This window comes from Nocardia takedensis NBRC 100417 (assembly GCF_000308695.1).
Taxonomy (GTDB): domain Bacteria; phylum Actinomycetota; class Actinomycetes; order Mycobacteriales; family Mycobacteriaceae; genus Nocardia; species Nocardia takedensis.
The window spans coordinates 1-57671 of record NZ_BAGG01000040.1 but is presented as its reverse complement, the minus strand read 5'-3'; the positions used below and the strand labels follow the sequence as shown (position 1 = coordinate 57671).

At 70.9% G+C, this 57671-nt stretch carries 49 protein-coding genes and 1 riboswitch (1 of these 50 running past the window's edge); of the genes, 20 read left to right on the top strand and 29 right to left on the bottom strand.

The genetic code is table 11. The features are described from left to right. A protein-coding gene (locus ON30_RS09600; RefSeq protein ID WP_040705891.1) for an HAD-IC family P-type ATPase crosses the window boundary here: on the bottom strand, positions 1-1827 show its 5' portion. The gene continues 597 nt to the left of window position 1, outside the view; only the first 1827 of its 2424 coding nucleotides appear in the window; the start codon lies at positions 1825-1827; its stop codon lies off the left edge, out of view. Positions 1828-1941: 114 nt separating this feature from the next. Between ON30_RS09600 and rarD the strand changes: the two genes are divergently transcribed. Further along, on the top strand, positions 1942-2892 hold the full coding sequence (gene rarD / locus ON30_RS09595) for an EamA family transporter RarD (protein ID WP_373282528.1): 951 nt from the start codon (positions 1942-1944) through the stop codon (positions 2890-2892). Here the strand turns inward: rarD and ON30_RS09590 are convergent. The 3 genes from ON30_RS09590 to ON30_RS09580 form a co-directional block, all read right to left on the bottom strand. Further along, the gene (locus ON30_RS09590) at positions 2876-6076 is read right to left on the bottom strand and encodes an arabinosyltransferase domain-containing protein (protein WP_083911273.1); all 3201 of its coding nucleotides are present in this window, start codon (positions 6074-6076) and stop codon (positions 2876-2878) included. The genes rarD and ON30_RS09590 overlap by 17 nt on opposite strands. A 133-nt stretch (positions 6077-6209) precedes the next feature. Beyond that, positions 6210-6707 carry a WKL family lipoprotein gene (locus tag ON30_RS09585; protein WP_040705914.1) on the bottom strand — a complete coding sequence of 166 codons (498 nt, stop codon included), beginning with the start codon at positions 6705-6707 and terminating at the stop codon, positions 6210-6212. A gap of 99 nt (positions 6708-6806) precedes the next feature. Continuing rightward, positions 6807-8111 carry a DNA polymerase IV gene (locus ON30_RS09580; protein ID WP_085999300.1) on the bottom strand — a complete coding sequence of 435 codons (1305 nt, stop codon included), beginning with the start codon at positions 8109-8111 and terminating at the stop codon, positions 6807-6809. Positions 8112-8599: 488 nt separating this feature from the next. Between ON30_RS09580 and ON30_RS09575 the strand changes: the two genes are divergently transcribed. Continuing rightward, positions 8600-9481: a UTP--glucose-1-phosphate uridylyltransferase gene (locus tag ON30_RS09575; protein ID WP_040705888.1), complete on the top strand. Its 882-nt coding sequence runs from the start codon at positions 8600-8602 to the stop codon at positions 9479-9481. A gap of 55 nt (positions 9482-9536) precedes the next feature. Here the strand turns inward: ON30_RS09575 and ON30_RS09570 are convergent, their stop codons facing one another. The 23 genes from ON30_RS09570 to ON30_RS09460 form a co-directional block, all read right to left on the bottom strand. Next, positions 9537-10055, bottom strand: coding sequence for an NlpC/P60 family protein (locus ON30_RS09570; protein WP_085999299.1), 519 nt, complete (start codon positions 10053-10055; stop codon positions 9537-9539). A gap of 363 nt (positions 10056-10418) precedes the next feature. Next, entirely contained in the window at positions 10419-13562 is a 3144-nt protein-coding gene (ileS, locus tag ON30_RS09565; protein WP_040705887.1) for an isoleucine--tRNA ligase, read from the bottom strand. A gap of 305 nt (positions 13563-13867) precedes the next feature. After that, positions 13868-14068, bottom strand: coding sequence for a hypothetical protein (locus ON30_RS09560; protein WP_040705886.1), 201 nt, complete (start codon positions 14066-14068; stop codon positions 13868-13870). A 114-nt stretch (positions 14069-14182) separates the two neighbouring features. After that, entirely contained in the window at positions 14183-15034 is an 852-nt protein-coding gene (gene wag31 / locus ON30_RS09555) for a DivIVA-like cell division protein Wag31 (RefSeq protein ID WP_040705885.1), read from the bottom strand. A 66-nt stretch (positions 15035-15100) separates the two neighbouring features. After that, positions 15101-15403: a YggT family protein gene (locus ON30_RS09550; RefSeq protein ID WP_040705884.1), complete on the bottom strand. Its 303-nt coding sequence runs from the start codon at positions 15401-15403 to the stop codon at positions 15101-15103. 90 nt (positions 15404-15493) lie between these two features. Beyond that, on the bottom strand, positions 15494-16306 hold the full coding sequence (locus tag ON30_RS09545; RefSeq protein WP_040705883.1) for a cell division protein SepF: 813 nt from the start codon (positions 16304-16306) through the stop codon (positions 15494-15496). Positions 16307-16412: 106 nt separating this feature from the next. After that, entirely contained in the window at positions 16413-17168 is a 756-nt protein-coding gene (locus ON30_RS09540) for a YggS family pyridoxal phosphate-dependent enzyme (RefSeq protein ID WP_040705912.1), read from the bottom strand. Positions 17169-17271: 103 nt separating this feature from the next. Then, positions 17272-18000, bottom strand: coding sequence for a peptidoglycan editing factor PgeF (gene pgeF, locus ON30_RS09535; RefSeq protein ID WP_040705882.1), 729 nt, complete (start codon positions 17998-18000; stop codon positions 17272-17274). Positions 18001-18110: 110 nt separating this feature from the next. Next, positions 18111-19325: a cell division protein FtsZ gene (gene ftsZ, locus ON30_RS09530; protein WP_040705881.1), complete on the bottom strand. Its 1215-nt coding sequence runs from the start codon at positions 19323-19325 to the stop codon at positions 18111-18113. 337 nt (positions 19326-19662) lie between these two features. Beyond that, entirely contained in the window at positions 19663-20391 is a 729-nt protein-coding gene (locus ON30_RS09525) for a cell division protein FtsQ/DivIB (protein WP_051029133.1), read from the bottom strand. 5 nt (positions 20392-20396) lie between these two features. Further along, entirely contained in the window at positions 20397-21836 is a 1440-nt protein-coding gene (gene murC, locus ON30_RS09520) for a UDP-N-acetylmuramate--L-alanine ligase (RefSeq protein WP_051029132.1), read from the bottom strand. A gap of 43 nt (positions 21837-21879) precedes the next feature. Next, entirely contained in the window at positions 21880-23001 is a 1122-nt protein-coding gene (gene murG / locus ON30_RS09515) for an undecaprenyldiphospho-muramoylpentapeptide beta-N-acetylglucosaminyltransferase (RefSeq protein WP_040705879.1), read from the bottom strand. After that, positions 22998-24476 (bottom strand): putative lipid II flippase FtsW, encoded by a 1479-nt coding sequence (gene ftsW / locus ON30_RS09510; protein WP_373282527.1) that lies wholly within the window; start codon positions 24474-24476, stop codon positions 22998-23000. The genes murG and ftsW overlap by 4 nt, the downstream gene beginning before the upstream one ends. Beyond that, the gene (gene murD / locus ON30_RS09505; protein ID WP_040705878.1) at positions 24470-25930 is read right to left on the bottom strand and encodes a UDP-N-acetylmuramoyl-L-alanine--D-glutamate ligase; all 1461 of its coding nucleotides are present in this window, start codon (positions 25928-25930) and stop codon (positions 24470-24472) included. Before murD ends, ftsW begins: the two co-directional genes overlap by 7 nt. A 50-nt stretch (positions 25931-25980) precedes the next feature. Beyond that, on the bottom strand, positions 25981-27057 hold the full coding sequence (mraY, locus tag ON30_RS09500) for a phospho-N-acetylmuramoyl-pentapeptide-transferase (protein WP_040705877.1): 1077 nt from the start codon (positions 27055-27057) through the stop codon (positions 25981-25983). Further along, positions 27054-28580, bottom strand: coding sequence for a UDP-N-acetylmuramoyl-tripeptide--D-alanyl-D-alanine ligase (locus tag ON30_RS09495; RefSeq protein ID WP_040705876.1), 1527 nt, complete (start codon positions 28578-28580; stop codon positions 27054-27056). The genes mraY and ON30_RS09495 overlap by 4 nt, the downstream gene beginning before the upstream one ends. Next, positions 28577-30259 carry a UDP-N-acetylmuramoyl-L-alanyl-D-glutamate--2,6-diaminopimelate ligase gene (locus ON30_RS09490; protein WP_083911267.1) on the bottom strand — a complete coding sequence of 561 codons (1683 nt, stop codon included), beginning with the start codon at positions 30257-30259 and terminating at the stop codon, positions 28577-28579. Before ON30_RS09490 ends, ON30_RS09495 begins: the two co-directional genes overlap by 4 nt. Positions 30260-30368: 109 nt before the next feature. After that, positions 30369-32258: a peptidoglycan D,D-transpeptidase FtsI family protein gene (locus ON30_RS09485; protein WP_040705874.1), complete on the bottom strand. Its 1890-nt coding sequence runs from the start codon at positions 32256-32258 to the stop codon at positions 30369-30371. Then, the gene (gene ftsL / locus ON30_RS37255; RefSeq protein ID WP_051029124.1) at positions 32255-33121 is read right to left on the bottom strand and encodes a cell division protein FtsL; all 867 of its coding nucleotides are present in this window, start codon (positions 33119-33121) and stop codon (positions 32255-32257) included. Before ftsL ends, ON30_RS09485 begins: the two co-directional genes overlap by 4 nt. A 55-nt stretch (positions 33122-33176) precedes the next feature. Then, entirely contained in the window at positions 33177-34178 is a 1002-nt protein-coding gene (gene rsmH / locus ON30_RS09475) for a 16S rRNA (cytosine(1402)-N(4))-methyltransferase RsmH (RefSeq protein ID WP_051029130.1), read from the bottom strand. 243 nt (positions 34179-34421) lie between these two features. After that, positions 34422-34853: a division/cell wall cluster transcriptional repressor MraZ gene (gene mraZ / locus ON30_RS09470; RefSeq protein ID WP_040705872.1), complete on the bottom strand. Its 432-nt coding sequence runs from the start codon at positions 34851-34853 to the stop codon at positions 34422-34424. A gap of 560 nt (positions 34854-35413) precedes the next feature. Next, positions 35414-35836 carry an SCO2097 family morphological protein gene (locus tag ON30_RS09465; RefSeq protein ID WP_040705870.1) on the bottom strand — a complete coding sequence of 141 codons (423 nt, stop codon included), beginning with the start codon at positions 35834-35836 and terminating at the stop codon, positions 35414-35416. 125 nt (positions 35837-35961) lie between these two features. Then, entirely contained in the window at positions 35962-36402 is a 441-nt protein-coding gene (locus ON30_RS09460) for an SAV_6107 family HEPN domain-containing protein (protein WP_051029129.1), read from the bottom strand. Between the two features lie 147 nt (positions 36403-36549). On the opposite strand from ON30_RS09460, the gene ON30_RS09455 reads away from it, so the two are divergent. The 5 genes from ON30_RS09455 to ON30_RS09435 all read left to right on the top strand — a co-directional run bounded on the left by ON30_RS09455 (position 36550) and on the right by ON30_RS09435 (position 41890). After that, the gene (locus ON30_RS09455; protein ID WP_040705868.1) at positions 36550-37161 is read left to right on the top strand and encodes a GNAT family N-acetyltransferase; all 612 of its coding nucleotides are present in this window, start codon (positions 36550-36552) and stop codon (positions 37159-37161) included. A gap of 7 nt (positions 37162-37168) precedes the next feature. Then, entirely contained in the window at positions 37169-38740 is a 1572-nt protein-coding gene (locus tag ON30_RS09450) for a phytoene desaturase family protein (protein ID WP_040705866.1), read from the top strand. After that, positions 38737-39831: a carotenoid biosynthesis protein gene (locus ON30_RS40940; protein ID WP_051029123.1), complete on the top strand. Its 1095-nt coding sequence runs from the start codon at positions 38737-38739 to the stop codon at positions 39829-39831. Before ON30_RS09450 ends, ON30_RS40940 begins: the two co-directional genes overlap by 4 nt. 107 nt (positions 39832-39938) lie before the next feature. Beyond that, on the top strand, positions 39939-40685 hold the full coding sequence (locus ON30_RS09440) for an LppM family (lipo)protein (protein WP_083911266.1): 747 nt from the start codon (positions 39939-39941) through the stop codon (positions 40683-40685). Between the two features lie 38 nt (positions 40686-40723). Continuing rightward, complete coding sequence (locus tag ON30_RS09435) at positions 40724-41890, top strand: glycosyltransferase family 2 protein (protein WP_245553985.1); 1167 nt, start codon at positions 40724-40726, stop codon at positions 41888-41890. Between the two features lie 154 nt (positions 41891-42044). Here the strand turns inward: ON30_RS09435 and ON30_RS09430 are convergent, their stop codons facing one another. After that, on the bottom strand, positions 42045-42740 hold the full coding sequence (locus ON30_RS09430) for a hypothetical protein (protein ID WP_040705865.1): 696 nt from the start codon (positions 42738-42740) through the stop codon (positions 42045-42047). A gap of 249 nt (positions 42741-42989) precedes the next feature. Continuing rightward, positions 42990-43080: riboswitch (SAM riboswitch) on the top strand. Positions 43081-43123: 43 nt separating this feature from the next. Between ON30_RS09430 and ON30_RS09425 the strand changes: the two genes are divergently transcribed. The 10 genes from ON30_RS09425 (at position 43124) to ON30_RS09380 (ending at position 53600) form a co-directional block, all read left to right on the top strand. Next, on the top strand, positions 43124-44086 hold the full coding sequence (locus ON30_RS09425; RefSeq protein ID WP_040705863.1) for an amino acid ABC transporter permease: 963 nt from the start codon (positions 43124-43126) through the stop codon (positions 44084-44086). Continuing rightward, the gene (locus ON30_RS09420) at positions 44083-44916 is read left to right on the top strand and encodes an amino acid ABC transporter ATP-binding protein (protein WP_083911265.1); all 834 of its coding nucleotides are present in this window, start codon (positions 44083-44085) and stop codon (positions 44914-44916) included. Before ON30_RS09425 ends, ON30_RS09420 begins: the two co-directional genes overlap by 4 nt. Positions 44917-44935: 19 nt before the next feature. Further along, the gene (locus ON30_RS09415; RefSeq protein WP_040705861.1) at positions 44936-45907 is read left to right on the top strand and encodes an ABC transporter substrate-binding protein; all 972 of its coding nucleotides are present in this window, start codon (positions 44936-44938) and stop codon (positions 45905-45907) included. 55 nt (positions 45908-45962) lie between these two features. Next, positions 45963-47582 carry an ABC transporter substrate-binding protein gene (locus ON30_RS09410; protein ID WP_040705859.1) on the top strand — a complete coding sequence of 540 codons (1620 nt, stop codon included), beginning with the start codon at positions 45963-45965 and terminating at the stop codon, positions 47580-47582. 1 nt (position 47583) lies between these two features. After that, complete coding sequence (locus tag ON30_RS09405) at positions 47584-48633, top strand: ABC transporter permease (RefSeq protein ID WP_051029120.1); 1050 nt, start codon at positions 47584-47586, stop codon at positions 48631-48633. A gap of 79 nt (positions 48634-48712) precedes the next feature. Continuing rightward, positions 48713-49507 (top strand): ABC transporter permease, encoded by a 795-nt coding sequence (locus ON30_RS09400; RefSeq protein WP_040705900.1) that lies wholly within the window; start codon positions 48713-48715, stop codon positions 49505-49507. After that, positions 49504-51114, top strand: a complete 1611-nt coding sequence (locus ON30_RS09395; RefSeq protein WP_040705857.1) for a dipeptide ABC transporter ATP-binding protein — start codon at positions 49504-49506, stop codon at positions 51112-51114. Before ON30_RS09400 ends, ON30_RS09395 begins: the two co-directional genes overlap by 4 nt. 29 nt (positions 51115-51143) lie before the next feature. After that, positions 51144-51518 carry a hypothetical protein gene (locus ON30_RS09390; protein ID WP_040705855.1) on the top strand — a complete coding sequence of 125 codons (375 nt, stop codon included), beginning with the start codon at positions 51144-51146 and terminating at the stop codon, positions 51516-51518. A gap of 127 nt (positions 51519-51645) precedes the next feature. Continuing rightward, positions 51646-52455, top strand: coding sequence for a DUF1684 domain-containing protein (locus tag ON30_RS09385; protein WP_040705854.1), 810 nt, complete (start codon positions 51646-51648; stop codon positions 52453-52455). Continuing rightward, positions 52452-53600, top strand: a complete 1149-nt coding sequence (locus tag ON30_RS09380; RefSeq protein WP_040705852.1) for an LLM class flavin-dependent oxidoreductase — start codon at positions 52452-52454, stop codon at positions 53598-53600. The genes ON30_RS09385 and ON30_RS09380 overlap by 4 nt, the downstream gene beginning before the upstream one ends. Positions 53601-53636: 36 nt before the next feature. Here ON30_RS09380 and ON30_RS09375 read toward each other — a convergent pair whose 3' ends face one another. Then, entirely contained in the window at positions 53637-54638 is a 1002-nt protein-coding gene (locus tag ON30_RS09375) for a methylenetetrahydrofolate reductase (protein ID WP_083911263.1), read from the bottom strand. A 253-nt stretch (positions 54639-54891) separates the two neighbouring features. On the opposite strand from ON30_RS09375, the gene ON30_RS09370 reads away from it, so the two are divergent. The 3 genes from ON30_RS09370 to crtI form a co-directional block, all read left to right on the top strand. Further along, positions 54892-56064 (top strand): polyprenyl synthetase family protein, encoded by a 1173-nt coding sequence (locus ON30_RS09370; RefSeq protein ID WP_040705899.1) that lies wholly within the window; start codon positions 54892-54894, stop codon positions 56062-56064. Continuing rightward, positions 56061-56288 (top strand): hypothetical protein, encoded by a 228-nt coding sequence (locus ON30_RS09365; protein WP_040705848.1) that lies wholly within the window; start codon positions 56061-56063, stop codon positions 56286-56288. The genes ON30_RS09370 and ON30_RS09365 overlap by 4 nt, the downstream gene beginning before the upstream one ends. Positions 56289-56412: 124 nt before the next feature. Continuing rightward, positions 56413-57671: phytoene desaturase family protein (gene crtI / locus ON30_RS09360; protein ID WP_040705846.1), on the top strand; the 1259-nt coding region annotated here is incomplete at its 3' end.

Below are 57671 nucleotides of genomic sequence, written 5' to 3'. Positions count from 1 at the left end.
CAGCACCGAGTAGACGGTCTTGGTGAGGAACAGGTTCGACACGCGCTCGATGTTGCCGATCACCCGCCGTCCCTCGCCCACCACGTAGGGCAGGGTGGCGAACTTGTTGTCCAGCAACACGATCTGCGCCACCGCGCGGGTCGCCGGACTGCCCGACCCCATCGCCACGCCGATGTCGGCGTCCTTGAGCGCGAGCACGTCGTTGACGCCGTCGCCGGTCATCGCGACGGTGTGGCCGCGTGACTGCAACGCCGCCACCATCGCGCGCTTCTGGTCGGGACGCACCCGCCCGAAGGTGGTCTCGCGGTCCAGGACGTCGGCGAGTTCGTCGCGGTCCTCGGGCAATTCGCGCGCGTCCACCGCGTGCTCGCCGCCCGTGAGGCGCAGCGAGGAGGCGACCGCGCCGACCGAGACGGCGTTGTCGCCGGAGATCACCTTGATCGCGACGTTCTGGGCGGCGAAGTAGTCCAGGGTCTCGCCCGCGTCGGGACGGACCTTCTGCTCCAGCACGATCAGCGCGGCCGGTTCGACGACCCCGGGCGCGCCGGGCGCGTCCACCGGGCGGTCGCCGCGCGCGAGCAGCAGGACGCGCAGTCCCGATGACCCGAGTTCCTCGGCCAGGCGGGCATTTTCGGATTCGGGGTCGAGCAGCACGTCCGGCGCGCCCAGCAGCCAGTCGCCGTGGTCGCCGTAGGAGATGCCGCTCCACTTCTTCGCCGAGGAGAACGGCGCGACGGCCGTGCTCGACCACCCCGGCCCCGCGCCGAGCCCTTCGCCGATGGCCTGCACGCTGGCGTTGGGCCGCGGGTCGTCGGCGGCCAGCGCGGCGGCGGCGGTCCGCACCGCGGCGTCCTCGAAGCCGTCGAGGGTCCTGATCTCCGACAGGCGCATCCCGTTCTCGGTGAGCGTGCCCGTCTTGTCCGCGCAGACCACGTCGACGCGGGCCAGGCCCTCGATCGCGGGCAGTTCCTGCACCAGGCACTGGCGGCGACCGAGGCGGACGACCCCGACCGCGAAGGCGACCGAGGTCATCAGCACCAGGCCCTCGGGCACCATCGGCACCAGCGCGGCGACCATGCCGGTCACGGCGGGCCGCCAACTCTCCCCGCTGGAGACCAACTGGTTGTAGATACTCAGCGCCCCCGCCGGAATGAGCAGGTAGGTGATGACCTTGAGGATGGTGTCGATACCGCTGCGCAGTTCGGATTTGACCAGCGTGAACTTGCTGGCCTCCTCGGCCAGGCGCGCGGCGTAGGCGTCACGGCCGACCTTGGTGGCGCGGTAGGCCCCCGACCCGGAGACGACGTAACTGCCGGACATGACCTGGGTGCCCACGGATTTGTCGACCGGGTCGGCTTCGCCGGTGAGCAGTGACTCGTCGACCTCGAGCAGCGCGGACTCCTCGGTGACGCCGTCGACCACGATCTGGTCGCCGGGCCCGAGTTCGATCAGGTCGTCGAGCACCACCTCGCGCGGCGCGACCTGGATCGAGCGGCCGTCGCGGCGCACGGTGGGCCGGGCCTGGCTGACGATCGCGAGTTGGTCGAGGGTGCGCTTGGCGCGGATCTCCTGGATGATGCCGACCGCGCTGTTGGCGACGATGAGCAGGCCGAACATGCCGTCGATGATCGATCCGGTGGCCAGCACCAGGATGAACAGCACGCCGAGGATCGCGTTGATCCGGGTGAAGACGTTGGCCCGGACGATGTCGCGCACCGATCGACTGGCCCGGTCGGGCACGTCGTTGGTCAGTCCGTCGCGGCGACGTTGCTCGACCTGTTCGGTGCTGAGTCCGCTGGCATCGGATGCCTGCACGGTGATCGACATGCAGCCAGCCTAGATCCTCACGCTCCCGGCCCGGTTCGGCAGGCGAGCGGTAGCGCGCGGGTCGCCCGCTATAACAGACCGGGCGGTCTGTCGGGTTCCTCCGCGCGCAGTAGTCTGAGCCCGGTGCGGCGAATCACGGCGGTGCCCGGTGTCGCGTTCGGAACGAGCGCCTATCTGATCTGGGGACTGTTCCCCGCCTTCTTCGGGTTGCTGGCCTTCGCCGACCCCGTGGAGGTCGTCGCCCAACGCATCCTCTGGACCCTGCTACTGGTGCTGATCGTGTTGATCGCGGCGGGCCGGTTGCGCGAGATGCGCGGCATCGACGCGCGCACCTGGTGGCTGGCCGCCGCGGCCTCGGCCGCCCTGTCGATCAACTGGGGCGTCTACGTCTTCGGGGTGATCTCCGGCCACGTCGTCGAATGCGCCCTCGGCTATTTCGTCAACCCACTGGTGACGGTCACCTTCGGCGTGATCATCTTCCGCGAACGTCTGCGCCGCGCGCAGTGGGCGGCCCTGGGGTTGGGCGCGCTCGCCGTCGCCGTGCTGACCGTCGACTACGGCCGACCGCCGTGGATCGCCCTGGCGCTGGCCTGCTCGTTCGCCTGCTACGGCCTGGTCAAGAAGGTCATCCGACTCGACGCGCTGCGCGGCATCGCCGCCGAGGGCATCGTCGCCGCGCCGGTCGCGCTCATCCTGCTGGCGGTGTTCGCGCTGCTGGGCCGCGGCGAATTCCTCTCCAGCCCCTCGCACACCGCGCTGATGATGGCGACGGGTCCGGTCACGCTGGTGCCGCTGCTGCTGTTCGCCGTGGCCGCCCAGCGGGTCACCCTCTCCACCATGGGCATCCTGCAATACCTGACGCCCGCGTTGCAGATGGTCTGGGGCGTGGCGGTGGTGCACGAACCGATGCCCGCCTCCCGCTGGGTCGGCTTCGGCCTGATCTGGGCGGCCCTCGCGGTGTTCACCGCCGACGCCCTGCTGCGTTCGCGCCGGGCCCGCGCCGTCCCCGTCCTCGTGACCGAGGGCGGGGCCGACGCCGAACGGGCGCCTACCAACCCACGTTGATCAGGCCGGGGCTCCACCAGCCGGGATGGTCCTTCTCGACCACCACCGGATCGGCGGGCACGGCGTCGGGATCGCGGCGGGTGAAGCGCTGCAACTCGCCCCAGTCGCGGTCCCAGTCGTCGGCCAGGTAGGTCGCCAGCGTGCTCGACTCGAGCAGCAGCGGCGTCCACCCCAGCGGTCCGCCGCCGTCGTGGTTCTGCCACAGCGTGGTGTCGTGGGCGCCCACCCGATCGGGCAGGATGCGGTAGCCGGGGATCTCGGCGATGCCCTCGCGGTGGTCGAAGGGCCGCTGGCACGGGAACTGGAGTCCGACCGCCCAGTCCAGCAGCACCGGGTCCGTACTGCCCACCACCTGGTTCAGCGTGCTGGTGCGCGGCACCCGGGGCGGGGTGAAGGCCAGCCACTGCTCGGGATCGCGGTCGCGGTCGGAGGCGACGATCCGGATCAGATCGACCTGCGCGGGAATTCGATCCATCGGCACCCGCAGGTTGCGCCACGACGGCGCGGGACCGATATCGATCGGGGTGACCCGGCCCGCGGGCTTCGCGACACCGTCGACCAGCGTCGCGAACTCGACCTCGAGCGGCTGTCCCGCCGAGACCACGCCGTCGGCGTCGACCGAGCGGATGCGTCCAGCGGCGCTGATCGAGACCAGGCCCGCGCGCTCGGCGGGCAGGCGGTACCACCCGGTGGTGATCGAGGCGGGCTCGGTGGCGCCGTCGGTGCCGAGCACCGGGGTGGCCGGGTCGAGACCGAACGGCAGCGCCGATCCGGAAGTGCCGGTCTGGGTCTCGGCGCCGGGGGTGCTGTCCACCGATCCGGCGATCGCGGCGTCCGCGCCCTTCTCCGCGTCGGCGCTGAGATCCTGGGCCACGCCGGTGGGAGTGAAGCCGGTTCCCGAACCCGCCAAGGCGGTGGCCGCGTCGCCTTCCAGCGGCGTCAACATGCCCGCGTTCGGGTCCGTCTCGACCAAGACGTGCTCGGCCAGGCCGCACGGACTGCCCAGTACCGCCTCGACATTGGACCGCGCCAGCGAGAACGACTCCCCCTGCGCCATCGCGCCCTTGGCGAAGGACAACACCTCGAACAGCACCAGCGCGGCCGCGGCCAGGGTCAGCGGCGGAATCGTGGCGAAACGCCACCCCAGCCGCGAGACCCGATGCGACGAACCGGGTTCCGGCGCGCGCACATGCCACCACGCGGCCAGCGCCAGCAGCGCGACCGTCGCCACCAGGAACAGTTGGTTGACACCGAACCCGGCCAGCGACGGACGCTTGTCCCACCACGGAATGCTGTAGGCCGAGACGTACCACCAGCCGTTGGGCCCGGAGAACACCAGCGCCAGCAAGAACGCCACCCCGGCCGCGAACAAGGCGCGGTTGCGCGGCGCGCGCATCACCCGCGGGCCGACCGCCACCGCCGTGAGCACCGCCACCACACCGGCCAGACCGGCGAACACGCCCAGGTGGTGGGTCCACTTGGTCGGCGTGGTCATCATGAGCAGCACCGCGCCGACCGTGACGCCGATGATGCGCTGGGCGGGACCGACCGAGGCGGTCGGAATCCGTCCGCCCTTGCGCAGCAGCACCAGCAGGCACACCACCAGGCCGGCCAGCATCACGAAGATGCCGAAGCGGCGCGCCACCGACCCGTCCACGGTGCTCATGAACAGGTACTGGTAGCGCAGATATTCGTCGTACCACTTGACGTCGGGACCGGCGAGTTGGTGCACCCGCCGCATCTCCAGCATCGCGGTCGCCGGTTGGTCGGCGAAGGCGACCGCCAGGATGACCACACCCGCCGCGAACAGCGGGGCCAGCAGCGGCAGCCACCCGACCGTGCGCGCCCGCGCCGCCAGGATGTGAACCATCGGCCGCAGGCCGGCCAGCAGCGCCGCCACGCAGATCAGGCCGTGCGGACCGACCGTACAACTCAGCGCCGCGACCAGGATCGCCACCGCGAAGGGCAGCAGCCTGCGCGTGGCGATGCCGCGTTCGACCGAACACCAGGTCAGCAGCACGCCCAGGGCCACATACGGTTCCGGCCGCAGACCGTTGTTGTAGGGCAGCCACACCGCCAGGAACACCAGCGCGCCGGTCCACAGCGCCACCCGGTTGCGACGCACCGCCACGCCCAGCCGCGGCACCACCTCGCGGCTGATCACCAGCCACGTCACCATCCCGGCCAACAGCGCGGGCAGGCGCATCCACGGACTGGCGGTGGACACCTGCGACAGGAAGCCGAGCAGGTCGTAGTAGGGCGTGCCGATCGGCGTCTCCGGGACGCCGAAGTAGCGGAAGTAGTTCGCCATGTAGCCCGAGGCGAGCGAGGCGCGGCCCATCCCGAACTGGTAGCCGTCGTCGGAGGTCGTCGCGCCGATGAAATGCCAGAGCACCAGCGTGCCGAACACCACACCGTCGGGCAGGGAGAACGTCCACCAGCGCTGCGGCAGGATGCGGCGGGCCCCGCGCCGATCCAGGCGGTCCAACCGGAACAGCGCGGCCAGCGCGATCACCGTCGCCGCCAGGGCGGTCCAGATCGCGATCCGCTTGATCGGGGTGGGACTCGAATAGAAGCGGGTGTCGAGTTCGGCGGTGACCTTCGTCCCGTCGGCGACCGTCAGGTCGCTGAAGATCCCCACCATCTGCGGACGCAGATCACCGGTCAGATTCACCGGGTCCGCGCCGGTCAGCGTCGCGGTGGCCGCTGTGGACTCGGCGTGCACGGTGAACACGCAGTCCGGGGCCAGTTGCTCCACCGGCAGGTCGAACAGCGCGCGGTTGCGCAGGACCGCCTCGAAGCGGGCGGGCGCGTCGGCGGTGGCCGGGCGCACCCGGGCCACGAAACCGTACTTCTCCAGGTCCGGCGCACCCGTGGGCGCGGTCGCGGCGAGCAGGCCGCCCGAGGAGGCGAGCGAGGTGATCGCCGGACACGGCACCGTGGCGTCGAAGCTGGTGGGCGCGTACGCGATCAGCGGCGCTTCGACCGCACTCGTCGCGCCTGCTTGCGGCCACGACAGGGTGGCGGCATCCACCCGCACCGGCAGCAGCGGCACCGCGAGCGCGCACAGCGCCCCGATGACGGCGGCCAGCAGCGCGACCGGTCTGGCCCATCCGCCGCGCGTATCACGCTGGGCCGTACCGGATTCGGATTCCACCGCGGACGGCCCGGCCGCCCGTTCCATCGTGTCGGACACGGGGGGTGATAGTAACCGGACTTCCTGAGAACGAACTCCGCGCCCGTTTCAGCCGGTCGGTATCAGGCCCGTGAGCGGGATGTCCCCGGGAATCCGAACGCGGATTCCCAGGGTGGCCGGCTCAGGCGCAGGCGGTGGACTGCTGGCCGAGCGTGGTCAGAATCTGGCAGGCCCACGCCTTCTGGACCTTCCACTGGCCGTTCTCGGCGACGAACGGCACGTCGGCGATGTTCTCCTGGCCGTTGAGCACGATCTTGGCCTTGGCGTTGATGGTGTCGCCGAAGGCCGTCACCTCGGTGACCTCGACCGTGGCGCCCGCGCCCTTGTAGGCCTCGGCCAAGCGGCCCGGCAACTCCGGATCGGCCTCGGCGCCCTGCACCATCTCGAGCTTCTCGGAATTGGGCACCGCCGGGTCGAGCGCCTTCTGCAACTGCGCGTTCAGCTCCGCCACGGTCGGGACCGCGGGCAGGTTCGCCGCGGCCGTGGCCTTGGCGCTGGTCGTCGCCTTGGTCGGCTTGGCGGTGTCGCTCGAATCGTCCCCACCGCAGGCGCTCAGGCCCAGCGTGGCGACGACGGCGAGGCCTGCGATCGCGATGCGTCCAGTCTTACGAAGCTTCAACTGCTCGTCCTTTGCGTCGTGTAGGCGGATACGGAGATCCCGGTAGGTCCGCGCGGCGTCCACCCCACCGGCGGCGTCGCACGAAGCACAGGCTACCCGTCAGGCCAGACTGCCCAGCGGGTCCGCCCGGGACAGACCGGTGTCGTCCGCGCCGAAGGTACGCGCCGGACCCGGACCTGTCGAACTGGTCTCGAACCGTACCGTGACCACGCCGTGGCCCGCGCCCTGCACCCACCCGTGTCCGAAATCCGGGTGGCTGACATCCATTCCGGGATACCAGCCCGTCCTGTCGTCGCCGCGGGTGCGCGACGGAGCGACCTCGGGTTCGACACTCGCCTCGGCCGAGGGTTCCGCGACGGGCGTGCGATCCAGTTCCGGGAACAGCGATTCCTGACGCACCGTGGACAATCCGCCGAAACCCACGCCCACCAACCGGATCGGGCCCAGTTCCACCGGATCGATCGCCGAACGCTGCGCGGCGGTGGCCAGGGTAGGCAGGTCGGTGGTGGCGTAGGGCAGGGTGAACGAGCGCGTCACGATGCTCATGTCGTTCTTCCTGAGTTTGAGCACCACCGTGCGCGCCGCGCGCCCGTCGCGTTCCAGGCGCGCGTGCGCGGCCGCCGCCATCGCCTCGATCGCCGGACGCAGCCGGTCGAGGGTGACGATATCGCTCTCGAAGGTGGTCTCGGCGCTGATCTGCTTGGCCTCGGTCCGTTCGGCGACCGGGCGATCGTCGATACCGCGGGCCAACCGGTGCAGCGCCGCGCCGACGCTGCCGCCCAGCAGCGACACCGCCTCCTGTTCGGGCAGCGCCGCGAACGCGCCGACGGTCTCGATTCCCAGTGAGCGCAGCCGGGATTCGGCGACCGGGCCGATCCCCCACAGCTTGCGCACCGGCAACCGGGCCAGCAGTTCGTCCTGTTCGGCGGGCGAGACCACCCGGATGCCATCGGGTTTGGCCAACCCGGAGGCGATCTTGGCCACCTGCTTGCCGGCGCCCGCGCCCACCGAGGCGACCAGTCCGGTCCGCTCGCGCACCGATTCCCGTAACTCCGCGCAGAATTCGCGCACCCGTTCGGCGCTCGCCCCGACCAGGTCGGCGGGTTCGCCGAACGCCTCGTCGAAGGAGAGCGTCTCCAGGACCGGGATGCGGCCGCGCAGCACGTCGAAGACCCGCCCGCTGAGGACCCCGTAGACCGCGCCGCGCGGCGGCACCACCACCGCGCTCGGCCCGACCAACCGCTTGGCCTGATGCATCGGCATGGCCGAGCGCGCGCCGAACACCCGCGCCTCGTAGCTGGCCCCCGCCACCACACCCCGCCCGCCGGTGCCGCCGACGAGCACCGGGCGGCCCCGCAGCGTGGGACGGGTCAACTGCTCCACCGAGGCGAAGAAGGCGTCCATATCGATGTGCAGCACCCATCGCCGCGCGGTGCTGTGCGCGTGTTCGGGCGGGTAGGGCGGCCTGCTGTTCACTGTGGTTTCGCCGAGAATTTCCCCGCGGCGCGCGCGGGCGTGTCCGCCGCGGCGGCCGACCCCGCGCGCGACCTCACGCCCACCCCCGGTCCCGACTGCCCATGGCACGGAATCTACGCCGACCCACCGACAGGTCCGCACACCCCGCGAACAGCGCCGGAACCCGTGCCGCCGCCCGCTCCGTGCCCCGCCGCCGAGCCGCCCTTCCGGTGTGGCGAGACCGCACGACCGCGCGTGTCCGCGCCTGTGCGACAGCACGGAGGTTGCTGCGGGTCCGCCGGGGATGCGCTGCCGCCCGCGTGCCGACCGACCGCCGCGTCATACCCCTTGACCTGCTCGGATGCCGACCTGGCAGGTACGCCACGCGGGGCCGGGGAACGAACCTGCGGTCGGTATCGGTATGTGATGATCGGACGATGAAGATCCGCAAGGCCGTCATCCCGGCCGCCGGAATCGGCTCCCGGCTGCTCCCCCTGACCAAGGCCACCCCGAAGGAGATGTTGCCGGTCGGCGACAAGCCGGTCATCGAACACACCGTGCGCGAACTGGTCGCCTCGGGCATCACCGACATCACCATCGTCGTCAGCGGCGGGAAGTCCTTGATCCAGGACCACTTCCGCCCCAACCCCGCCCTGGTGGCCCAGTTGCGCGCCGACGGCAAGACCGCCTACGCCGACGCCGTGGAAGAGGTCGGCGAACTCTCGCGCCTGGGCCACATCACCTATCTCGACCAGCACGGGCCCTACGGAAACGGCACCCCGGTGCTCAACGCGGCCCGCAACGCGGGCGAGGAGCCGATGCTGGTGCTGTGGCCCGACGACGTGTTCGTGGCCGAGGTCCCGCGCGCCCAGCAGTTGATCCACGCCTTCGAGGCCACCGGCGCGCCGGTGCTGGCCCTGATGCCGATGGACCCGTCGGAATCCCAGCGCTACGGCGTCCCGGTGGTCGCCGACGACCGCGGCGACGGTCTGCTGCGCATCACCGGCCTGCGGGAGAAGCCCAAGCCCGAGGACGCGCCCTCGGCCTACGCCGCGATCGGCGGCTACGTGGTCACGCCCGGCATCGTGGAGGAACTGCGTCGCCAGACCGAGCGCTGGTACGAACACCGCGAGGGCGAGGTCTACCTGACCGACGCCATCAACGTCCACGCCGCCGAGCACGAGGTCTACGGACAGGTCATCCGGGGGCGCTGGTACGACACCGGCAATCCGGCCGACTACCTGGTCGCCCAGTTCGCCTCGGCGCTGGCCCACCCGGAGTACGGACCGCGACTGCGGCAACTCGTGGACGAGGGCTGACCGAAACGAACGGCGCGGAGCAGGCCCGAAGGCCGCTCCGCGCCGCGCGCGCCCCTCAGAACCGGCGGATGGTGTAGATGTCCCAGTAGCTGAGCGGGGTCAGCCCGACCGGGACGCCCCAGTCGAAGGCGTTGAGCACCTGTCCGCCACCGGCGTAGATACCGACGTGCGAGCCGTCGTTGTTGAGCACGATCACATCGCCCGGGGACAGCGCGCCGAAGGGCACCTGAGCGCCCACCTTCGCCTGCTGCCAGGTCGTGCGCGGCAGGCTGACGCCGACCTGCCGGAAAGCCCACTGCACCAGCCCGGAGCAGTCCCACGAGTTCGGCCCGACGCCGCCCCACTCGTAGGGCTTGCCGACCTGGGTGGTGGCCGCCGCGAGCGCGCCGAGTCCGGCGACGCTGGGCAGCGGCAGAACCGCCGATCCGCTGGAACTGCCCGAACCCCCTGATCCGGTGCCACCGCTGAGGGAGGAACTGCCGGTGTCGGAGAACGCGGGTCCGGCCAGGACCAGCGTCGCCGCCAGGGAGATGACGAAGCCGAAGAGGCTTCGGCGCAACGGTTTCCTGTTCACGTGCTCGCCCTTCACTGTCGGCCCAGCTGTCGGCCGCCGTGAGGGCGGCCCGGCTAACTCGCAGCATCATCCTTGCCATCGGAGTGACACTGCCGACCACAGCGCGTACTGCACCCGGCCACGGACCGGGACAACGCGGTTCACACAGGGAAAATCTCGTTGAACGGCTACTGCGACACCAGTAGCACTATCGGTATCACCAGTAACACCAAAAATTGTGCCGGTCGGTACGAAATCTCGGCACGGTTTTCAGCTAACCTCCAGCATGTGATTCGAATCACAGGATCGAGTGAGGTTGGCCTACTCCGGGTATCGCCGGAGGTCGCGTCGGGACGGGCGGGCGCACCCGCCCCGACGCGGTCCTCATGCCTTGACGACCGACACCCGGACCCCGCCGACGATCTCGGCGGCCTCGGGCCCCGGCTCACCGAAGCTCAACTCCGTCGCCAGGATCTCCCCGGCGATCAGGTCGCGGTGCGTCGCCGCCCAGGCTGCCCGCTCCTCGGGCACCGCCAACACCACCGAGATCCGGTCCGAGACGTCGAGCCCCAGCGACTTGCGGGTCTCCTGCAAGTCACGGATCAGGTCGCGGGCCCAGCCCTCGGCCTCCAACTCCTCGGTCACCGCCGAATCCAGCACCACCAGACCGGCATTGCCCGGCAGCGCCGCCGTCGAATCCGGCTCGGCCGCCACCAACCGCTGCGAGTACTCCTCGGGCAACAGCGCGATCCCGGCGGCGCTCACCACGCCGTCGGCGTCCTCGGACCACTCGCCCGCCTTGACCGCCTTGATGACCGTCTGCACGTCCTTGCCCAGGCGCGGACCCGCCGCCCTGGCGTTGACCGCCAGCTCGAAACGGCCGTGCACGGCCACATCGGTGGTCAGGTCGACCTTCTTGACGTTGACCTCGTCGGCGATGATGTCGGCGAAGGGGCGCAACCGCTGCGCGTCGGCCGCCGCGATCGTCACCTCCGCCAACGGCAACCGCACCCGCAGGTTGCGCGCCTTGCGCAGACCGAGCACCGTCGAACAGACCGTGCGGACCTCGTCCATCGCGGCCACCAACTCCGCGTCCTCGGGCACCTCGCCCTTGTCCGGCCAGTCGGCCAGATGCACCGAACGTCCGCCGGTCAGCCCGCGCCAGATCACCTCCGAGATCAGCGGCAGCAGCGGCGCGGCCAGACGCGTCACCACCTCGAGCACCGTGTGCAAGGTGTCGACCGCGTCACGGTCCTCCGACCAGAACCGCGAACGCGACCGGCGCACATACCAATTGGTCAGCGCGTCGGCGAAGCCGCGCAGCTCCTCGCAGGCGCCCGCGATGTCGTAGCTCTCGAGCGCGTCGGTCATCACATCCCGGGTCGCGGCCACTTTGGCGAGGATGTAGCGGTCCAGCACGTTCGGCGAATCCGTACGCCACGTCCCCGGCGTCGAGGCGTAGAGCTGCAAGAAGGTCCACGCGTTCCACAGCGGTCGCAGCGCGTGGCCGATCCCCTCGCGGATGCCGCGCTCGGTGACGATGAGATTGCCGCCCCGCAGGATCGGCGAACTCATCAGGAACCAGCGCATCGCGTCCGAGCCGTCCCGGTCGAACACCTCGTTCACATCCGGGTAGTTGCCCTTGGACTTCGACATCTTCAGCCCGTCCTCACCCAGGACGATGCCGTGGGCGGCGACATTGGAGAAGGCCGGACTGTCGAACAGCGCCGTGCCCAGCACGTGCAGGGTGTAGAACCAGCCGCGGGTCTGCCCGTTGTACTCGACGATGAAGTCGCCCGGGAAGTGCGAGTCGAACCAGTCCTTGTTCTCGAACGGGTAGTGCACCTGCGCGAACGGCATCGAGCCCGATTCGAACCAGCAGTCCAGCACCTCGGGCACCCGACGCATCGTCGAAGCGCCCGACGGATCGTCGGGATTCGGGCGGGTCAGCTGATCGATCATCGGCCGGTGCAGATCGTCCGGGCGCACGCCGAAATCACGCTCGAGCTCGTCGAGCGAGCCGTAGACGTCCACCCGGGGGTAGGCCGGATCGTCGGAGACCCAGACCGGGATCGGACTGCCCCAGTAGCGGTTACGGCTGATGTTCCAGTCGCGCGCGCCCTCGAGCCACTTGCCGAACTGACCGTCGCGGATGTGCTCGGGCACCCAGTTGATCCGCTTGTTCAGCTCCACCATGCGGTCGCGGAACTCGGTCACCGCCACGAACCACGACGGCACCGCCATGTAGATCAGCGGCTGGCCCGAACGCCAACTGTGCGGATACGAGTGCTCGATCGTCTCGTGCCGCAGCAGCTTTCCGGCGGCCTTGAGATCCTTGATGATCACCGGGTTGGCGTCGAAGACCATCAGGCCCTCGTAGGGGGGCACCATCGAGGTGAACTTGCCGCCCGGATCCAACGGCTGCACGATCTCGATCCCGGCGGCCGAGGCGACGTCCATGTCCTCCTCGCCGAAAGCCGGCGCGAGGTGGACGACGCCGGTACCGGAATCGGTGGTCACATAGTCGGCCGTCAACACCCGGTGCGCGTTCGGATGCCCCAGGAAGAAATCGAACGGCGGCGCGTAGGAGAGCCCGGCCAGCGCCGCGCCGTCGAACTCGCCCAGAACCTGCGGCTCCTCGCCGAATTCGCGCGTGTAGTGCCCCACCCGCTCGGCGGCCAGCACATAGCGCTTGCCGTCGGCGGCGCGCAGGTGCACGTAGCGCACGTCCGGGTGCACGGCGATCGCCAGGTTGGACGGCAGGGTCCACGGCGTGGTGGTCCAGATCAGCGCGTTCGCGCCGTCGAGCGCGTGCAGCGGGTGCTCGGCCGCGACGGCGAGCACCATGTCCACGGTGACCGCCGGATCCTGACGCATCTTGTAGGCGTCGTCGAGGCGGGTCTCCTGGTTCGACAGCGGCGTCTGCTCGTACCAGCTGTAGGGCAGCACCCGGAAGCCCTGGTAGATCAGGCCCTTGTCGTACAGCGACTTGAACGCCCACATCACCGACTCCATGAAGTCGAGATCCAGGGTCTTGTAGTCGTTGTCGAAGTCGACCCAGCGGGCCTGCCGGGTCACGTAGTCGCGCCATTCTCCGGTATACCGCAGTACCGAAGATTTACAGGCGGCATTGAATTCGGCCAGCCCCATGGCGTCGATCTGTGATTTGTCCGTGATACCGAGCTGCTTTTCGGCTTCGATTTCCGCGGGCAATCCGTGGCAGTCCCAGCCGAAACGCCGCTCGACACGCTTACCGCGCATGGTCTGGAAACGAGGAATCAGATCCTTGACGTATCCGGTGAGCAGGTGCCCGTAATGCGGCAGACCGTTGGCAAACGGCGGTCCGTCGTAGAAGACGAACTCCTGACCCGGCCCGGACCCGTCGGCCGGGCGGTTGTCGATGCTCGCTCGGAAGGTGTCGTCGGCGGCCCAGGCGTCGAGCACACGCCGTTCCATCTGCGGGAACGAGCCACTGCTGCCCGCGCCGAGATCGACGCGGGGATAAGCGCTGCTGCTGTCGTCCGCCATCGCGGATAGGTCTCCTCGTGCCACGCGCCCCGCGGCGCGTTCGGTGTCGGCACGGGGACGACACCGGCGCACGTCACGCCGAAACCGCGGTACCACCCCGCTTGTCCGGCAAACGATCGACCGGACCTCTCGTAGGAGCTGTGACGGGCTCGACCCGTTCGGTTCTACTGGACGCGGGCAACCCGCGCCGTTCTTCCGAAGGCTCCCCGGTGATAGCCGGATCCACGCCGTGTTCTTCGATTCTAGCCGGCCCCGTCAACCGAATTCGGCGCGGCCCGACTCGCGGACCGCGCCTTGTCGGACGCCTAACGACGAACGTGTCGCCGCGGTGGTTCCGGGCCGTCCCCGTCCGGACGCCGAATCGACAACGCGCTCACCAGCAACAGCACAGCGCCGACGACGCACACGATGATGCAACCCCATGCCCACAACACCGAGCCGGTGGTGAGAGCGGTCACCAGCAGCGCGAATCCGATGGCGGCGAGAACGAGCGTCACGACGAGCATGGTGACCCCCAGGGTAGCCCAGGCGGCTCTACAGCACCGTCGGCTACCTTCTGGACAACTCTCGTCCCGGCAGCCGACGGCGCGACGATGCGACGCACCGCATCACACCCGGTGTTACTTGCCGCCCTTGGCGAACGACGCGGGAGCGAGGCTGCCGGTGTTGGTGTCGAAGGGCTCGCCACCGTCCACCGGGACCGCCGAACCACGGTTCTCCAACTCCTCGAGCTGCGATTCCAGGTAGGACTTCAGCCGGACGCGGTACTCCCGCTCGAAGGTCTTGAGCTGCTCGATCCGGCTCTCCAGCACACTGCGCTGCTGGGTGATGGTGGCCATGATCTCGGTGTGCTTGCGCTCGGCGTCGGCCTGCAAGGCATCGGCCTTCTCCTTGGCCTGGCGCAACTGGCTGTCGGAACGGTTCTGGGCGTCGGACAGCATCGCGTCGGACTTCTGGCGGGCGTCGGCGATCATCGCCTCCGACCGGGTGCGCGCGTCACTGACCAGTCGCTCGGAGTTCGCCCGCGCGTTGGACAGCAGGTTCTCCGACTCGGACTTGGCATCGCTGGTGAGCCGGTCCGCCATCTCCTGGGCGAGGCTGAGCACCTTGGCCGCCTGCAGATTCGCGTCCGCGCCCGGTGCGTCCTTGGGAGCGGGCGCCGCCACCGGCATCGGGGCCGGCGGCGCTTGCTGGACCGGGGGTTTGATCGGTTCCGGAGGGGGCGGAGGGGCCTGCTGGATGGGAGCCTTCACCGTGGCGGGGGCCGCCGAGCGATTCTTCTTGGCATCGGCCAGCTCGGCGTCCAACTCCGCGACCCGCTGACGCAGATCCGCGTTCTCCTCGATCAGCCGCGAGAGCTCCTGCTCGACGAGGTCCAGGAAGGCGTCGACCTCGTCCTCGTTGTAGCCGCGCTTCCCGATCGGCGGTTTGCTGAACGCGACGTTGTGCACATCGGCTGGAGTCAGCGGCATGGAAGGATCCCTTCACGCGTCTTTTGGAGATCTAGCAGATCTGGCACGGTATCTTCGCCCATTCTGTCACACCGGAGCTACCGGTTGGCCGAGCCTGCTCACGATCGACATCAGGATGAAGACGATGAAAAGCAGGACCATAATCGACAGGTCCAGGCGAATTCCCCCCAGGGACACCGGTGGTATCAGCCGCCTCAGCAGTTTCACCGGGGGATCCGTGATCGTGAAGATGACCTCCAGGACCACGACGACGACGCCCGTGGGACGCCAGTCACGGGCGAAGCTACGCACGAACTCGACGATCACCCGGCTGATCAACAACAGCCAGAAGATGAACAGTACGAAGTACAGCACCGCGAACAAGGCCACGGAGTTCACTCTGCCCGAAAATCCGCCTCGCGCAAAATGACCACACCGCCCCGCCCCCGACCGGACCACCCCACCCCCCGCATCGGACCCCTATTTCTGGTTGTAGAAGCCCGTTTCGGCGATGCGGCGGCGCTCCTCGGCCGATACGTCGACGTCGGCCGGTGAGAGCAGGAACACCTTCGTCGCGACCTTGTCGAACGAACCGCGCAGGGCGAAGGCCAGTCCGGCGGCGAAGTCGACCAGGCGCTTGGCGTCGGCGTTGCTCAGATCGACCAGGTCCATGATGACCGGGTTGCCCTCGCGGAAGCGCTCACCGATGATGCGGGCCTCGCTGTAGTCGCGCGGGCGCAGCGTCGTGATCTTGGACAAGGGACCTCCGTCCTCGAAGATCCCTGGCCTGCGGGCGACAGCGGGCTCCGGGCGCATGCGCTCCTCCAGCCGTCGCTCCTCGGCGTCGGGATCCACGGCGAGCGCACCGCGGGTGGCTCCTCGCAGCATCGGCGCACCGCCGCCCGCCCGGAAACGCGCGCCCGAGGAGGGCGCGGCATCGATCCGGGTGGGGCGCCGCGGAACCTCGTAACGGTCCTCGCCGTACGGCTCCTCACCGTAGTCGCGCCCGGGCGGGTACCCCGCCTTGTAGGGCGACTTGTACGCGGGCTCCGGGTAGTCGGGCTCGTCCTCGAACCGGTCGGGGCCGAAGCGCTCGGGACCGAAACGGTCCACGCCGTAACGATCCTCGGCGTAGCGGTCGGCACCGTACCCGGCCCGGTCGGAGTAGCCGCGGGGCCGAGCAGCGCCGCGCTCGCCGGCCCCACGGGGGCCGCGATCGTCGACGTAGTCGTCTTCGTAATCCTCGAGAGGAACCATGCCGAAGTACGCCTTGAACTTGTGCAGCGTGCTCATTGGTCGACCTTCCTTCGGCCCCGGTGGCGGCCGGGTGTTGAAGTCTTGCTCAGCCCCTCGTCCGTCCCAAGCATATGTGTCGAATGTGACTGATGAGGTTTCTTTGCTACGCCGAGGTTATCGGCCTCGGACCCATCAGGGCGGTACCGACACGCACACATGTCGAACCATGTTCGACCGCCTGCTCGATATCGCCCGACATTCCTGCGGAAAGCTCGGTCGCCCCGGGATGTCGGCCCAGCAGCGACGTGTGCAAACTCGCAAGACGCGCGAACGCGCTATCGGCGTCGGCGTCGAGTGGCGGGATGGCCATCAGGCCCCCGAGCCGCAGCGACGCCGATTCCGCGACCCCGTCGGCCAAGCGGTCCAGCTCCTCGGGAACCACTCCGCCGCGTCCGGGATCGGCGTCCAGGCTCACTTGCAGCAGCACCCGCAACGGTTCGGCGCGCTCCCCGGCGTCGAGGGCGGCGCGCGCCCCCGCGTCAAGGGCCGTTGCCAGCCGCTCGCTGTCCACCGAGTGCACGGTGTGCGCCCAGCGGGCGACCACCCGCGCCTTGTTGCGTTGCAGGCGACCGATCATGTGCCAGGCGATGGCCGAATCGGCCTCGTCGGACGATGCGAGCGCGCGCAGATCCGCGACCTTGGCGGTGGCCTCCTGCTCGCGCGACTCGCCGAATTCCCGGCGGCCGAGCCGATACAGGATCTCGATGTCGCGCGCCGGGAAGAACTTCGTCACCGGCAGCAGACGCACCGACCCCGGTTCGCGACCGGCGGCCACGCGCGCCGCCTCGATCCGCGCCAGCAATCCGTCCAACCGCGCGGACAACTCCGCCGTCCGCGACGCCACCGTCGACTCCGCGATCCCGTTCACCCGACCCTCACTCTCCCGTCGGCCACCGATCGCGCGGGGTTACCGAATGGCTTGGTGAACCCGTCGTGCCGGTGCCGAACCGACACACGTTGCCTCACGTACCCGCTTGCATCCAAATCACACCTGCGAGTCGCCCGGTCGGCGCGCCGCGTCGATGGCTGAACAACGTCTTGTCCTCGATGGTGCAGCGCGGGTCGACCGCGACCCCGCCGACACCGGCCTCGGTCAGCTGCCGACGGATGCCCGCGCGCAGGTCGAGCGACGGCGTGCCGTGCACGGTGGTGGCCGCGCTGCCCGGCAGATGCCGCTCCACGTCCTCGCGCATCGCCGCGGGCACCTCGTAGCGCCGCCCGGAGGCGGCCGGGCCCAGGAACGCGCCGATGCGGTCCATCCTGGCCCCCACCGATTCCATCGCCGCGAGCACGGCGGGCACGATGCCGACCCTGGCGCCGATCCGTCCCGCGTGCACCGCGGCGATCACCCCGGCCTCGTCATCGGACAGCAGTACCGGCACACAGTCCGCCGACAGGGTGACCAACGCCAGGTTCGGGACGGTCGTCACCACGGCGTCGGTGGCCGGGACCGGTTCGGCGCGCGGACCGTCCACGATGGTCACCGTGCGGCTGTGGATCTGCTCCATCCACACCAGACGGTCGGGGCTCAGGCCGATGCCCTCGGCCAACCTTTCGCGGTTGCGCCGCACCGCCGCGGGATCGTCGCCGACGTGATCGCCGAGGTTGAACGAGTCGTAGGGCGGGGCCGAGAATCCGCCCGCCCTGGTCGTCGTCACCCGTCGCACGGTCAGAGTCGGCGCAGCAGTCATGGATTCGAGCCTAACGGCCGCCCCGGCGCGACGCCGAAACCGCAGGCTCCCGACACACCAAGAGAGGCCGACCCGCGGTGCGGATCAGCCTCGTCGTGCGCGAAGGAGCCTCAGCGACGCATGAACGACGGCACGTCGACGTCGTCGTCATCGTCGTCGATGTCCGGCGGCGGCTGCATGTGCGAGCGCGCGGCCGAGGAATCCAGGCGGGCCCGTTCGGCTTCCTGGTAGCTGGGCACGGTGCCGCGCGTGGGTGTACGCGGTGGCGGCGCCGCGGTATCCCCTCTGGCGGTGACCTCCGCGGTGCGTGACCCGCCCAACTCCCCCGCGCTCGCCCGGCCGATGGTCCCCGGTCGCTCGAAAGTGCGCCGCGCCGGTCCGCCGCCGTCGAATCCGGCCGCGATCACGGTGACGCGCACCTCGTCGCCGAGCGAATCGTCGATGACCGTACCGAAGATGATGTTGGCCTCGATGTGGGCGGCCTCCTGCACCAGCGAGGCGGCCTCGTTGATCTCGAACAGACCGAGGTCCGACCCGCCCGCGATCGAGAGCAGCACGCCGTGCGCGCCGTCCATGGACGCCTCGAGCAGCGGGGAGTTGATCGCGGCCTCGGCGGCCTTGACCGATCGGCCCTCGCCGCGCGCCGAGCCGATGCCCATGAGCGCGCTGCCCGCGCCGGACATGACGCTCTTGACGTCGGCGAAGTCGACGTTGATCAGACCCGGGGTGGTGATCAGGTCGGTGATGCCCTGGACACCGTTGAGCAGCACCTCGTCGGCGGAACGGAAGGCGTCCATGAGACTGACGGCCGCGTCGCCGAGTTGGAGCAGGCGATCGTTCGGGATGACGATGAGGGTGTCGCAGGATTCGCGCAGCAGGTTGATGCCCGTCTCGGCCTGTCCGCCGCGGCGCTTGCCCTCGAAGGAGAACGGCCGGGTGACCACACCGATGGTGAGCGCGCCGAGTTTGCGGGCGATGCTGGCCACGACGGGCGCGCCGCCGGTGCCGGTGCCGCCGCCCTCGCCCGCGGTCACGAACACCATGTCCGCGCCCTTGAGGACTTCCTCGATCTCGTCCTTGTGGTCCTCGGCCGCGCGGCGTCCGACCTCGGGGTCGGCGCCGGCGCCGAGGCCGCGGGTGAGTTCCCGGCCGACGTCGAGTTTGACGTCGGCATCACTCATCAGCAGGGCCTGCGCGTCGGTGTTGACCGCGATGAACTCGACACCTTTGAGTCCCTGCTCGATCATCCGGTTGACGGCATTCACACCGCCGCCGCCGATACCGACGACCTTGATCACCGCAAGGTAGTTGTGCGGGGGCGTCATGGGCTCTCGCCTTCCTTCGATCTAAAGCCTGTCGTTTCCGGATTCGAGACATCTCGCCGCGCGCCGGCCCGCGCCGCCGTGCTCCGCGGTCCGGGTCGGTTCCGACCGTTCGGGCCAACCCTCAACCTCAACCATAGGGTTAGCGTTATGTCAAGTATCCGACTGGTGCGGAACGCTATTCGCAGCCGCCGCGATACGCGCGCAGGCGCGCCGAGACGAGTGACAGAATCTTGTGTGATCCTTCTCGTCTCGCCGCGAAACACGTCGTATCGTGGACGTTTGCCCCCGGTCCCCTTCTCGGTGGCACCGAAAAAACCCTGGGCACAATGGGTGTGGATCACTTTACCGTGACCAGATTCGGACTCGAAACGTCGAACACCGTTCCCTCACGTGTCAGCAGCGGCAACACCACCTGCGCTTTGCGCTCGGCGTCGGCCGCTCCACCCCACAGTACCTCGCGTCCGTCCTTCAGACTCAACGAGATGTCCGAAATCGACCGTGCGGCAACCTCGCCCACCTGGATCGTCAAGGCGGGTGGCAGGGCGTTCAGCACGGCGACCGCGGCCTGGGTGACCGGATCGGCGGCGCTCGGGCGCTCGGCGAGCAGTTTCGGGACGCCGATCGGCGCCTGCTCCACGGCGAACTCCACCCCGTCGGCGTCGAGCAGATGCGCGCCCTGCGGGCTGTCGAAATAGAGCACCGCCTCGCGCTCCTCCACCGTCACCCGCACCGTCGAGGGGAAGACCCGCTGCACCCGGGCGCTGCGCACCTTCGGGATGTCGGCCACCCGCCGCGCCACCTCGTTGGTGTCCAACCGCAGCATCGACAGACCCGACGGGATCCGCAACTGCTCCTCGACCTGCGCCTCGGTCACCTTCACGGTGCCGCTGATCTGCACGGTGCGCACCGACAGCGCGGGCGTGAACCACGCCAGCAGCACGACCACGGTGAGCACCGCCGCGCCGAGCAGCGACCACAGCCGCACCCGGCCCGGGCGCACCGACCGCAGGCGGGCGAGCAGTTCGGCTCCCCGCTCGGCCACGCGCCCCGCGAACGGCGCCCGCATCCGGGTCACCGACCGTACTGGGGCCGTGCCCGCAGGCCGTCGAGGATCTGGCTGCCCAGCATCGTCACATCGCCCGCGCCCATGGTGATCACGACGTCACCGGGCAGGGTCAGGCCGGCGACCTGGCGGCCGACCCGCGACATGTCCGGCTGATAGTGCACCGGCGCCGTCACCGCCTGGGCGACCAGCGCGCCGTTCACACCCGGCAGCGGTTCCTCCCGCGCGCCGAAGACGTCGAGGACGACCACTTCGTCGGCCAGACTCAGCGCCGCGCCGAATTCGGTCGCGAACGTGGCGGTGCGGCTGTAGAGGTGGGGTTGGAAGACCACGATGACCCGGCCCTGGCGCGACCGCGCGCCGTCGCGGGCCTCCTGCTGCACCAGTTCGGCGGCGGCACCGAGCACCGCGCGCACCTCGGTCGGGTGGTGGGCGTAGTCGTCGAAGACGCGCACGCCGTTCTCCCGGCCGACGAACTGGAAGCGGCGATGCACCCCGCCGAAACCTTCGAGCCCCTGCACGATCTCGTCCGGGTCCGCGCCCGCCGCCCGCGCGGCCAGCAGCGCGCCCAGCGCGTTGAGGGCCATGTGCCTGCCCGGCACCGCCAACCGCAGCGTGCGCGGGCCGGGTTCGTCGGAGAGCTGGAACTGGGCTACGCCGCCGACGTCGCGCGGCTCCCAGTTGTGCAGTCGCACACCGACCGGGACGGGCGCGTCGGTGAGATCGCCGGAGCCGTAACCGAGCACGCGCACACCGCGCGCGGCGAGGCCGGGGCCCACCCGCTCGGCCAGCGCCCGCGAACCGGGATCGTCCAGGCACACCACCAGCAGTCCGCCCGCGGCGAGGCGTTCGGTGAAATCGTCGAAGACCTGGACGTACGCCTCGTCGGTGCCGAAGAAGTCCAGGTGATCGGACTCGATGTTGGTGACGACCGCGACATCCGGGTCGTACTGCAACAGCGAACCGTCGCTCTCGTCGGCCTCGGCCACGAAGATGTCGCCGGTGCCGTGGTGGGCGTTGGTGCCCGCCTCGTTGAGCTCGCCGCCGACCGCGAAGGACGGGTCGAGGCCGCAGTGCTGCAACGACACGATCAGCATCGAGGTGGTCGAGGTCTTGCCGTGCGTACCGGACACCAGCAGGCTGCGGTGGCCGCGCATCAGCGAGGCCAGCACGGTCGGGCGCAGCAGCACCGGGATCTCGCGCCGATGCGCCTCGACCAGTTCCGGATTGGTCTTCGGGATGGCGGCGTAGGTGGTCACCACCACGGTCGGGCCGCCGGGCAGCAGGTCCAGCGCGTTGGCGTCGTGACCGATGCGCACCTGCGCGCCGCGCGCCCGCAGCGCCAACACCCCGCGGCTCTCCTTGGCGTCGGACCCGGAGACCGCGCCGCCCCGCGAGAGCAGGATGCGCGCGATCCCCGACATGCCCGCGCCGCCGATGCCGACCATGTGCACCCGCTGTAGTTCGGCGGGCAGTTCCGAACGATCCTCGTCACTCACGACCGGCCACCTCCACAACGATCCGCGCCACTTCGTCGGCGGCGTCGCGATGTCCGGCGCCCGCGGCGGCGCGCCCCATCTCGCTCAGCCGTGCCGGGTCCGTGAGCAGCGGTATCACCTCGTCGATCACATATTTCGGGGTCAGTTCCGAATCGGGGACGATTCTGCCACCCCCCTTGGCGACCACCGGTCGGGCGTTGAGTTCCTGTTCGCCGTTGCCGTGCGGCAGCGGAACATAGAAGGCGGGCAATCCGACCGCGGACACCTCGGCCACCGTCATCGCGCCCGATCGGCACACCACCGCGTCGGCCGCGGCGTAGGCCAGATCCATCCGCGACAGGTACGGCAGCGCGACGTAGCGGGACGCGCCGTCGCGTTCGGTGACCTCGAGGGTGTTCTTCGGTCCGTGCGCGTGCAGCACCGAGATGCCCGCGGCCGCCAACTGCGGCGCCGCCGAGGACACCGCCTCGTTGAGGGTGCGCGCGCCCTGCGAACCGCCGAAGACCAGCAGCACCGGTCCGTCGGGGGGCAGGCCGAATTCGTCGCGGGCCGCGGCGCGCAGCGCGGCGCGGTCCAACGTGGTGATGGCCGCGCGCACCGGGATGCCGACGACCTGCGCGTGCGAGAGCCCCGAACCGGGCACCGCCGCCAGTACGCGCGCGGCGCGGCGCGCGCCCACCTTGTTCGCGATGCCCGCCTTGGCGTTGGCCTCGTGCACCACCACCGGCACCGCGCGACGCCGCCGGGTCAGGCCGCGCCCCGCCGCCAGATACGCGGGCAGCGCGACGTAACCGCCGAATCCGATGACGACATCGGCCTGTACGGCGTCGATGACCTCGCGAGTGCGGGCCACCGAGGCGCGCACCCGGCCCGGCAGGCGCAGCAGGTCGGCACTCGGCTTGCGCGGCAACGGGACCGGCGGGATGAGCTCCAACGGATATCCGCGCTCGGGCACCAGCGTGGTCTCCAGGCCACGCTGGGTGCCGAGGGCGGTCACCCGAATCGTGTCGTCGAGTCGGCGCAGCGCGTCCGCGACGGCGAGGGCGGGTTCGATATGTCCCGCGGTACCACCACCCGCGACGATCACCGAAAGCCCGGACCGCACGTCACTCACCTGGATCTACCCCGTTCTCTAGCATGTGGCATCGGATAAGTCGGTTCCCACGCGCGGGTGGCGCGCAGCGAACTGGTGCCGCGGCTCTCGGCCGAGCGGCGGCGTGGTTGTTGTTCGGGCGGGCGGCGACGCGGGGGCTGGCGACGCGCGGGCGGCGGCTGACGCCTGCCGTCCTGCGGCGCGCGGCGCGCTCGGGCCGACTGCGCTTTGGCCGGCGAGTACACCTCGGGTTTGGGCAGGCGCAGCAACCTGCTGACCCGCCCGTCCTGACCGGCGTGCAGCGCCGAAACCGCCTCCGGTTCGTGGCGGGCCGCGTTGGCGATGATGCCGAACATGAACAGCGTGATCGCCAGCGACGAGCCACCGGCCGACACCAGCGGCAACTGCAAACCCGTCACGGGCAGCAATCCGACCACGTAGCCGATGTTGATCAGCGCCTGGGCGGTGATCCAGGTGGTCGCGGTCGCGGTGAGCAGGCGCAGGAACGGGTCGACCGAACGCGCGGCGATCCGCAAGCCGGTGTAGACGAACAGCGCGAACAGTCCGAGCACCAGCGCGCAGCCGAGGAAGCCCAGTTCCTCGCCGATGATGGCGAAGATGAAGTCGTTGTGCGAGTTCGGCAGGTAGCTCCACTTGGCCCGGCTCTGCCCGAGGCCGCGGCCCCAGATCCCGCCGTCGGCCAGCGAATACAGGGCTTGGCGGGCCTGGTAGCCGATGCCCTGCGGGTCGTCGCCGGGATTGAAGAACGCGCGCATCCGGTCCGAGCGGTAGCCGGCCGAGAGCGCCAGCACCGCCGCGGCGATGACGCCGGAGATCGCGATCGTGATGAACAGTCGCACCGGCAGTCCGCCGAACCACAGCAGCGCCGCCAGCACGATGCCGAGCGCGATCGTGGTCGACAGGTTCGGCTGGAGCACGACCAGCAGACAGACCAGCAGGCCCGCGGGCACCAGCGGCACCAGGATGTCCTTGAGTCCGGCCCGTTCCGAGCGGCGCGAGGCCAGCAGGTGCGCGCCCCACACCACCAGCGTCACCTTGACGATCTCGGAGGGCTGCACCGAGATCGGCCCGAGCACGAACCAGCGCCGCGCGCCCTGCACCTCCTCACCGATGCCGGGGATCAACACCAGCAGCAGCGCCAGCACCGAGGCCGCGAACAGCGGGAACGACCACTGCCGCAACCGGCGCAACGGAATCCGCAGCGCCAGATAGAACAGCACGCAACCGATCGCGGCGAACATGGCCTGCTGGATGAACAGCGAATAGGCCGAACCGCCCACCGCGTAGGCTTCCACGCTCGACGCCGAGAGCACCATCACCAGGCCCAGCACGGTGAGCAGTGTCGCGATGGTGACGATCAGGTGGAACGAGGCCAACGGTCGCGCCAGCCAGGCGCCGAAACGGGTGCCGCCGCCGGCGCTCTCACCGCGCGCCGCCTTGCGTGCTTCCCGTCCCCGTGCCGCCGTGGTCACAATTGCCGCCCGATGTCACCGTCTTCCAGCGCGTGCACCGCGGCGGCGAAACTGCGTCCGCGGTGGGTGTAATCGGCGAACATGTCCAACGAGGCCGCCGCGGGCGCGAGTAGCACGGTGTCGCCGCGACCGGCGAGTCCCGCCGCTTCGCGCACGGCCCGCGCCATCAGCGCGTCGGCCTTGTCGGCTCTCGACGGATCGTCCTGCATCCCTGCATCGTCTCCCGCGCGGACCTCCACGACCGGGACTTCGGGCGCGTGTCGCGCCAACGCGGCGGCGATCACCGGCGCGTCGCTGCCGATCAGCACCGCGCCGACGAGTCGTTCGGCGACCTCCTCGACCAGATCCTCGACGTGCGCGCCCTTCAACTGCCCGCCCGCGATCCACACCACGTGCGGATGGGCCAGGATCGAGGACCGCGCCGCGTGCGGGTTGGTGGCCTTGGAATCGTCGATGAAGTCGACGCCCGCGACCTCGCGCACGAACGCCGCGCGGTGCGGGCCGACCTTGTGCTCGATCAGTCCTTCCCGCACGAACTGCGGGGCGACGTCGATGGCCCTGGTCAGCGCGGAGGCCGCGAGCGCGTCGGCCACACCCGCGGGCCCGGGCGGGCTGATGTCGCCGACCTCGGCCAGGATCGCGGCCTTGGTGAAGGCCCGATCGAGCAGTTTGCCGTCCACGACGCCGAGTTCGCCGTCGGCGGGCACGCCGACGCGGAAACCGATGACCCGGCGGGCCTTGGCCTTGCGCGCCAGCGAGGCCGCGACCGCGTCGTCCAGGCCGACCACGCCGACCCGCCCGTACAGGGCGCGCGCCTTGGCGGCGGCGTAGGCGTCCAGGCCGCCGTGCCAGTCCAGGTGATCCTCGGCGACGTTGAGCACCACGCCCGCCTCCGGGCGCACCGACGGCGCCCAGTGCAGTTGGAACGAGGACAGTTCCACCGCGAGCACCTGCGGACCGGGGGTGCGGCGCAGCGCGTCCAGGATGGGCAGCCCGATGTTGCCGCAGGCCACGCTGGCGATGCCGGCCGCGCGCAGGATCGCGTGCGTCATCTGGGTGGTGGTGGTCTTGCCGTTGGTCCCGGTGATGACCAGCCATTTGCGCACCGGACCGTAGATCCGGGCCTGATCGACCCACCAGGCGAATTCGACGTCGCCCCACACCGGGATGCCCTCGGTGACCGCCGCCGCCAGCACCGGCGAATCCGGCCGCCAGCCCGGACTGGTGATGACCAGCGCGAAGCGGGACAGACCGCGCGGCTCACCGGGCGGCGTCGATTCGAGGTCGGCGCAGGCGGCCACCTCGAGTCCGAGTTCGGCGGCCTCGGCCAGCGCCTTGGCGCCCGCGTCGGTGACCACCGGATTGGCCCCGATGTCGCGCAGCGGTTCGATCAGGGACCGTCCGGAGACGCCCCAGCCCGCGACGAGCACGTCGCGGCCGCGCAGGAATTCGAGCATGGGCCCGGGAGAGCGCAGGGCCCGCGGAGAATGTTCGACCATCGCTTGTGTCACCCGACCGCGGAGAGATATTCGCTGTAGAACAGACCGAGCCCGACCGCGGAGGCCATCGCCGCCAGCAGCCAGAACCTGATGATGACCGTCGTCTCCGCCCACTTGCTGAGCTCGAAGTGATGGTGGAACGGGGCCATCTTGAACAACCGGTTGCGCGTGGTCCGGTAGACCGCGACTTGCAGGATCACCGACAGCGCCTCGGCGACGAACAGCGCCGCCAGCACCACCATGAGCAGTTCGGTGCGGGTGGTGATCGCCATCCCCGCGAGCAGACCGCCCAGCGCGAGCGAACCGGTGTCGCCCATGAAGATCTTGGCGGGCGCGGCGTTCCACCACAGGAAGCCGATACACGCGGCCGCGCCCGCGGCCGCCACCAGGGCGAGGTCCAGCGGATCGCGCACGTTGTAGCAACCGGCCTCGGGTTTGGTGGCGCACGCGTGGTAGTACTGCCAGAACGTGATGATGACGTAGCCGCCCATGACCAGACTCATCGAGCCCGCGGCCAGACCGTCCAGACCGTCGGTGAGATTCACCGCGTTCGAGGTGCCGACCACGATCAGACTCACGAACAGCAGGAAGAAGATCACGCCCATCGACACCGTGGTGATGTCGCGGACGTAGGAGATGTGCTTGCTGGCCGGGGTCAGGCCGTAGTCGTTGCGGAATTGCAGCGCCAGCACGCCGAAGACCACCGCCGCCGTCAACTGGCCGATGTACTTGCCCGCCGCGGTGAGGCCGAGATTGCGGCCCTTGCGGATCTTGATGAAATCGTCGACGAAGCCGACCGCGCCGAGCGCGGTGGTCAGGCCGAGCACCAGCAGACCCGAGGCGGTCGGCCCTTCGGCGTCGTAGCCGATGCCGATCAGGTGCGACCCGAGGTAGCCGGCCCACAGGCCGATCAGGATCGCGACGCCGCCCATCGTCGGCGTGCCGCGCTTGGCCTGATGACTGGCCGGGCCGTCGACGCGGATCTCCTGGCCGAACCCCTGCTTGGCGAAGAATTTGATCAGCAGCGGTGTCAGCAGGATGGACACCGCCAGAGCGATGGCCGCCGCGAATAGGATCTGTCTCACTGCGCTGCCTCCGTGCCGTTCCCGCGATCGTCCGCACGGTTGCCCGTCAGATGTTCGGCGACCTCCCACAGGCCGACCGACTTGGACGCCTTGACCAGCACCACGTCACCCGCCTCGACTTCCGCGTCGAGCAGGGCGATGGCCGCGCCGATATCCGGGACGAGGAGGGATTCCTCGCCCCACGAGCCTTCCATCACCGCGCCCTGGTGCATCGCCCGGGACGGCCGATCGGTGCCGACCACCACCAGGCGGTCGACGTCCAGGCGCACGGCGAGCCTGCCGATGCGGTCGTGTTCGATCACCGATTCCTCGCCCAGTTCGGCCATCTCGCCGAGCACCGCCCAACTGCGCCGCGGTGTCTCGCCCGCCTTGGACATGGTGACCAGCGCCTTGAGCGCGGCGCGCACCGAATCGGGGTTGGCGTTGTAGGAGTCGTTGACCACGGTGACGCCGTCCCCCGTGGTGCGCACGTCCATGCGCCGCGCCGACGCGGCGCGCGCGCCGGAGAGCGCCTCGGCGATCGTCGTGAGATCCGCGCCGCAGGCACGGGCGACCGCGGCCGCCGACAGCGCGTTGCCGACCTGGTGTTCCCCGTGCACGGCCAAGCGGATCTCGACGCTGCCCTCGGGGGTGTGCAGGGTGAATCGGGCGCGGGCCTCGTCGTCCAGGCGCACGTCGGTGGCCCGGATCCGCGCCCCCGCCGCCTGACCCACGGTGACCACGTTCGCCTTCGTGCGCGTGGCCATCGCGGCGACCTGCTGATCGTCGGCGTTGAGCACCGCGACACCGTCGACGGGCAGCGCCTCGACCAACTCGCCCTTGGTCTGGGCGATCGCCTCACGGCTGCCGAATTCACCCAGGTGCGCGGTGCCGACGTTGAGCACCACGCCGATGGCGGGCGGCGCGACCGCGGCCAGCGCGGCGATGTGCCCGGGGCCGCGCGCGGACAGTTCCAGCACCAGGAAGCGGGTGGACTCGTCGGCGCGCAGCGCCGTCCACGGATGCCCCAGTTCGTTGTTGAACGAGCCGGGCGGGGCGATGACCGACCCGAGCGGGGCCAGCACCGCCGCCAGCAGATCCTTGGTGGAGGTCTTGCCGGAGGACCCGGTGACGCCCACGACCGTCAACCCGTGCGTGTCACCGACCGAACGCGCCGAGAGCCTGCGCACGCTCTCGCGCGCCAACGCCGCGAGCGCGGCCAGCACGGCCGCGCCGGACCCGTCGGAATCCCCGGCCAGCGCCACCGAACTCGCGGGCACCGTTCCGGGTTCCGGGGTGACCACGACGGCGGGCACGCCCACCGGGCGCGCGGCCAGCACCGCCGCCGCTCCCGCGGCGACGGCCGCGGCGGCGAAATCGTGCCCGTCCGAGCGCTCGCCCGGCAATGCGAGAAACAGACCACCGGGACCGATTCGCCGCGAATCGAATTCGACCGAACCGGTCACCCGCGCCTCCGGGTCGGAGACGTCGTGCAGCGTGCCGCCCACGACGTCCGCGATCTCCCGCAGTGTCATCTCGATCATGAAATCGTCAAGTCCTCCGCGTCCGTACCGTGCGGACTTCGCGAGTGGATAGTGTGCGCTGTCCCCGCCACCCGCCGGACCGCGGCGGCGAGCACCTCGCGGTCGTCGAAGGGCTGTTTGACGCCGTCGATCTCCTGGCCCGTCTCGTGGCCCTTGCCCGCGACCAGCACCACGTCACCGGGACGCGCCCACTCGACCGCCGCCGCGACGGCCGCCGCGCGATCGCCGATCTCGCGCACCTCGGCGCGCTCGGCCTCGGGCACCTCGAGCGCGCCCGCGCGCAGCGCGGCGCGGATGACGGCCGGGTCCTCGGTGCGGGGATTGTCGTCGGTGATGATCAGCAGGTCGGCGCCGCGCGCGCCCGCCGCGCCCATGAGCGGGCGCTTACCCGCGTCGCGGTCCCCGCCCGCGCCGACGACCACCGCGAGCCGACCCGGCGCGGCCGGATTCTCGGCACGCAGGTGCGCGCGCAGCGTGGCGACCACCGATTCCACGGCGGCCGGTTTGTGCGCGTAGTCGACCACGGCGAGGAAATCCTGCCCCAGATCGATGCGCTGCATCCGGCCGGGGACGTCCACCTCGGCCAGTGCGGGCGCGGCCACGGCCGCCTCGACACCCGCCGCCGCGCACACCGCGACCGCGAGCAGACCGTTGGCGACGTTGTAGCGACCGGGCAACCGCAACCGCACCGGCACCTCGCCGTCTGGGCCGTCGGCGGTGAACCGCTGCTCACCGCCGTGCGCGTCGACCGCGCCGGCCACTTTCCAGGTCGCGGGCGGGGCGGTGGGGGACGTCGCAGGCGCGGCGGTGGTGGACACCGTGACCGGACCCGCCAGATCCGCCGCCAACCGCGCACCCCACTCGTCGTCCACGCAGACGACCGCGGTCCGCGCCGCCACCGGTGAGGACGGGTCGAACAGCCTGCGCTTGGCGCCGAAGTAGTCGTCGAGATCGCGGTGGAAATCCAGGTGGTCCTGGGACAGATTGGTGAACGCGCCCACGGCGAACCGGACGCCGTCCACGCGGCCCAGGGCCAGCGCGTGGCTGGACACCTCCATCACCACCGCCCGCACCCCCTGTTCGACCATCAACGCGAACATCGCGTGCAACTGCGGGGCCTCGGGGGTGGTCAGCGCGCTGGGCACCCGCGACCCGCCGATACGGGTCTCGATGGTGCCGATCAGCGCGGTGGACAGACCCGCCGCGGCCAGACCGGCCTCCACCAGGTACGAGGTGGTGGTCTTGCCCGAGGTGCCGGTGATGCCGATGACGCGCAGCGCGCGGGAGGGATTGCCGTACAGGGCGGCCGAGAGTTCGCCGAGCACCTCGCGGGGCCGCTCGCGCACCAGCACCGGCACGCCGAGATCACCGATCGACTCCGCGCCCTGCGCGTCGGTGAAGACCGCGACCGCGCCGCGCGCCACCGCGTCGGCGGCGAAGCGCGCGCCGTGCGCCTTGGCGCCCGGTAGTCCGGCGAACAGATCACCCGGTAGAACCGCGTGCGACCGCTGCTCGATACCGGTCACCGCCACGCGCGCGGGGTCGAACCCCGAAGCCTGTACGGGCTGCGCGCCGGTCAGTTCCAGCACGGTGGTCAGCGGCGTCGACGGCGGGCCGGCAGGCCGCAGCGCGTGCGGACTGGACTGCGCGGGCACCTTGCTCCTCTCCGATCGGGACATAGATATAAGGAAACGCTTCGTGCGACGACGAGTCAGGTTACCGACGTGGATGCACCGGCGGTGCACGCGCCTCGGTGTTGCGGGATCGACGCGACGCCGTGCGCGTCGCTCACATGCCTGCCCGCAGGACGAACTGCCGCGCCGGACCGGGCGAAGGCGGGATGCGATCGCGCTGCAACGCCCAGGACGCGATGCTGTGGAACAGCGGCGCGGCGGACTGGCCGCCGCTGCCGTCGGAGCTGCGCACGGGGTTGTCGAGCATCAAACCGACCACGTAGCGCGGGTTGTCGGCCGGCGCGATACCGGCGAAGGTGATCCAGTAGCTGGAACTGGAGTAGCACTTGCATTTCGGATCGATCTTCTGTGCCGTACCGGTCTTCCCGGCGATCTGATATCCCTCGACCGCGGCGGGCCACCCGGTGCCGGTCTGCGCCGAATCCATCCGGTCACGCTGCACGACGGCCTGGAACATCGTCTCCAGAGTGTCGGCGGTGCTGGGACTGACCACCCGCACGGCCTCGGGTTGTGGTTCTTCCGTGCGGGTCCCGTCCTTGGCGACCGTGGCGCGCACCACCCGCGGCGGAATCCGCAGACCGTCGTTGGCGATGGCCTGGTACATGCTCGTCATCTGCAAGGTCGACATCGAAAGACCCTGCCCGATGGGCAGGTTGGCGAAGGTGCCGCCGGACCACTGGTCGCGCGCGGGCACCAACCCGGCCGTCTCGCCCGGCAGGCCGACGCCCGTGCGCTGCCCGAGTCCGAAGCGCTGCAACATGTCCGCGTAACGGTCCTCACCGACCCGCTGGGCCAGCATCAGCGTGCCGACGTTGGAGGACTTCCCGAAGATCCCCGTCGTCGTGTACGGCTCGACGTCGTGCTCCCAGGCGTCGCCGACGGTGACGCCCGCCATCTTGATCGACCCGGGCACCTGGTGGATCTCGTCGGGCTGGGTCAGGCCGTACTCGATGGCCGCGGCGGCGGTCACGATCTTGTTCACCGAACCGGGCTCGAACGGGTCGCTGACCGAGGGGTTGTTGGTCTTGAGCGTGCCCCAGTTCTGCGGCCCCAGCGCCGGATCGAAGGTGCTGTCGTTGGCCATCGCCAGGACCTGCCCGGTACGCGCGTCGAGCACCACCGCGGACGCGCCCTGCGCGCCGGACAGCTCACGCGCCTGCTGCACCTGCTGCTGCACGTAGTACTGGAGGTAGGAGTCCAGGGTGAGTTCGACCCCGTTGCCGTCGACGGCGGGCTGTTTGTCACGCCAACTGCCCGGGATGACCGCGCCGTCCGAACCCCGGTCGTAGGTGACCGACCCGTCGGTGCCCGCGAGCACCGAGTCCAGCGAGGACTCCAGCCCGATCAGACCGTGGCCGTCCCAGCCGGTCGCGCCGATGATGTTGGCGGCCAACGACCCGCCCGGATATTCGCGCAGCGGTTGCGCCTCGGTGCCGACCTCGCGGAAACGCTCCTTGATCTCGGCCGCGACCCGCGCGTCCACATTGCGCGCCAGGTACACGAACGGCTCGTCGCTGTGCAGCATCCCCAGCAGGTCCGCCTCGCTGGGCGTCGGCCTGCCGAGTTTCTCGTGCACCGTCTTCGCGATCGCCTTCAACCGCTCCTCGGGATCGGGAGCCTTCTGGGAGTCCGCGCGCGCCTGCTCGAGTTCCTCGCGGACCCGAACCGGTTGGAAGGTCAGCGCCTTGGCGATGGTGGTGAACGCCATCGCCTCGCCGTTGCGGTCGGTGATCGGGCCGCGGATCGCCATCTCCGGTTCGCGCGTGGTGCGCTGGCTGGCCGCCTGGGCCGACAGGTCCGGCGCCGAGATCGACTGGATCCACAGCAGTTGCAGCGCGACCACCGCCAACGCCACCAACATGACGATGCGGCCCACCCCGAGCCGCAGACGCACCGGACGATCCGAGGCCGCCGTGCGCGCCCGCGGCGGCCCAGCAGGCCGCGAACCGCGCCGCGGAGGCGGCGCGGACCGCGACCGGGTCATCGGCCGTCCGTCCCGGGCAGTGGGTTCGCCGGGCTGAGGCCCGCGTCCTGCGGGAGCGAATCCTGGTCCTGGCCGTCGGTATTCGAGGTGCGGCCGGGTGCGGCCACGTCCGACGACGTTTCCGGCGACACCGCTGCTTCCGGCGACACCGCTGCTCCCGGTGGCACCGCGCCCGGGACGGTCCCCGTCGCGGGCGGGACCGGCACCCCGGGGATCGGAGCGGCGGGCGTCGCGGTGTGCGCCTGCGCGCCGTTGACGTACTCGGTGTTCGACGGGGCCTGCGCGGTCGGCTGGCGCACCGAACTGACCGGCACCACCCGCTCCCCCTGCGCCTGGGCGTGACCGGGCGCGTTGGGCGGCGGCTTCGGCGTGCCGTTCAGCGGCGGGGCGGGCGGACCCTGCGCGGGCGTCGGCTCGCCGATCACCGTGACGGCACCGTCCGGCGCGACGATCAACCGCGCCGGATCCTTGGCCGGGATCATGCCCAGTTCGCGGGCGCGCGCGGCCAGTTCCGGCGCGGAGTCGGCGGCCGCGACCTGCCGCTGCAGGGCGGCCCGCTCCTCGGAGAGCTTGCTGTTGAGGGCGCGCGCGTCACCGAGTTGGTAGCTGTCCTCGGCCGCGCGGGTGGTCAGGAACAGCGTCGAGGCCAGCCCGCAGCCCAGCAGCGCGATGATGGCCGCCACGAACGGAATACGCCCCGCCATCACCGAACGACTCGGCAGGGCGGGCAGATCCGGCCGATCGGCGCGATTGCGCCGCTTGGCGTACGCGCGCGCGGCGGCGCCGGATTTCACCCGTTCGGCGGCCTGGACCCGCCGGGCGACCCGACCCGGCGCGGGCACGGCGCGTGTGCGAGTACTCATGCTGTCCCCTCCTCTACTCCGCGGGACCGCCCGCTGCTCGACCACCGCGTGCCGCTCACGCCACCGCCTGGATACGTTCGGCGGCGCGCATCCGCACCGGGGTCGCGCGCGGGTTCTCGTCGATTTCCTGCTCGGTCGCCTTCTCCGCGCCGCGCGTCAACATCCGGAACTCCGGCCCCATGCCGGGCAGTTCGACCGGCAGGTCCACCGGCGTCCTGGAGACGATGCGCGGTGCGAACTCCTGCTTGACCACGCGATCCTCCAAGGACTGGTAGGACATGACCACGATGCGCCCGCCCACCCGCAGCGAATCCAGTGCGGCGGGCAGCGCGGCGCGCAACGAGTCGAGTTCGGCGTTCACCTCGACCCGCAACGCCTGGAAGGTGCGCTTGGCCGGATGACCGCCGGTGCGACGGGCCGCGGCGGGGATGGTGGCGTAGAGCAGTTCCACCAGTTCGGCACTGGTGGTGAACGGGCGCTGCTGCCGCCGCCGCACGATCTCCGAGGCGATCTTGCCCGCGAACCGCTCCTCGCCGTAGGTCTTGAGCACCCGCGCCAGATCACCGTGGCTGTAGGTGTTGAGGACGTCGGCGGCGGTGCGCCCCGTGGTCGGGTCCATCCGCATGTCCAACGGCGCGTCGACGGAATACGCGAAACCCCGGTCGGCCTCGTCCAACTGCATGGAGGAGACCCCGAGGTCCATCAGGACGGCGCTGACCGAGCCGGCCGCGTCCAACCCCGCCTTCGCCAACGCCTGGGCGATCCCGTCATAGCGGGTGTGCACCAAGGTGATCCGGTCCGCGAAAGGACGCAGCCGTTCACCGGCCAGTTCGAGGGCGGCGGTGTCGCGGTCGAGTCCGACCAACCGCGACTGCGGGTAGGTGGTGAGGAAATGTTCGGCGTGCCCGCCCAATCCGAGGGTGGCGTCGACGTAGACGGCGCCCGGTTCGGTCAGCGCGGGCCCGAGTAGCTCATCGGCTCGCCGCAGGAGCACCGGCACATGACGGGGGCCGGGCTGTGCACGGTTCACCTCGACCTCCCGGATCCTGCCTCGCATCGTCGCCTGCACGGATTGCCCCGCTCCACAGCGCATTCGGTGCCCGATGCGCGTCGACCACGGACCTCGGTCCCGAGCTGCCATGGTCCTGAGCTGCCGCGTTTCTGAACTGCCGTGTTCTCGGAGCTGCCCCCGAGAAGACGAATGCCGCGGGGTCTCTGACCGAATTCGACACCTGGCGTCGGGGAAGTACGTCAGGGTTCGCCTCCGGGCAGAGGCCGCGTGGCACTCGTTCCGTCGGGGCTAGAAGATTCCGCCCAGCGACTCGTCTCTCGCTTCCGCGTAATCCTCCTCGTGCTCGGCGAGGTAGGAATCCCACGCCTGCTTGTCCCATATCTCGAGGAAGTCGACCGAACCGATCACCACGCAATCCCGATCCAGGTTCGCGTAGCGGCGATGTTCGGCGGACAACACGATCCGGCCCTGCCCGTCCAGACGTTGTTCATCCGTACCGGCGGCGAGTGCCCGGACGAACGCGCGTGCCCGCGGATTGCTCCGGGACGCGGCCGCCGCTCGCCGGGCGAGTGCGGTGAACTCTTCTCTGGGGTAGACGGCAAGGCTGTGGTCCTGACCCTTCGTGACCATCAACCCTCCCGCCAGATCGTCTCGAAATTTCGCGGGCAACGTGAGCCGCCCTTTGTCGTCCAGCCGTGGTGTGTAGGTACCGAGAAACATCCCGATACCTCCTGTGGATCAGGACCCCGCCGGTGCGGGGAGAACGATCACCTCGGATGTACGACTCTCCAGTAGTGCGCGCTCCACATTACCCCACTTTCCCCCACTTTCAATCGAAACAACAGGTGATCTCCCTCCCCGCCCCGGAGATTCCGCAGGTCATCCCAGCTATCACACAGTGGAGAACTTTTTCGGTGTTCCGCCGACACGCCTGGCGGGCCGGGACGCGGCCCCGGAAACACCCAGCAAACCCCCGGGAGGCCGGGATTCGGGCCACCCTTGACGTGTCCAGTGACGCAGGGCCTCGCTACGCACGGCTTTTGTCACGCGGGCGGTTTGCCGAGCGCGCTCCGGCGTGTCGCGGCGGAGTTCGCGGAGGGCGCGGCATCGGCCGGATCACGTGGTCGACAGGGACCGGTGGGGCACGGTGGGGTATCGCCGTGGGGCGGAGTGGGGAGTGCCGGAAACAGGCAGCCCGCACAGGAGAAGACGACGCCGCACCTCACAGGTGCGGCGTCGCCCGATCTGTCGCTGTGTGCCGGCGCGGGGTGCGCGTCCGGTTACTCCTGCTCGAATCGTCTACGGAAGCGGTCTTCCATGCGTTCGGAGAAGCCGCCGGACTTGCGCTGACGGCCGGAACCGCCCGCGCCGCCGCCCGAACCGCCCGAAGGCGAATCGGTGGTGCGTCCGCCCTTGCCCACGCCCTTGGAGCTGCCGAGCAACAGCAGCACGCCGGCGCCGAACATGACGATGAAGCCGATCAGGCTGATGATCGGGAAGCCGCCGGGCTTCACCGGAGCGGCGATGCCGGCGACCAGTAGCAGCAGGCCGAGGACGAAAAGGGCCGCGGCCTGGAGTCTGCGGCGACTCGAGGTCGAGCGCAGGCGTCCGACGCGGACGGACGAGGCGAACTTCGGATCCTCAGCATAGAGCGCGCTCTCGATCTGTTCGAGCATGCGCTGCTCGTGCTCGGAGAGTGGCACGGTACCTCCCCCGGCACTAGGACGTGGCTGTCGCCTCCGGGTAGGCGACAGATAGCCGACCTTGGCGGCTATCTGTCACCAATGATACGAGTTCGATGAAGGCGGTACCACCTACTCGCTCATAACTAAGCGGTCATGCCGTTCGACAGGCCCCGCGGCGGTCGCAGACGAGACGCCGTGTCGAGCAGATCCTCCACGTCGTGCAGGAATGCCCCCACCCGCGAGCAGAACTCGTCGGCGGTGCGTTCGTCCACCTCGCGATCGAATCCGGCCTCCAGCGCGGCGCGCAGTTCCGAGCGCGCGCTGAAGTAGTCGGCCCACATCACGAACTCGGGCATGGCGCGTTGCAACAGCACCCACGCGTTGCGCGAGCGGGCGCGCGGAGCGGCGTCGGCGCCGGTGAACGCGAGCACCGCGCCCGCGCCGCGCAGCGCCGCCAGGTAGGCGGTACGGAACCGTTCGCGCGGATCGGACTCCCCCGCCGCCTGCATGAGCAGGCCGTCGGCCTTCTTCAACAGACCTCCCGCTCGACCGGGCTGTCCGGACTGTTCGATCCGACCAGGCATGAGCCGTCCCTCCATGTCGTACACCCCGGGCTCCGCGGGCGGTCGGACCCACCGCGCGGACCGAACAGGTATTCGAACGTTTGAATTGAGCTTCAATATAGGGACACCCACCGACAACTTTCCGCGTCCGCGCGGCCGACGAGAGCCATGACAGCCGTCACGCCGAATCACACTCCCGCCCCCGTCGTCGTCGACCTGTCGATCACCGACATGCGATACCGGTTGCACGACGCCCTCTCGGTCTACGTCGCGGCCATGGACTATCCCCGCGGCACCGAGAACCATCGCGCGCCCATGTGGAACGAGCACACCACCCGCGCGGGCTGGCAGGCCGTCGCGGCGCTGCTGCCCGACGACCGCGGTCACGTCGACGCGCGCACCGCGCCGCTGGTCGCGATCGCCTACGGCTATCGCGGCGCGCCGCACCAGTGGTGGCATCAGCAGGTGCACACCGGGATGCGCCGCTCCGGCTGGCCGGAGCAGTCCGCCCGCGCCCTGCTCGCCGACTACTTCGAGTTGACCGAACTGCACGTGCACCCCGCCGCGCAGGGCCGCGGCATCGGGGAGATCCTGCTGCGGCGTCTGCTGCGCGGCCGCGAGGAAGGCGCGGTGCTGCTGTCGACCCCCGAGGTCGCCGCCGAGGACAACCGCGCCTGGCGGCTGTACCGGCGCGAGGGTTTCGGCGACGTGGTGCGCCAGTTCGTCTTCGCGGGCGACACCCGTCCCTTCGCGATCCTGGGACGACGATTACCGCTGTGAGGGTCCTGTGACGGTTCTGATTGTCGGCTCGGGGCACAACGCCCTGGTCGCGGCCTGTTATCTCGCGCGCGCCGGCGAGCGGGTGCGGGTGCTCGAGCGGGACGAGGTGCTCGGCGGAGCGGTGTCGACGGTCGAGCGCTTCCCCGGCCACCTGGTCGACCGCGGATCCTCCGCGCACATCATGATCCGCCACACCGGCATCGTCGAGGACCTCGAACTCGACCGGTTCGGCCTGCGCTACATCGACTGCGATCCGTGGGGATTCACTCCCGCCCACCCGGTCACCGGCGCGCCGCCGATCGTGTTCCACCGTGATCTCGACCGGACCTGCGATTCGATCGCGGGCGCGTGCGGCGAACGCGACGCCCTCGCCTACCGCCGTTTCGTGACGGTCTGGTCCGAGCGCAGCGCGCGGGTGATGCGCGCCTTCGGGTCCGGTCCGACTCCCGGTCACCTGCTGCGGTCGTTCTGGGGATTGGACGCCTCGGCGGGCGGTAGCGCGCTGTCGCGGGAATTCCTCCAGACCGGTGACGCGCTGCTGGACGCCACCTTCGACGACGAGCGCCTCAAGGCTTCGCTGGCCTGGTTCGGCGCGCAGTCCGGTCCGCCGATGTCGGAACCCGGCACCGCGCCGATGGTCGGTTTCGCCGCGCTCATGCACACCCTGCCGCCGGGGCGGGCCGTCGGCGGCAGCGGCGCGCTGACCCGGGCGTTGGTCGCGCGCCTGCGGGCCGACGGCGGCGAGGTCACCGCGGGCGACGCGGCGGTGGAGATCGCCCGAGCGCGCGGCGGGTGGCGGGTGCGCACCGCGGGCGGACAGGAACTGCGGGCCCGCTCGGTGATCGCGGGGACGCACGTGCTGACCACCTTGGATCTGCTGCGGGTGGGCGGATTCGACGCGGACGTGCTCGACGACTGGCGGCGGCGCATCCGTGTGGGGCCCGGTATCGGCATGGCCGTTCGACTCGCCACCGGCGAACTGCCGCGCTACCCGGGCGCGGCCGATCGTGAGTCGGCGCGCGGCTTGCAGTTCCTCGTCTCCGACCGCGCGCAGTTGCGGCGCGCGCACGGCGCGGCGCTGGCCGGCGACCTGCCGCCGCGTCCGGTGGTGCTGGCGATGAGCTTCAGCGCCGTCGACCCGAGTGTCGCCCCACCCGGACAGCACCAACTCTCGCTGTGGGCGCAGTGGCATCCCTACCGACTCACCGACGGCTCGGACTGGGCGGGGCACGCCGAACGCGAGGCCGACCGGATCGTCGCCGAGGTCGACGCGCACGCGCCGGGTTTCGCCGACTCGGTGCTGGCCCGCCATGTGCAGACCCCGGTGGACCTGGAACGCGAACTCGGCCTGCGCGGCGGCAACATCATGCACGTGGAGATGTCACTGGACCAGATGATGATGTGGCGGCCGCTCCCGGAACTGTCCGGGCAGCGGGTGCCGGGCGCGCCCGGCCTGTACCTGACGGGCGCCTCCACCCACCCCGGCGGCGGGGTGTCGGGCGCGAGCGGACGCAACGCCGCCCGCGCGGTGCTGCGCGACCTGCGGCGCGGGCGATTCCCGCTGCCGGGCCGCCGATGATCCGCGCGCTGCGGGCCCATCCCGTGCCCGCCCTGTGCGCCGCGCTGTGGATCGCCGCGCAGATCGGCTACCCGCTCACCGAAGGCGCGGCGCGCGACCGACTCACGGTGACGGTGGTGCTGCTCTCGGCGGCGACCGCGCTCACCCACGCCGCCGTCACCCGCGGACCGCTGTTCGCGGCGGGTTTCCTGGCGGCGGTGGCGGGGCCGGGTCTGCTGGCCGAAGTGCTGGGCACCGCGACCGGATATCCCTTCGGCTGCTACGCCTACGCCACCGACCGCATCGGCCCCGCCCTGGCCGATGTCCCCCTGCTGGTGCCGCTGGCGTGGGCGGGTGGCCTGTACCCGGTGTGGATCGTGGCGGGTGCGCTCTTCGGCCGCGGACTGCCGCGGATCGCGGCCACCGCGATCGGCGGGGTCGGCTGGGATCTGTTCCTCGACCCGCAGATGGTCGCCGACGGGCAGTGGAGTTGGTGCGTCACCGACGCGGGATTGCCGGGAGTGGAGGTCATCCCGGTGACCAACTACCTGGGGTGGTTCGCCGTGGGACTGGTGATGGCCGCACTGCTCGAGGTGCTGGACCGGTCGACCCCGGCCGCCGAACACCGAATCGCCGGAATCGGAACCACCGACGCCGAATCCACCGCAGGCCGCGGGCGGGCAGCCGCCGACCCCGACCGTCTACCGACCGACGCCATCGGCCGCGCTGACGCGACCACCAACTGCCGCGAAACCAGCGGTGAGCCCGCCGCAACCGGAACCACGGGCGATGGTCGATCCATGGGTCGCCCCGTAACGAGCGCCCAGCCCGCCGGTCGGCCCGTGCGAATCGGCGGACCCACGGCCGGACATGTGACCGAAGCCGTGCGGATGGTGCCGGATGTCGAGAGTTCTGGCCTCTACAGCGCGGCGAACGCCGTGCCGATCGTCGTCTACCTGTGGACGTGGTTGGGCTCGACCCTGGCGCACGCGGTGTTCCTCGGCCTGCCCGCCTCGGCGGTGTACGGGGCGTTCGGGATGGCGGTGGTGGGGGTTCCGCTGCTGGTGGGGCTGGGGCGGCAGGTGCGATCGGCGGGCTCGCGGGCGGGGTGAGTCGACTCGCCGGGAGTCGCGCCGCGCCGTGCCGCGTGCGGATGCGCCCGGCGCGTGGCATTCTCGCCCACCGGCCTGGCACGATGTGAGCCGTGCGATCACGTCCGATGCCCTCGTCGTCCGATTCACCGGTCCCCTCGCGCCGCGCGGGACGGCGGATAGTCGCGACCGCGCTGCTCGCGGCACTGCTGGTCCCGCTGCTCGCGGGTTGTCTGCGCGTGCAGGTCTCGATGGGCGTGTCGTCCAACGACCGGGTGTCGGGGCGGATCGTGGCCGCGGTGGTGCCCGCGAGCGCCGACGACAAAGGCCCGCAGCTCGAAGTGCCGGAGTCGCTGGCGACGAAGGTGCGCGTGGAGGAGTACAACCAGGACGGCTACGTCGGCAGCAAGGTGTTCTTCGAGGATCTGTCCTTCGGGGAGATCTCGCAGTTGGGGCAGTTGTCCGAGCAGACCCAGGGCATGTTCCAGCTCCAGTTCGTCCGCACGGGCGACCTGGTCAGCCTCAACGGGCGCGTCGACCTGAAATCGGTGCCGCCGCACGGGTCGGACGTGCAGTTCACGGTGGCGTTCCCGGCGCGGGTCGCCAAGACCAACGGCAACCGCGAGGACGATTCGACGGTGTCGTGGAAGCTGCCGCCCGGCGATGTGTCCACCTTGCGCGCCGAGGTCAGCTACGCCGACCCGAACACCCGCTCGTTCGCGGGCTGGGCGGGCATCGTCGGCGGCATCACCTTGGCGGTCGCCGCGATCGTGGCCGCGATGGCTTTCATGGACCGCAATCCCGCTTCCCCGCACGCCCCCGAAGTCGGTTTCTCGTTGAGCCGCTGGTGGCGGCTGGTCCGCGAAGGCCACTGAGCCCGGGCGGGACCGATCGGGTGCGAATGGTGAACGTGGTGGGACCGACCGTGCGCGACCTGCTGACCCGGACCGTGCGAGCGGGGGCCGGACTGGCCGGGCTCGGCTGCGGGGTGGCGCTGGTCAATCTGGTGACGGCGCGGCGGTTGACGGGCCCCGCTGCGGTGATCGAGCCGATCACCGTGTGCGTGCCCGCCCGCGACGAGGCCGAACGGTTGCCCGGGCTGCTCGCGGATCTGCGCGCCCAGACCGGGGTTCCGCGCCTGCGGGTGCTGATCCTGGACGACGCGTCCACGGACGGCACCGGTGACCTCGCGCGCGAGATCGTGGGCGAGGATCCGCGATTCCTGATCGTGCGGTCGGACGTGCCGCCGCCCGCGGGCTGGACCGGGAAGGCGGCGGCCTGCGCGCGGTTGGCCGACCTGGCCGATACGGCGGTGCTGGTCTTCCTCGACGCCGACGTCCGGTTGGCTCCCTGGGCGATCGCGGCCGCGGTGACCAGGCTGCGCGGCGGGGCCGGTGCGCCCGGACTGGTGTCGGTGTGGCCGCGCCAGGAGTCGGGGTCGGTGACGGAGGCACTGGTCCAACCGCTGCTGTGCTGGTCGTGGGCCGCGACGTTACCGCTGGCGGCGGCGAACCGGAGTCTGCGCTCATCGACCGCGGTGGCCTGCGGACAATTCCTGGTGTTCGACACCGCCGCCTATCGGTCGGCGGGCGGGCACGCGGCGGTGGCGGGGAGTCCGACCGAGGATCTCGACATCGCGCGGGCGCTGCGCCGCGACGGACGCCGCACCGTGCTGGTGACGGCCGGGCCTGCGGCGCGCACCCGCATGTACCCGGACGCCGCCGCACTCGAGCAGGGGTACACGCGGTGGCTGTGGTCGGCCTACGGCGGGTCACCCGTCGCGGCCGCCGCGGTGGGCGTCCTCACCGCCCTGGCCTACCAACTCCCGCCCGCGGCCGCGCTGTTGGGGCGCGGACCGCTCCGCCGCGCGGGCATCGCGGGCACGCTTCTCGCGGTCGCCGGTCGGCTACTGGCCCGCGCCACCGAGACCCACGCGCCACCCACCCGCTCGGACCTGCTGTCGGCGCTCGCGCACCCGGTGGGGGTCGCGGCCTATCAACGACTCTCGCTGCGGTCGCATCTGGCCCGCCGTCGCGGCGCGCTCACCTGGAAATCCCGGCCGCTGGTCGCCGAGGGCTGAGCCCGACACACCCCGCTCGTGACCGCCCTCCCGAAAGCGAGGTCGCTCATCCCGACGCGACCGCCCGTGACCGCGCCGCCGAGAGAGCGAGAGCGCTGATCCCGGCGCACCCGCGCGCGTCACACGCGCGCGGGTGTATCGGTGGGCCGCGCGTTCAGGGAACGGAGGTGACTCCGACGGTGGGCAGGAAGTAGCAGGAGCGGGCGCCGTTCTGCACCGACCCGAAGACGGCGGCGAGCACGGTGCCCTTGCCGGTGTCGACGGGGACGGCGCGGATGCCGCCGAGTGGAACCGAGGCCAGGAAGAAGTCCCGGATGGCCTTCTCGGCGGCGGGGCGCAGTTCCGCCGGAACCTGGGTGGGGACCATCGCGGAGACGACGTCGCCGATCGGGCCGAGACTCGCCGTACCGGAGCGACCGGTGGACAGGTTGAGCCACACCACCCGCATTCCGGAGGCGCTCGACTTGTCCGGGGAGATGCCGTAGGGCACGAAGGTGAACATGGTCTGGCCCGCGTCGACGGCGGTCAGATCCAGTCCGGGCACGGCAACGGTGGTCTTGGGCCACGGGCCGGGCACCGCGCCCGCGACGGCCGGAACCAGTCCCATCGTCGCGCTGTCGTTGCAGAAGGCCGCGGCCGTCGGGTACAGGAACGGGTCCATCCCGAACTGCTTCAGCGCGTTGAGATTCGACTCGTAGGCCCCCAGCAGATCGCCCGGCCCCGCGACGGCGGCCGGTCGATCGCCGGTGAGCGCCGGACTGCCGAGGGCCGCGCCCGCCGGGGCGAGCAGGACGGCGAGGGCACCGACCGCCGAGGCGGCACAGGTGGTGAGACGGCGCACTGCGGGCACTTTCGAACCTCCTCGTCGTGGGCACGATCGAGGAGGACGGTACTCCGGCCAACCCGGTGAACAGCCTGATTGCGGTATGGCTATCTTCCGGCGCGTCGCGTGATTCCCACGACGCGCCAATTGTCTGCGCGCCCGCGAGCAGTCGGAAGACCTGTGCTCACCCTGATTTCTACCCTTGTTCCGCGCGCGCTCCGATCGCATGCTGTGTCGGCTCGACTCGTGTTCCCGTGGCGCCGTGCCCGCGGAATCGCACCATCCAGAGCGACCGAGAGACCTGGCTCGTAGACGTCGCAGCAACCCCCCTCGAGGGTGCGGGTGCTTCCGCCGGGACCGATGGAGGAACCAGTGATCATCCGCAGCAGAGGCCACCGCCGAGGTCGTCGATGACCGCGCCGCCCGCCCCTGACGCCGCACCCGCGGTCGCCGACGACACGCCGCCGGTCGAATCACCGCGCATCGCGACCCCGCGTCATCCGCTGCGCTGGGTGGTCAGTGCGCTGGTGCTGATCGTGGTCGCGCAGTTCGTGCACGGCCTGGCCACCAACCCCGGTTGGGACTGGCCCACCTTCGGCCAGTACTTCGCGGCGACCTCGGTGTTGACGGCGCTGAAGATGACCTTGGAACTGACCCTGTGGGGTACGGCGCTCGGATTCCTGCTCGGCACCCTGCTGGCCATCGCGCGACTGTCGAACAACCCGGTGTTGCAGGTGATCTCGTGGACCTACATCTGGGCCTTCCGCTCGATCCCGCTGATCGTGCAGCTGCTGTTCTGGTTCAACATCGCCTACCTGTATCGCACGCTGAGCATCGGCATCCCGTTCGGGCCGGGCTTCCTCGAATTCGAGGTCAACGGCGTGATCAGCGGTTTCACCGCCGCGGTGATCGGTCTGGCGTTGCACCAGGCGGCGTATTCGGCCGAGATCATCCGCGCCGGGCTGATCTCGGTGGACCAGGGTCAGCTCGAAGCGGCCGCGGCGCTGGGTATTCCGAAGCTGCGCCAGTTCCGCACGGTGGTCGCGCCGCAGGCGATGCGCTCGATCCTGCCCAACGCCGCCAACGAGGTGATCAGCCTGTTCAAGGGCACCTCGATCGTGTCGGTGATGGCGATCGCCGAGCTGTTCTACCAGGTGCAGGTGATCTACGGCCGCAGCGGCCGGGTCGTGCCGCTGCTGATGGTGGCCACCGTCTGGTACATCATCCTGACCACGGTCCTGTCGGTGGCGCAGTACTACATCGAACGCCACTACGCCAAGGGCGCGCAGCGCGAACTGCCGCCGACCCCGTGGCAGCGGGTGCGACTCGAGATCAGCGAGATCACCGCCGCGCCGCGAGGAGCCACCCGATGACGACCACGACCCCCGAGATCCCGCCCGCCACCGCCGAGAAGGTCGCGGAGCAACCCCGGACCGAGCAACCGCGCCCCGCCGTGCGGGTGCGCGGTGTGCGCAAGTCCTACGGCACGAACGAAGTGCTGCGCGGCATCGACCTGACGGTGCGCCCCGGCGAGGTGGTGACCGTGCTCGGCCCGTCCGGGTCGGGCAAATCGACGCTGCTGCGGGTGATCAACCACCTCGAGGCGTTGGATTCGGGCACCGTGCACATCGACGGCGAACTGATCGGCTACCGCCTGCGCCGCGACGTGCTGTACCCGCTGCCCGACCGCGAGGTACGCAAGCAGCGCTCGCGCATCGGCTTCGTCTTCCAGCAGTTCAACCTGTTCCCGCATCTGACCGCGTTGCAGAACGTGACGCTCGCGCCGCTCTCGGCGCAGGGCCGCGACCGCGCCGAGGTCGAGCGCGAGGCGCGCGAACTGCTGACCCGGGTCGGGATCGGCGATCTCGTCGACGCCTATCCGCGCCGCCTGTCCGGCGGCCAGCAGCAGCGGGTCGCGATCGCGCGGGCCCTCGCGCTGCGGCCCCGGGTCATCCTGTTCGACGAACCGACCTCCGCGCTGGACCCGGAACTGGTCGGCGAAGTCCTCGACGTCATCCGCGATCTGGCCCACGGCGGCACCGCGCTGGTGATCGTCACCCACGAGATCGGGTTCGCCCGCGAGGTCGCCGACCGGGTGATCTTCATGGACGCGGGCGTGATCGTCGAACAGGGACCGCCGCACGCCGTACTCGACAACCCAGAACACCCCCGTACCAGGGCATTTCTCGCCCGGGTCCGCTGAGCACCAGGACGCACACACGATGAACAGGCACATCAGGAAGTTCTCCGCGCTGCTCGGGGCCGTGGCCGCCGCCACGGTCCTGGTCACCGGATGCGGTGACCCCGAGGCCGAGGGCACGAACACGCCCGCGGGCTCGGTCGAGTTCGACCTGTCTCCGCAGCAGACCAGCCGGATCAGGACCGGCAAGGTCGACAGCATCGCCGCGCAGGTCCCGCAGGCGATCCGCGATCGCGGCAAGCTCGTTGTCACCGGCGCGTCGGGGTCGGCGCCGCCGCTGCGCTTCTACGCCACCGACGACAAGACCACCGTCGGCTCCGAAGTCGATTTCGCCCAACTGGTCGCCGACATTCTCGGACTGCAACTCGAGGTGACGGTGGCCGACTGGTCGCAGAACTTCGTGCGGATCGACTCCGGCGAGGTGGACGCGTTCATCTCCAACGTGACCGTCACCGAGGAGCGCAAGGAGAAGTACGACTTCGCCACCTACCGCACCGACACCGTCGCCCTCGAGGTGCCGATCGACAGCGATCTGGAGTACAAGGACCGCAAGAGCCTGTCGGGCAAGCGGATCGGCATCGGCAGCGGCACCAACCAGGAACAACTGCTGGTGAAGTGGAACGAGCAGAACATCGCCGAGGGCTTGGCCCCGATCGATATCGCCTACTACCAGCAGACCACCGATTACTACCTGGCGCTGGCCTCCGGTCGTCTCGACGGCTACATCGGCCCGAACCCGACCGGCATCTACCACACCGCCACCGCCAAGCAGACCAAGCTGGTCGCGACCTTCTCCGGTGCGGGCGAGCAGTTGCAGGGCCTGATCGGCGCGCTGACCAAGAAGGACAACGGCCTGATCGGCCCCATCCACCAGGCTCTCCAGCACGCCATCAGCAGCGGGCTCTACCAGCAGGTCATCGACCGCTGGGGGCTCAAGACCGAGACGGTGCCCGCCTCGCAGCTCAACCCGCCCGGCCTGCCGAAGAAGAAGTGACCCGGCGCGTGCGCATCCCCACCGATCGACCCTACGAAACACCTGGAGCAACACCGTGATCCGTTCCCGCCACCGTCTCGCGGCCGCCGCCGCGGCCGTCACCGCGGTCGCGACCCTGGCGGCCTGTGGCAGCGACACGGCGAACACCGGGGCCGACGCCGGGCCGCCGCAGCCCGGCGGCACCTTGCGCTACGGCCTCTCCCAGGCTCCGACCTGCTCGGACCCGGCCCAGGCGGGCACCAACCAGACCATCTACGTGGCCCGGCAGATCGTGGACTCGCTCACCGACCAGGATCCGGCCACCGGCGAACTGAAGCCGTGGCTGGCCCGTAGTTGGGAGGTCAGCCCGGACGCGAAGGTGTTCACCTTCAAGCTCGCCGACAAGGTCACCTTCAGCGACGGCACGCCGTTGACCGCCGACTCGGTCAAGCGCACCTTCGATTCGATCCTGGCCCTCGGCGCGGCCAAGACCCAGTTGGGAACCAGCTATCTGACCAACTACGTCGGCACCACCGCCGTGGACCCGCTGACGGCGCGGGTCGAGTTCAGCAAGCCCAACGCCCAGTTCCTCCAGGCGTCCTCGACGCCGCAGTTGGGCATCCAGGGCGAGGCCACCACGTCCAAGACCGCCGAACAGCGGTGCGCGGGGCAGAACATCGGCAGCGGTCCGTTCACCTACACCGGGTGGAAGCAGGACGCCTCGGCGAGTCTGGCCAAGCGCGCGGGCTACGCGTGGGGCTCGGACGTGTTCGCGCACAAGGGCGAGGCGTACCTGGACGGCATCGAATTCACCGTCGTCCCCGAATCCGGGGTGCGCACCGGCAGCCTGTCCTCCGCGCAGCTCGACGCGATCAGCGACGCGCTGCCCCAGGACGTTCCGTTGCTGGAGGCGGCGGGCGGTCGACTGCTCAGCGCGGCCAACCCGGGCGTGCCGTTCGGGTTGCAGCCCAACGTGACCCGCGGACCGCTGCGCGATCGGGCCGTCCGGCTGGCCCTGCTGCCCGCCCTGGACCGGCAGCAGCTCGTGGACACGGTGCTCGGTCCGCAGTTCAAGACCGCGACCAGCGTATTGGCCGGCACCACCCCCGGCTACCAGAACCTGTCGGCGAAACTCGGCTACGACCCGGCGGCGGCGCGCACCGCGCTCGACCGCGCGGGCTGGGTGCCCGGCCCCGACGGCATCCGGGTCAAGGACGGGCAGCGGCTGAGCTTCGCGGTCCTGTTCAGCCAGGTGTTCGGCGGCAACAAGGCGATCCTGGAACTGGTGCAGCAACAGCTGCGGCAGGTCGGGGTGGATCTGGTGCTGGACCTGGTGTCGGCCCCGGAGATGACCGCGCGACAGAACGCCAAGGACTTCGACCTGGCCTACTACAACACCACCCGGGCCGACGGCGACATCCTGCGCACCACCTTCAGCGTCGACGGCCGCAACCTCAGTGCCCGCGAACGCATCCCGGCGATCGACGACGTGCTCGACGCCCAGTTGGGCGCGGGCGACCCGGCCGCGCGGCTGGAACTGGTCCGCACCGCCCAGCAGCGTGTCCTCGACGAAGGTCTGTGGATTCCGACCGTGGAGCTCTCGCAGGCCATCGGCGCGGCGGGCAAGGTGCAGGATCTGAAGTTCGAGGCGTCGGCGCGGTTGCAGTTCTTCGACACCTGGTTGAGCGGGAACTGAGATGGCGCGGTATCTGGCCCTGCGTGTCCTGCAAGCCCTCTGGGTGCTGTGGGCGGCGTTCACCATCTCCTTCGTCGTGCTGTTCGCGCTGCCGTCCGACCCCGTGTCGATCGCGGCGGACGGCGCGGGGCCGGGTACCCCGGTGGACAAAGCCGCCATCGCCGAGATGCAGGCGCGCTACGGGCTGGACAAACCGCTGTGGGACCAATACGTCACCGCGCTCGGCAATGCCGTGCGCGGTGACCTGGGAATGTCCATCGCGACCGGTCAGCAGGTGCGCGACGCCATCGGCGACGCGATTCCCAGCACCCTGGCGCTGACCGGCCTGGCGCTGCTGTTCGCCGTCGCGGGCGGCGTCGGGCTCGCCTTCACCGCCTCCTACGCGCGGCGGCCCTGGTTGCGCGACGCGCTGGCGGCCCTGCCGTCGGTGGGCGTCGCGGTGCCGACCTTCTGGACCGGACTGCTGCTGCTGCAACTGTTCTCCTTCCACTGGCGGCTGGCCCCCGCGTTCGGCGGACAGGGTTTCGCGGGCACGGTGCTGCCCGCGCTGACCCTCGCGCTGCCCGCGGGCGCGGTCATCGCCCAGGTGCTCACCGCCGGGTTGGAGACGACCTGGCGTCAGCCGTTCGTCGACGTCGCCGTGGCCAAGGGCGGCTCGCGGTGGTGGGTGCAGCGCGTGCACGTGCTGCGGCCCGCCTGCGTTCCGGCCCTCACCATCGCCGCGGTCCTGGTCGGCAACATGCTGGCGGGCGCGGTGGTGGTCGAGACCGTCTTCGCCCGCGCCGGACTGGGCCGCCTGACCCAGACTTCGGTGCTGGCCCAGGACATCCCGGTGGTCCAGGGCATCGTGCTGGTCTCGGCGCTGATCTTCGTCACGGTCAACCTCGCGGTCGATCTGATCTACCCGCTGCTGGACCCGCGGATCACGGCCGGGGCCGCACGGGTGGCCGCGGACACCTCCACCGACGGTGTGTCCGCCGACGCGGCGGCCGAGGCTGACCCGTCCGCCCCCTCGCCCGCGCGCATCGCGGAGGTGGCGGCCCGTGGTTGACCTGTTGCGCACCCGCACCGCGACCGACCGGAGCGACGCGGACGCCGACGCCCGCCCGGTCCGCCCCCGGTGGCGGAATCTGGTCGGCAACCTCGGCGTTGTCCTCGCGGCGCTGATCGCGGTGGTCGCGATCGGCTGGGCGCTGTTCCCCTCGGTGTTCGCCGGCGGTGATCCGCTCGCGGGCATCCCGGCCGAGAAACTGCGCGGCCCGAGCGCCGAACACTGGTTCGGCACCGACAACATCGGCCGCGACCTGTACACGCGGATGGTGCACGGCGCGGGACTGTCGCTGACCGCCACCCTCACCGCGGTCGCCATCGCGCTGGTCGCGGGCACGCTGCTGGGCCTGCTGTCCGGCGCCGTGGGCGGGGTCGTGGACGCCGCGATCATGCGGGTGGTCGACGTCCTGCTGGCCATCCCCACCCTGCTGATGTCGCTGGCGCTGGTCACCGCGCTGGGCTTCGGCACCCGCAACGTCGCGATCGCGGTCGGCGTCTCGCTGGTCGCCAACTTCGCCCGCGTCATGCGTTCGGAGGTGCTGCGGGTCCGGCAGGCGGCCTACGTCGAGGCCGCGCACGCGAGCGGGGTCCGCTGGTACACGGTGCTGCTGCGGCACATCCTGCCGAACTCCTACCAACCGGTGCTCGCGCTGGCCGCCGTCGAATTCGGCATGGCCGTCCTCGCGGTCTCCGCGCTGAGCTTCCTCGGCTACGGCGCGAAACCGCCCACCCCCGAATGGGGTTCGCTCATCTCCGAGGGCCGCGACTACCTCGCGACGGCCTGGTGGATGACCACCCTGCCCGGCCTGGTGATCATCGCGGTCGTGCTGGCCGCCCAACGCCTCGGCCGCGCCGCCGGAAGGAGAGTCGAATGACCGGCGACCAGGCGCTGCTGCGGATCGAGGACCTGCGCGTCCGGTATCGCGGGAGCACCGAATCGGTGACCGCCGTCGCCGGGGTCTCGCTCGAGATCGCGCGCGGTGAAGTCGTCGCGCTGGTCGGGGAATCCGGGTCCGGCAAGTCGACGCTGGCGCAGTCGGTGATCGGTCTGCTCGGGGCCGACGGCGAACTCACCTCGGGGTCGGTCACCTTCGACGGAACACCGCTGGACCTGGGCGACGAGCGGGTGCTGCGCCGGTTGCGCGGCGCGCGCGTCGGATTCGTGCCGCAGGATCCGGGACTCTCGCTCAATCCGGTGCTGCGGGTCGGCGACCAAGTCGCCGAGACGCTGCGCGTGCACGGCCTCGCGGATCGGCGCACGGCCCGCGCGCGTGCGGTCGAACTGCTCGCCGACGCGGGACTGGACCGGCCCGAACTGCGCGCGCGGCAGTACCCGCACGAACTCTCCGGCGGCCAGCGCCAGCGGGTGCTGATCGCGGCGGCGCTGATCGCCGAACCGGACCTGGTCATCGCCGACGAACCGACCAGCGCCCTGGACGCCACCGTCGCGCGCCGGGTGCTGGACCGGTTGGCCGCCCAGACCGCCGCGCGCGGCACCGCGGTGCTGCTGATCACCCACGACCTCGCGATCGCGGCCGAACGCGCGGACCGGGTGATCGTGCTGCACGAGGGCCTGATCGTGGAGTCCGGGCCGAGTTCGACCGTGCTGAGCAAGCCGCGGCATCCGTACACGCGGCGACTGCTGGCCGCCTCGCCCAGTCTCGCGCCGTTCGAGGGATTCCGGCCCGCGCGGACCGAGACCGGTCCCCCGCTGCTGGCGCTGGACGGCATCCGCAAACGGTTCCGCGCGCGCGGCGGCGGCGCGGTGACGGCGGTCGCCGACGTCGGGTTCGAGGTGGCGCGCGGGCAGACCCTGTCGCTGGTCGGCGAATCCGGATCGGGCAAATCGACCACCGCGCGGATCGCGATGCGGCTCACCGACGCCGACAGCGGCACCGTCACCTTCGACGGCACACCGCTGCACCGCCTGCGCGGCAACCGGTTGCGGGCACTGCGCAGACGCTTCCAGATCGTCTACCAGAACCCCTACGCCTCCCTGGACCCGCGCCTGCGGGTGTCCGCGATCGTGGACGAACCGCTGCGCGCGTTCGGGGTCGGCGGCGCCGCCGAACGGACCGAACGGGTCACGGCGCTGCTGGAGCAGGTCGCGCTGCCGGGCCGCTTCGCCCAGCGCCGTCCCGCCGAACTGTCCGGCGGACAACGCCAGCGGGTCGCCATCGCCCGCGCGCTGGCCCTGCACCCCGACCTGCTGGTCCTGGACGAACCGGTGTCCGCGCTGGACGCCTCGGTGCAGGCCCAGATCCTGGAACTGCTGGAGCGACTGCAAGCCGAACTCGGCCTGGGCTACCTGTTCATCTCCCACGACCTGGCGGTGGTCCGGCGCATCAGCGACCGCGTCGCCGTCATGCGCGCCGGGCGCATCGTCGAATCCGGTTCCACCGCCGAGATCTTCGACAACCCCCGGCACGAGTACACCCGCGAACTGCTCGCCGCCATCCCCCGCCCCGGGCGGGAACCGTGAAGCGGCCCGATCCGGAAGGTGGTTCCCCGATGCACGATCCGCACGCGAACTCCCGCGCCCTGGGACCGGACGCCGAGACCGTCGCGCTCGCGCTGGGACCGTCCGGCCCGATCGAACCCGACCCCGGGAGCGTCGGCCGAGTCACGAATGCCACCGCCACGTCACCCGCGCCCCGGCCCGGGAGCGCCGGTCGAGTCGCGGAGGCCGCAACCACGACGCCTGCAGCCGGGGCGGTCCGTTCCTGGCTGCCCGCCCGCCTGCGCGCCTACGCCCGGTCCAAGTTCGCCACGGGCGCACCGCGTTCGGGCGTGCCCTGGTACTGCGCCGCCGGTCTCGCACCCGACCTCGCCGAGACCGCGGGGCCCGTCGCAGCGCGGCTCATCGACTGGAAGGGCCTCTCGTGACCACCGCAACGGCGGTCCGGCCCACCTGTCGACCGGAGAGCCCACGCGGCCCCGACTCCGCGCGCCGCGGCGCGGCCACCCAGGACCACCCATCCCGATCCGACGATCACGAAGGAGCCCGAGCATCATGACCGCTACCACCGCAACGCATTTCGAGACCGAGTGGGCCCAGTGGCACCGCGATCGCGAGGACGACCTGCGTGACCCCCTCGGCTTCTTGAGCCTGACCGGCCTGCACTGGCTAACCGACCGGCCCGAACACCTCGACGCCGTGCCGGGCACCTGGTGGGTCACCGACAACAAGGTGTTCATCACCGCCAAACCCGCCGACCGACTCGACTTCGACGGCGAGCGCATCGCCGGGGTGCAGATCATCGCACCGGTCGAGGGCGCGCCGGGCCTACACGTGCGCCACGAGCGCCGAATCCTGGAGGTGATCCGGCGCACGGGGCGCTACGCCGTGCGCGTGCACGATCCGGCGGCGCCATCGCTGGCCGCCTTCGCCGGGATCCCGACCTACTCCCCCGCCGCGAAATGGACGGTGAACGGCCGATTCACCGCCTTCGACGCCGCGCGCACCGTCACCACGGGCGCGGTGGTCGAGGGTCTGGAACACCACCACGCGGCCGCGGGCACCGTCGAGTTCACGATCGGCTCGGTCACCGAACGCGTGGTCGCCTTCGGGACGCCGGACGATCTGCGGATCCTGTTCACCGACGCGACCAGCGGGGTCACCACCTATCCGGCGGCCAGGTCGCTGCGGATCGGCGCGGCCGCCGCGGACGGGACCGTCGTCCTGGACTTCAACCGGGCGGCGAACCTGCCGTGCGCGTTCACCGACTACGCGACCTGCCCGGTGGCCCCGGCCGAGAACCGGTTGCGGATCGCGATCGAAGCGGGCGAACAGGATCCACGCCTGAACGGCGGCCGGGCATGAGCGTCCCGCTCTCGATCCTGGACCTCGCCCCGGTCAGCGCGGGCTCCACGCCCCAGCAGGCGATCCGCAACACCGTCGACCTGGCCCGGCGCGCCGAGGACTGGGGATATCACCGGTACTGGCTGGCTGAACACCATTTCGTCCGCGTCGCCAGTTCCTCGACGATCACCCTGCTCGGACTGGTCGCCGCCGCCACTTCGCGGATCCGGGTCGGCTCGGCGGCGGTGCAGGCCGGATACCACACGTCCTCCGCGATCGTGGAGGCGTTCGGGACCATCGACGCCCTGCACCCCGGCCGCATCGATCTCGGCCTGGGCCGCTCGGCGCACCGCCGCGCGGAATTCGGGGGCGCGCCCAGCGGGCGGACCCCGGCGAAGCCCGCCGACGCGCCGCCGCGTGAAACGGTCGTGCGCGACGGCGTGGTGATCCCGCCGCCGTTCGAGTTCGCCGAATTCGGCGACCGCTCGAAGTACCTGGCCGCGCTGCACGCGCTCTACCACCAGGGGGCCACCCCGCCCGATTTCGCCGACCAGGTCGAGGAGATCCTCGCGCTGCTCGACGGGACCTACAAGACCCCGGACGGCGTCGCGCTGCACGCGGTGCCCGGCGAAGGGGCCGACGTGCAGGTGTGGTTGTTCGGCAGTTCGGGCGGCGAGAGCGCCGAACTGGCCGGACGGCTCGGTCTGCCGCTGGCCGCGGCCTACCACGTCGCGCCCGGCACGGCGCTCGACGCGGTGGCCGCCTATCGCGCGGCGTTCCGTCCGTCGCGGTTCCTGCGCGAGCCGTACGTGGTGGTCTCCGCCGACGTGGTGGTGGCGGCCGACGACGCCGGCGCGCGAGAGCTGGCGAGCGGCTACCCGCACTGGGTACACAGCATCCGCGCGGAAGGCGGCGCGGTCGACTACCCGGACCCGAACGGGCTCGCGCCGTTGACCGACGAACAGCGCGGCGTGGTCGAGGACCGCCTCGCGACCCAGTTCGTCGGCTCGCCCGCGACGGTGGTCGAGCGGCTGAGGGCGCTGCAACGCCTCACCGGCGCGGACGAACTGCTGGTCACCACGATCACCCACGGACACGAGGACCGGCTGGAATCGCATCGGCTGCTCGCCGAGGCGTGGGGCCTGCGCGCGGCGCGGGCCGCGTGACCGACGCGGGTGGTCGCGGGGCGACCACCCGCCGGGTCAGGCGCTGACCGGCGCGGCCGTCACCCCGTAGCCGAGATTGCTGAGGACCTCGCTGGTCGCCTTGGCGAAATTCAACGTGATGAAGTGCAGGCAGGGTGCGCCCTCGTCGATGAGCCGCTGGGCCATCTCGGTCGCGATCTCGATCCCTTCGGCCCGCACCGCGGCGCGATCCTCCTCGGGGCCCGGGCCCGCCGCGCGCAGCAACCGCTCGCGGACCGCGTCCGGCAGCGGACGCCCGGACAGTTCCTCGGCGCGGGCCACCGTGCGCAGCGAGGTGACCGGCATCAGTTCGGGAATGATCGGCTTGGCGCCCTCGACCGGGTCGTGGGCGACCAACCGGTCGCGCAACCGCAGGTAGTGCTCGACGTCGAAGAACATCTGGGTGATCGAATACTCCGCGCCCGCACGCAGTTTCGCCGCCAACTGGGCGGTGTCGTGGTCCAGGTCGGGCGAACGGTGATGGCCCTGCGGGAACGAAGCCACCCCGACGTGGAAATCGCCGAGATCGCGCACGATGCGCACCAGTTCCTCGGCGTACTCGACGCCCTCGGGATGCCGGTGCCACTCGCCGAGCGGATCACCCGGCGGATCGCCGCGCAGCACCAGGATGTTGCGTATCCCGGAATCGGCGTAGGAGCCGACCAGCGAGCGCAGTTCGGCGATGCTGTGCCCGACCGCCGTCAGATGGGCCACCGGCAGCAGGGTGGTCTCCTGGGCGAGCTGACCGGTGACGCGGACCGTGCGGTCTTTCGTCGACCCGCCCGCGCCGTAGGTCATCGACACGAAGGCGGGATGCATCCGTTCGAATTCGCGCACCGCGCGCCACAGCCTGGCCTCGCCCGCCTCGTCGCGCGGCGGGTTGAATTCCACCGAGAACGGCACCGCACGGCTCGCGTGCCTGCGCAGACTCTGCACGACCGACGGCGTCCCGGGGACGCTCGGCGGGGTCGCCGAGGCGCGGCGGGAGGTCGGGCCGGGCCGTACGGAATCGAAAGTCACCGATCCAGTGTAGAGGCCGATGTGCGCCGGTCGGGGCGCTGTCCCGCGCGCGGGCGCGCGATAGTGGGGCCGGCGCGCGAACCCGCCGCGGCACCCGCGTATCGTGGACAACTGGGCAGTATTCTCGCGGCATTCCGGTTCCACGCACTCGGTGCGACCACGGCCCGGCGCGATGTGCGTCCACCGGCATGCCCCGAGCACGACGAGCCTCGTCACCGCGCTTCCGGGCGCGGCCCCCACCGAACGCACGACCCTGGAGGTTGTCCTGTCCGCCGGACCCGGTACTCCGACGCGCATCCCGTCGGCGGCTGACCACGGCGCCGCCGCCGCGGCCGGGGCATCCTCGCCGACGCTCGCTCCCGCCGATTTCGTCGCCGCCACCGAGGCCGCGCTGACGGAATTCTTCGCCGACCGCGCGGCCGCGGTCGAACCGCTCGGGCCGACCTTCGTCGAATCCGCCGAGGCGCTGCGCCTGTTCGTGCTGCGGGGCGGCAAACGCACCCGGCCCGCGTTCGCGTGGACGGGCTGGCAGGGCGCGGGCGGAGATCCCGACGGTCCGCAGGCCGCGGCGGTCGCGCGGGCCTGCGCGGCGCTGGAACTGGTGCAGGCGTGCGCGCTGATCCACGACGACATCATCGACTCCTCGCGCACCCGCCGCCGGTTCCCGACCGTGCACGTCGATTTCGAGCAGCGCCACCGTGATCGCGGCTGGGCGGGCGATCCGGCCCAGTTCGGCGCCGGCGTGGCCATCCTGGTCGGCGATCTCGCACTGGCCTGGGCGGACGACATGGTGCACGCCGCGGGTCTCGACCCCGCCGCCCTGGCCCGGTTCGCGCCGGTGTGGGCGCTGATGCGCACCGAGGTGCTCGGCGGACAACTGCTCGACATCACCGGTCACGCGGGCGGCGACGAATCCGTCGAGGCCGCCCTGCGCATCAACCGGTACAAGACCGCCGCCTACACCGTCGAGCGCCCGCTGCACCTGGGCGCCGCGCTGGCCGACGCCGAGCCCACGCTGATCGAGGCCTACCGCAACTACGGCACCGACATCGGGATCGCCTTCCAACTGCGCGACGACCTGCTCGGCGTGTTCGGCGACCCCGAGGTCACCGGCAAACCCTCCGGCGACGATCTGCGCGAGGGCAAGCGCACCGTGCTGCTCGCCGAGGCCCTGCGCCGCGCCGACGAGAACGACCCGGCCGCCGCGAAACTGTTGCGCACCACCGTCGGCACCGAACTCGGCGCCGAAGAAGTCGAACGTCTGCGCGCCGTGCTCACCGAACTCGGCGCCGTCGACGATGTGGAACGCCGCATCGCCGAATTCACCGACCGCGGCCTCGCCGCCATCGAGAAGAGCTCGGCCACCCCATCCGCGAAGAAGACCCTGCGCGCGATGGCTCTGGCCGCAACCAGGAGGACAGCATGAAAGCCGTCATGGGACCAGCCGACCGCGTCATCGCCGTCGGCGCAGGCCCTGCGCCCCGCAACCCCGGCAAGCGCCGGGGCCGCCCCGCCGTGCAGACGGAACGGCGACTGATCATGGGCGCGGGCCTGCCCGCGCGCCGTGCCATCCGACTACCGCGTTCGTGCGCCGCGACCCCCGCCGAGCCGACCTACACGGCCGAGGACCACGACACCGAGACCGAGTGAGCGCGCGCGGCCGGGACACGGCCGCGCCGACACCTCGGGGCGGGAGCCGCGCGCCCTCGATCCGCCCCCGCACCGCCGTCGAATCCATCGTGCGCGTGGTATCTACGCGTGATCGAGGAGTGCGATGAAGACCGTCACCGGACCGACCGAGCGGATCGTCGTGGTCGGCGCCGGACTGTCCGGTCTGGCCGCGGCGCTGTACCTGCGCGGCGCCGGACGCACCGTCACCGTGCTCGAACGCGACGACCATCCCGGCGGTCGGGTCGGCCGCTACCGCGGACCCGACTACGAGATCGATTCCGGCGCCACGGTATTGACCTTGCCGGAACTCATCGACGAAGCCCTGGCCGCGGTCGGGCACACCCGGGAGACGGTGCGTCCACCGTTGCGCGTGCACCGCCTCGCCCCCGGCTACCACGCGCGTTTCGCCGACGGCGCGACCGTGCGCGTCTTCGCCGACCCCGACCGCACCGCCGCCGAGATCGACCGCGTCGCGGGCCCCGAAGCCGTGCGCGGCTATCTGCGCCTGCGCGACTGGCTGGCCCGCGTCTACCGCGCCGAATACGGCGAATTCATGGACACCAACTTCGACTCGCCGCTGGACATGATCCGCCAGCCCGCCAAACGCGCCGCACTGCTCGACCTGATCCGACTCGGCGGCTTCGGCAGACTCGGCCCCACCGTCACCCGATACCTGCGCGACCCGCGACTGGTCCGACTGTTCACCTTCCAGGCCCTCTACGCCGGCATGCCGCCCGCCGAAGCGCTCGCCGTGTACGGGGCGATCCCGCACATGGACACCTCGCTGGGCGTGTACTTCCCCGAAGGCGGGATGCGCGCCGTCACCGCCGCCATGGCCGACGCCTTCACCGCGGCGGGCGGCGACCTGCGCCTGAACACCGAAGCCGTCGGACTCGACTACGACGGTCGCCGGGCGCGCCGGGTCCGACTCGCCGACGGCGGTTCGGTCGACTGCGACGTCGCGATCCTCACCGCCGACCTCGGCGCGCTGCGCCGGTTCGGGCTGCGCCGCCGACGCCTGCGGGCCTCCCCGTCCGCGATGGTCGCGCACGGCACCATCCCCGCCGACGTCACCGCGGACTGGCCGATCCGGGCCCACCACACGATCGACTTCGGCGCGGCCTGGGAGAGCACCTTCGCCGAAATCGCCGCGCGGCGCGGCAAGGGATCGCTGATGAGCGACCCGTCGCTGCTGCTGACCCGCCCCGCGCTCACCGACCCCACCCAGTACATCGACCGACCCGACGGCCGCCACGAACCGTTCTCGGTACTCGCGCCCTGCCCGAACCTGGACGCCGCCCCGCTGGACTGGCCCCGCCTCGGCCCCGCCTACCTGCGCGAAGTGCTCGGCGTCCTCGAACA

Excerpts from the sequence above, each read along its gene's own strand:
- ON30_RS09380 (WP_040705852.1), top strand. The coding sequence starts at position 52,452 with ATGAGCGTCCCGCTCTCGATCCTGGACCTCGCCCCGGTCAGCGCGGGC.
- ON30_RS09490 (WP_083911267.1), bottom strand. The coding sequence starts at position 30,259 with ATGTCCCGATCGGAGAGGAGCAAGGTGCCCGCGCAGTCCAGTCCGCAC.
- murC (WP_051029132.1), bottom strand. The coding sequence starts at position 21,836 with ATGGTCGGCATCGGCGGCGCGGGCATGTCGGGGATCGCGCGCATCCTG.
- ON30_RS09390 (WP_040705855.1), top strand. The coding sequence starts at position 51,144 with ATGCACGATCCGCACGCGAACTCCCGCGCCCTGGGACCGGACGCCGAG.
- mraZ (WP_040705872.1), bottom strand. The coding sequence starts at position 34,853 with ATGTTTCTCGGTACCTACACACCACGGCTGGACGACAAAGGGCGGCTC.
- ON30_RS09575 (WP_040705888.1), top strand. The coding sequence starts at position 8,600 with ATGAAGATCCGCAAGGCCGTCATCCCGGCCGCCGGAATCGGCTCCCGG.
- ON30_RS09385 (WP_040705854.1), top strand. The coding sequence starts at position 51,646 with ATGACCGCTACCACCGCAACGCATTTCGAGACCGAGTGGGCCCAGTGG.
- ON30_RS09455 (WP_040705868.1), top strand. The coding sequence starts at position 36,550 with ATGACAGCCGTCACGCCGAATCACACTCCCGCCCCCGTCGTCGTCGAC.
- ON30_RS09590 (WP_083911273.1), bottom strand. The coding sequence starts at position 6,076 with ATGGAACGGGCGGCCGGGCCGTCCGCGGTGGAATCCGAATCCGGTACG.
- wag31 (WP_040705885.1), bottom strand. The coding sequence starts at position 15,034 with ATGCCGCTGACTCCAGCCGATGTGCACAACGTCGCGTTCAGCAAACCG.
- ON30_RS09460 (WP_051029129.1), bottom strand. The coding sequence starts at position 36,402 with ATGCCTGGTCGGATCGAACAGTCCGGACAGCCCGGTCGAGCGGGAGGT.
- ON30_RS09495 (WP_040705876.1), bottom strand. The coding sequence starts at position 28,580 with ATGATCGAGATGACACTGCGGGAGATCGCGGACGTCGTGGGCGGCACG.
- ftsL (WP_051029124.1), bottom strand. The coding sequence starts at position 33,121 with ATGAGTACTCGCACACGCGCCGTGCCCGCGCCGGGTCGGGTCGCCCGG.
- ON30_RS09560 (WP_040705886.1), bottom strand. The coding sequence starts at position 14,068 with ATGCTCGTCGTGACGCTCGTTCTCGCCGCCATCGGATTCGCGCTGCTG.
- ON30_RS09545 (WP_040705883.1), bottom strand. The coding sequence starts at position 16,306 with ATGAGCACGCTGCACAAGTTCAAGGCGTACTTCGGCATGGTTCCTCTC.
- ON30_RS09580 (WP_085999300.1), bottom strand. The coding sequence starts at position 8,111 with ATGGACGCCTTCTTCGCCTCGGTGGAGCAGTTGACCCGTCCCACGCTG.
- ON30_RS40940 (WP_051029123.1), top strand. The coding sequence starts at position 38,737 with ATGATCCGCGCGCTGCGGGCCCATCCCGTGCCCGCCCTGTGCGCCGCG.
- ileS (WP_040705887.1), bottom strand. The coding sequence starts at position 13,562 with ATGGCGGACGACAGCAGCAGCGCTTATCCCCGCGTCGATCTCGGCGCG.
- pgeF (WP_040705882.1), bottom strand. The coding sequence starts at position 18,000 with ATGACTGCTGCGCCGACTCTGACCGTGCGACGGGTGACGACGACCAGG.
- ON30_RS09415 (WP_040705861.1), top strand. The coding sequence starts at position 44,936 with ATGAACAGGCACATCAGGAAGTTCTCCGCGCTGCTCGGGGCCGTGGCC.
- ON30_RS09365 (WP_040705848.1), top strand. The coding sequence starts at position 56,061 with ATGAAAGCCGTCATGGGACCAGCCGACCGCGTCATCGCCGTCGGCGCA.
- rsmH (WP_051029130.1), bottom strand. The coding sequence starts at position 34,178 with ATGCGAGGCAGGATCCGGGAGGTCGAGGTGAACCGTGCACAGCCCGGC.
- ftsZ (WP_040705881.1), bottom strand. The coding sequence starts at position 19,325 with ATGACGCCCCCGCACAACTACCTTGCGGTGATCAAGGTCGTCGGTATC.
- murD (WP_040705878.1), bottom strand. The coding sequence starts at position 25,930 with ATGCTCGAATTCCTGCGCGGCCGCGACGTGCTCGTCGCGGGCTGGGGC.
- ON30_RS09485 (WP_040705874.1), bottom strand. The coding sequence starts at position 32,258 with ATGACCCGGTCGCGGTCCGCGCCGCCTCCGCGGCGCGGTTCGCGGCCT.
- ON30_RS09440 (WP_083911266.1), top strand. The coding sequence starts at position 39,939 with ATGCCCTCGTCGTCCGATTCACCGGTCCCCTCGCGCCGCGCGGGACGG.
- ON30_RS09405 (WP_051029120.1), top strand. The coding sequence starts at position 47,584 with ATGGCGCGGTATCTGGCCCTGCGTGTCCTGCAAGCCCTCTGGGTGCTG.
- ON30_RS09395 (WP_040705857.1), top strand. The coding sequence starts at position 49,504 with ATGACCGGCGACCAGGCGCTGCTGCGGATCGAGGACCTGCGCGTCCGG.
- ON30_RS09420 (WP_083911265.1), top strand. The coding sequence starts at position 44,083 with ATGACGACCACGACCCCCGAGATCCCGCCCGCCACCGCCGAGAAGGTC.
- ON30_RS09525 (WP_051029133.1), bottom strand. The coding sequence starts at position 20,391 with ATGCGGGCGCCGTTCGCGGGGCGCGTGGCCGAGCGGGGAGCCGAACTG.
- ON30_RS09425 (WP_040705863.1), top strand. The coding sequence starts at position 43,124 with ATGACCGCGCCGCCCGCCCCTGACGCCGCACCCGCGGTCGCCGACGAC.